This window comes from Vibrio sp. 5S239 (assembly GCF_041439575.1).
Lineage (GTDB): Bacteria > Pseudomonadota > Gammaproteobacteria > Enterobacterales > Vibrionaceae > Vibrio > Vibrio kanaloae.
The window spans coordinates 1-48438 of the sequence record NZ_JBGOOM010000031.1; the positions used below are offsets into that span (position 1 = coordinate 1).

A 48438-nucleotide genomic window follows, 5' to 3' on the forward strand; every position below is an offset into this window, starting at 1 on the left:
ACATTATTTATCGAGTATTAATTTTTTCTGACGGTGTGCTCAGCATAAGTAAAACCGAGAGCTGGTATCGAATAAGTAACTCCATGAATAGTGACTCCACCATAAGCTCTTCCTTGCTTGTCCCAATCACGTAACAGAGCATTAAACGACTGAGGGAATTGGTAGCTGACGGTGTTTGTATAACTGTCGCACTCTCCATGTCCTATAAACTGCGTATTGTCATCATTTAAAATGAATGTTGTATTATACCCACCTAATGCTTTATACCCGACATCATCACACTTACGCTGAGTAGTAAGATTCATAATCACATCTTTGTTTCGTAGAGATGGTTTGAGGGTGACATGATCATCGCTCCCCTTTATGTCGGCTACATTATTATTGTATAAGCTGAATCCCTTTGAACTACCAATAGTAACAAGGCGTTCTACGTCTGATTTATCAAGCCTTGGTATTGGCCAAGAGCCAATAAGACCAGTTTGTTCTGCACTATGGCTATCAAGCTCCAAAAACGCTCCGTTAAATTTATATAAATAACGACTGTAAGCCACTGGAAAGTTGTCCATGTCTGAACGTTCATAGATCTTGACGATTTCAATCATATCGCCCTTATCTCGAGCATATACGCTTGAATAAAGCAAAATACCTTTGCTCTTAATACTCCCCACTTGGAGAGGCTCTTCACCTACCGCAACCATACCCGGAGCAGCAAGTATGACATCTACATTCTGATACATATCCGGTGTCGACTCGGTCTGATGAGCGCAACCTGAAATAGTAAGTGCAGCAATAACAGTAATGGTAAGTCCTTTTATTCTCATGACACTTCTTCTTGTATTGAAATCCACAATATCTGCATCTTAAATAACGGCCTAAAAATCATCAACGTGAGCGATTTAATTAAGAGAGGTACATCGTTTATTTTTATAATTCATATACTTAAAACAGCTAACTACAACTTAATTTTCGTCTTTTTACATAATCCCTTAGCGTACTCGGCGCTTCATCAATCAATTTGGCCGTCGGTCGAATACCTAAGCCCATTTTTAGATACTTTTCTATTTGGTCACGTTTAGCATCGAGCTTCAGCTTCTCAGCTTGGCCCTTTGGTCTTCCGAGAATCATGCCGTTTTTCTTTCTAGCGGCGAGCGCTTCCTTCGTTCTCATAGAAATAAACTCACGCTCTATTTCTGCCGCCAGCCCAAGCACAGTAGCGGTTATGCGAGATTGCATTGAACCATCCAGCTGTAAGTTCTGTTTGGCGATATAGACATTGATCTTCTTTTCCATACACACTTCTAGCACTTCAAGTACTTGTAACGTCGAACGCGCAATTCGACTAACTTCAGCAAACACGATGCAATCCCCGTTAGTCATACCCTCCACTAACGCACCTAGTTTACGTTGTCGCCATTTTTTCTTTCCCGTCACTACATCTTCAACAAACACTAAATTACCTATCCCAACCTTATTGGTGTAGTCATAGATCCCGTGCTTTTGGTTTGCCACATCTTGGCTGTCTGATGAGACTCTTAAATACGCGTAGTTCGCCATGCTAAAGGCGATCCAAACTGGACAAGCTGGGCGAAAAAATATGAACGGGTAACAGAGAATGCGAACAGTGTCAGATAAAAAACAGCACCGAATGTCGGTGCTGTATGAAATTGTGAGAGGTCGCTTACAAAACGTCTCTGAGGTTTTTACGCTCTTCAATATCTTCTTGTTCTGGAATCGTCCCGGGCAGCGTGATTTTTTTGGGGCTCTGCTTAATGCTTTGCGCTGAACGAGTAGGCTTAGACGCCTTGGATTTCAAACTGAAGACCTGTGGATTAATAGTGAGGTTTTGTCTCACTTCAACCGCGAACTCTTGATTTTCATTTTCAGGTAAGTAATTACTCTTAAGGTATTTAATCGACAACGCTTCTTTATTTCTCTTTAACGTAAACAAGCACTTTGTTAGTCGCATTATCGATGTTAAACCGGCACCTGAGGCCATGGTAATTTCTTGGTTACCGCGGATTTCATCTTTATTCACATGATGAACAAGCAACAAACTGGCTCCTGATTCACTGGCAAGGCTCTGAAAAACATTTTTGATTAAGCGATCGTGTTTTACTTCCTCACAACGGCCTATTGATTCCGTAACAGTGTCAACGATCACTAAGTCGAATTCAGAGAAGGTTTGTTTGAGTTGTTCTAAATACTGTTTATGTTCTGTCTGTTCTTGGACCGAGCTATCGGGTGGAATCACTATAGGTTCAAGATCAGTAAGAAAGTGGAGATTGTTTTTCAGCTCTGACTTTATAGTGACTGTGCAATTAGCCAGCTTTTCTTTCATGCGCGATTGAATCACGCCAGCTCCGTCTTCTGAACTCAATACCAAGGTTTTTGCGGGTTTGTCGGCTGCGCTCATCCCGAGTAAAGACATTGAAGAAGCATGTTCCATTGCTATGCAAAGAGCTAGGTGAGATTTACCAACGTTAGGCGCGGCAATCAGCATGCCTACATGTCCTTTAAGTAAACCTTTCAAACTGAAGCTTAGGTTCTTACTTTCAGGTGAAGACATCAAGCTATCAAGAGATTGAGTGATCATGACTCACCCTCCCCTATATAAAATATTTGTATGCCATTACCGACATCGCGAAATTGAAGACTGAAGTCTTTTTCAATTTGTATGGCATTGGCCAACAAATCTTTTCTGAGATCACTACGGAAGCTATGACTGACTTTCGAAGCAATTGATTGAATGTAGCTATCGAGTGCCCACTCAAACTTTTTGTTGTGTAAGAATTCAGCTTTATGCGTAGTGATGTATTTTAAAAATGAACGAACCGACGGTTTACTGTAGTTGGTCATTTTGTGTTGTTCTAATCGATAGTAGTAACCATGGTCGCGTATTGCTTGCAGTAAACGCATATCTGGCACTAAAAACACATGGTTAGTCAGGTTCTTACTGTTTTTACGACCTGTTTTAAATTTACTTCGATCACAATAAAATCGGTAGTCTTGAACAAACTCTAATGGCTTTTTGCTTACTACACTCTGTTCTTCATTAAGTTCATTTATCACCAAGTGAGCCGTTGCTAATTGAGTAATACGACGCTCTATTTGATCGTAGTTCGCGCGAGTGGTCGCCATCCCCATTCGGGTTGCTAATTCATACATACTCATTGATAGAACGGTCGCGTCACGATCGATAAATGAATCAAAACCATCTTGTTGAGTATCTGAGATATCACCATCAGTGATGGTTTGGTATATCTGTGACCAGGTTAAACGTGCGCCGGCATCATAGGAAGTATCGTCTAATTGAATCGTTTGAGCATACGCCAACATGGTTTCTAAAATATCGCGATGTGGTTGAAGTAAGTAATCAACATGCAGGTCAACTCTAAAGTTTTTTCCATAGCTATTAATATTCACGCTTTCTAACGGATAGTTAGGATCGGTACCGCCACTTTGTGCAATCTCAATGAGTTTGGATTGCATTGTGGAGGTTAAGCGTGAAGCTGGATGAAAGATAGTAGCTCTCGAAAATAAAATGGATGAGATGAACCGATTTTTACGGTCCTCTTCATTGATAACCGTCAAACTAGAGCTAGATGTTGAAGCCATGATCATTACCTAATAGTGCGATAGTATTATTTTAACAGATAGTCATCATTAACTCACTGCATTCGGTAGATATCTATACTAGATCGGTAAATATCTATACTTGGTCACATAAAATAGCTATAAACTTCGGTAAATAGTCACTGTCTTCGGTAAATGTTTAGTTATGTGATAAAGATCTTCCATGGGGCCTAAGGAAGCAGATTAACGCTATTTAAGGCTACATAATTGGTTTTTATTTATAACTGATCTACGAACTATACCAATCATGATCATTCTATCGTTAAGATCGGTAAATGTTTATATTATATTTATTAATATCGGTAAATATCTATATCGGTGATCGTTAAATGTTGCTACTAAATCGGTAGATATTCATATTAAATCGGTAGATATTTATATGATTTCGGCTAATGTTGATACTTTTAACACTTACCTAAGAAACTAGAACCTTAAGGATCTAGTTTCAAATAATACCAACTTCACTGAGGTTCAGTCGGTGACTTAACAGGTAACCCCAAATCTCTAGAGAGCTTTGATGTTACCTGTTAAGTAGGTGTTAATACTCTAATCATATTATCTTCAAATTAGCTAATATTCATCACAAACCTTGTGTAATTGATATGCTTAATTCTATTAATCTATAGACTTTTGATCGCTTGATTTCCCATTTATTCCTTATTTGATCGTTTAACTTTTTATTGTGTACTTGCATTTTAGGGTCTTACTGCCCTGATCGTTGCGGGTGTTCGCCAGCGATATAAAATAAGTGGGTGGAGCTAAGTTTTAATGCTTGGTAAAAGAAATAGTAAGTGACGGTTTCATAGTGTCTAGGCGGGGACACGCTAAATCTAGGTTAATAGATTTAGATACAAACAAGCTCTCAGTGATGAATTCGCTAGATAAGAAGATTGATAAAGTGGTACACAAACTTATTTAGAAAGGGGAAAGAGTGACGTCTTGACCTGCAATGGTGTGGCGAGCCAAGCGACTATGCCCAGCCCTAATTAATCTGTCGTATAAATACGCGCTTGATGAAGTATGAGACTGAAAAGCCAACAAGAAAATGAAAGATGGTCTTGGTTGATGTTAACGTTTTTATGTTGCATCACCCAGCCCGTCATAAGAATTCTATTGCCTGTCATAAATGTGAACGTATTAAATGACCGTATTATTCGTGCATATGGTTGTTGGGTTGCTGTTGTCTTTCTTGTCTTTGTTGTTTACCCCTATGTTTCACATAAAAATTTTTTTCATTGCGCGGTTTTTACAGTGGTTCTTCGCTCAATACTTTACTTTTCGTTTGCTTATAAACATGTCAATTACATGGAGTTTTGAACAGTCTCGAAATGACTCATTTGGTTTCTCCAGTTTCTAATACGGTGACTTATTCTGATCAAGTAAGGACGGAATAGAATGCGATTTTTGAAACTCAGAACCGATCATAAACGAGTGCGAAGAGATGGGACACGCTACGTGACACCATTGATTGTTGATGCACCAAGACGCTTTGCGCCAAGTCGTGATCGTAAAGAAACCAGCTTGCGCCGGAAGGAGTGTCAGTTAATTACTGGTGCGCATGATTCAGGTAAAAGCCGCTGGCTTATGCGCTTGAAGGATAGCCGACACGAAATCTGGGGGAAAAAGCCGCAACCTATTTTACTTGAGGGGCTGATGCCTTTATCAAGTTGGGTGGAGGTGAAAGGCATTGCAAAATGGTACCAAAACAAAGAAGTACAATCAGAAGATTATACGCCCTGGGGGAAGCTCAACTTGCAGCTTAAGGCGGATCTCTTGGCTGATTACCTTCTTGACACCCAAGCCTTACTTTTTATCGATGATGCACATAAGCTGACAGGTCGGAAGGCACAGATAGCACGCAAATGTTTACTGTCTGCCAAAGTTTGGTTAATGGCATCAAGCGAGGAAGGGAGGCTCCCTCCTTCTTTTCGTCCTATCGTAGAGCGCCGTTCTCCACAGCGAATTAATTTAGAGAGTGATGTGAGTTACGACACGACCAAAGCCTTGATTTGGTTCATGGTGGCGATGTGTGTTGTGGCAGGTGCATGGGAAGCCGGTGCTGTAATCGGTGGTCTGCAGATGTTAGGTACTGGAAGAAGGTCGACGCGTGCTGATTAATGTTTTCCTTATATGGATTAGTTTATGCGTGTTCAGTGCTGCCTATGCCAATGATTGGGGTATTAGTGTTCCTTGGGAGGAAGCAGAGGTACCGCCCCCAGAAATTAAGCCCTACGAGCTCCCTACTTTAAAAGGGCAAGCTCCACACTATAACGTCCCAACCCCTGCCCTCACACCTGCACCAAAAGTGGATCCGGATGCGATTTTTAATACCGTGCTCAAGTGCTACCCAGAAAAGAGTAAATTTAAACTCGATATAAACCTAATTGCGGGTATGAAATCCAACATTGATGAATATGACTCAGAAGGTTGGCCTGAGATCACAGAGCATTATATTGGGATTGTCGGCAAGATGCCGCTTTACTCAACGACGGAACAATCTCGGGAGCGCCAATGGGAATATCAACGTCGTACCGCTACAGCTACCTCTGTAGCAAGCTTTACTCAATCCTTAGCTGATAGAAATTATGCCTATCGCTTAATGGGGCTTTATCTCTCTTTGGAGGCAAGAGCGCAACTTAGAGTGAAAAAAGGGGTGGCGAACGTATCAGAGCAAGTTGCTTTACTCGAAAAAGTCGCTTCTTCTCATCGAGATGTTTTGGCACATGAGGCCAAAATTGTTGAGCATCGTTTAGCCTTGGTGGCGATGTGCGAAGCCACGTATACCGATCAGATGAACCGTTACCTTCAAAAGCTCGCTTTCCTTCCTCGCCCTACTCCCGAGATTCAATCACAATGAAATGGCTCAATCACACCTTAATTGCTGGCGCGATTTGCGCTGTGGTGTCACCGCCTCACGTTGCGGTTTGTGTCGCAGGTGCAACCGCCCCCGATTGGTTTGAATATGTACTTAAGGTAGGCAATCGACATATCAAGCATCGAGGCCCCACGCATGTTTTTACACATTGGTTACTGGCTGCCCTAGCCTTTACTTTAGTTTGGGATTACCACGGGATTGGGATGGCATTTGCTTGGGGCGGCGTTAGCCATATTTTGACTGATGCAATGACAGTCTCTGGTGTGCCTTTTTCGCCCTACAGTGATAGGCGCTTCCATCTGTTTGGGGGGCGATTTCGAACCGGCGACCCTATCGAGTATGCCATTTCAGCAGGGGTTATAGTGGTGTGTATTGCTCTATCCCATCTTACCGGTGGACATGGCTTTGCCCCGTTTTTTTATGATTGGGGAGGCATGTATCAAGAAGGTGTGATTGATGCACTAGAGTGGAAAACAAACCGATTTAGGCTGATCTGATTGTTTCTTTTTGAAAACAACCCCCATTGTCCCCAAGATAAAAATATATGCCGTTATTGGCTGATGCTACAGTATGTAGACAAATTGATGTGATTATTAATCATTTAGATAATGCTTATTATATCCTATAAATACTTTAAGTTTATGACGTTAATGTTTTTAAACCTATCGAATTTTATAATGAGTTTAATATTTATTACCTTTTTATAAATGTGCGACTGATCACTTAAATGTGTAATTGCATATTGGTTTTTTGACTTAATTGATCGGTTTTGTATGATTGTGTGCTATTCACGAGGAAGTTGAATGAAGCGGCAGGTAAGGCTCTTCAATTATCGGGTGAACTCTCTATCAAGAAAAAGCAAGATCTCTATGACATTTTGGTTTAATTGTGACCTATCATAGATTTTCTTTATTAGTACTATTTTGTTGAGTTTATATTGACAACTTTGTATTAGAAGCTGACCTTTTTGAACTGTTTTGCAGTCTGCTCTCACTCTTGTTATTCGGAAAATTATGTTTGTACCTCTCTTTCTTTCTAAGCCGTCATTTCTTCCTTTTATTAAAGATATTGAGGTGGGATATGTTCGATCCAATCCGGCTCTACATTATTGCTCTATAGTGTTTGATTCTGATGGTTACCAGGATAGTTTGTTTGATTACTTTAATGTACCTTTTCCTACTTCGTTAGGGTCTTCAGTACAGAAGCGGAGAGCGGAGTATATCGCTGCAAGATACGCTGCCCAAATTTTGCTAAAAAAACTAGGGTGTGGGCTTAATGTTGGTTCGTCTTGGAACCGAGAGCCTATATGGCCTTTTGGGTTTAGTGGTAGCTTATCTCACACAAGCGGTAAAGCCATCGCTGTGGTTTCTCAGCAACCCAACCATTGGTCGCCGGGTATTGATATCGAAGTGTTTGAGCCTACAGTGATTCAAGAATCCGAAAATGTATTTACTACTAATACAGAGCGGAACCTTTTAAAGGCGAGTAGCATGCAGTATGAGCTTGCTTTATTGGTTACGTTTTCTGTTAAAGAAAGCCTATATAAATCACTTTATCCAACGGTTCGTCGTTACTTTGGCTTTGATGCAGCAAAAATTTGTAGCATTGATAACAGAGTTGGGAGAGTCAGTTTAGAGCTAACTCAAGACTTAACTTCAGTGTTTACAAAAGGGACCAAATTCAGTGGTCTATATTCGTATCAAGACAATCTAATGACAACACTGGTGATGTAGTTTTCAACCAGTTTACTGAATTGAACTAGAAAAATTGTACTGGAGTCGTGGTTTTATAGCCTGACTTTGGCGGAAAACTATTAAATAAAAGTTTGAAAGGAGCCTGGTGACGTCCGTTATCGGGCCTAATGGAGCCGGGAAAAGCACATTTTTGTCCATGGCTTCACGCTTAGTTTCTCGTGGTAGCGTGTTTATTGATTTGAAGTTATCAATATTTAGCTGCTTTACGTCAGTCGAATTCAGTGAATATGCGGTTTACAGGGAAAGAAATAGTTTCGTTCGGACGTTATCCAAGCTGAGACTCTTAGCTGTATTTACCGAGTCCCTTTTAATATTATTGAAATTAATGGTAACGAATGTGTACATACCAATAACACTAAAATAGCCTCCTTTATTGGTGTATCTATCAAATTATATCCTCTTCAATCAGTGATTTGTTATATCAATTGATTTCATATGCTTGTTTGATTTAGAATGAATATAAATGATATCGATTCTTAATTGTATTTGCACTCGTATGTTAGGGCGCAAGTACTCTTGAATTTTGCAGTGATAGTTCTCAATAAGGATAATTAGATGGCCATTCCTAAGATCGCCTCATACCAAGTGCTCCCGTTAGAGTCATTCCCAACTAACAAAGTCGATTGGGTAATAGATCCTAAGAAATCGGTTGTTCTGGTTCACGATTTACAGGCTTATTTTCTCAATTTTTTTGATAAAGCATTGTCTCCGGTTCCTGAGCTTCTAAGAAATGTAAACAAGGTTACAGAGAGCGCTAGATCTGCTGGTATACCCGTAGTTTACACTGCTCAACCAGCTAACCAAGATCCAAACGAAAGGGCACTACTTACTGATTTTTGGGGGGCTGGACTGACACAAGATACAGAGATAGTACCTGAGGTATCACCGCAACCTGAAGATATTCAATATACCAAGTGGCGTTATAGTGCGTTTAAGAAAACGCCTTTACTTGAATGGATGAAAGAAGAGCAAAGAGACCAGTTAATCATCGTTGGTGTTTATGGACATATTGGTATTCTTTCAACAGCACTAGACGCTTTTATGTTGGATATTAAACCATTCGTTATTGGTGATGCTATCGCAGATTTTTCTAAAGAAGATCATCTGAATACGTTAAAATATGTTGCTGGCAGAAGCGGTAGCGTCAAATCTGTGGATGAATTCATTGAAAGTGTTACTCCATGCTCTTCTTCTGGTGAATTGAGTTTAGAATCTATGAGACAGGATGTTGCGAATATTTTGGATGTTGATTTGGATGAAGTCGATGTTGATGAAAACTTAATTTTTCTTGGACTTGATTCGATACGTGTAATGACACTACATAGTCGTTGGAAAAAAAGAGGTATTGATATTGATCTTGCTGAGATGGTCGGGAAAAATACGATTAAAGATTGGTGGGATTCTGTTCAGGTAGCTGCTTAATTCTTTTTCTCTAAATAGCTCCCCCTTAGGGTTAGTAAGGGGGAGGGGGAAGCATTTAACTACTATATTCAGCTCTCAAGGCCTTTTTGTTTATTTTTCCAACAGGAGTTTTAGGTAATTGTTTGCGAAACTTAATGTGGTCTGGGATCTTATATTCTGCGATACCTTGTTCGTATAAAAATTTCTTTATAGAAACTGGTTTGAGGTTAACATCTTTATTACATACGATTATCGCACAGCTTTTTTCTCCCAAAAACTCGTCAGGAACTGCTACTAGTGCTACATCATGAATGCCACTATGTTCAAGTAGTATATTTTCAATTTCCTCTGTGGCAATTTTTTCTCCACCTCTGTTTATTTGGTCTTTATTCCTTCCTGTCACAATGAGGTTACCTTCAGGAGTTTGTCGAACAAGATCTCCTGTCGCGTAAAATCCGTTTTTATTGAATGAGCGTTGATTATGTCCTGCCGCTTTGTAGTAACCTCGTATGGTATATGGGCCTCTAGTCATTAACTGACCTTCTTCCCCTAACACTACGGGTAAGCCTCCCTCATTCACGATTAGTATTTCATCATGTTCTGAAATAGGGCGACCTTGTGTTTGCGTGATGACATCTATCGGATCATCTAACCGTGTATAGTTTACAAGACCTTCAGCCATACCAAAGACCTGTTGTAATGTGCAGTCAAAAATCTTCGGGAATTTATTTGCGGCATTTTCACTAAATTTTGCTCCCCCCACTTGAATGAGCTTTAAACTTGAAATGTCTTGTTGCGCGTTTTGTGCATATTGCATCCATAGTAAGGCGAGGGGAGGAACGAGAGCGCATGTATTGACTCTGTGTTTTTCAATTAATGAAAAATTATTCTCAGGTGAACTATCTAAACTGAGCACGACACACCCTCCAGCAAAGAAGGTTCCTAGAGAGCCCGGAGAGCTAAGTGGAAAATTGTGAGCGGCAGGAAGGGTGCAAAGATAACGTGTCTCGGCGTTAAATTGACAGATGTGATTACTTCCCACAATACTATAAGCATAATCATTGTGCGTTCTGGGGATGAGTTTAGGAGTGCCTGTCGTCCCCCCTGATAACTGGAAAAAAGCCACTTTATCTGCAGTGGTATATTGTTTCATACAAGGGGTGATGTATAAATTTTGTAATGAAATAAAGTTACTCTGACCTGTTTCACCTGTTGTAATAGCATATTCTAGAGTTTTGCATTCTTTAATCAATTGGTTAGCCGTATTACGCGCGGCTAAACCAGATATATGATCCGAAAAAATGTAGGCTCTAGCACCAACATGATTACAAAAATAGCTTAACTCTAAGTAGCGATGGGCGGGTAAAGCAAGAACGGGTTTTATCCCTTTCATAGTTAGAGCGAAAAATGAAAAATAGAACTCAGCAGTGTTATTGATTTGTAATACGACACTGTCTCCGGGCTTTAGACCTAATTGCATAAACCCGGCAGATAGCTTATAGATACGATCCAAGAAGTCCTGATAGTTGTAGGTGATTTCACCACAGCAAATGGCAGGCGCATCAGGGGACGACATAACAGTTTTATAAAGGTGATCAAATAAGGTTTTGTCTTGCCAATAGCCTAGTTCTTTATACCTTTTACTTACGTTTTCAGGCCAAGGTGTAAAATCATCGTTCATCATTATTTTATATCCCTTATACAGTGAGTAGCTCATCTACTTGTATTCCAGCCGCACGCAAAATAGTTTTCATTTTAGCACCGGTTTCGTCGAGTTCACTTTGAGGTGAGGATTCATGAACTATTCCTGCACCAGCATAAATCGACATAGATCGCAGACTTACTTCTGCACATCGAATTGTTACAACCCATTCGCCATTGCCTCTTGCATCACACCAGCCCACCATTCCGGTAAAGTAACCGCGATCGAAGTTTTCAATTTCCTTTATGACCGCATAAGCTGGTTGTCGTGGGAAACCGCATACTGCCGGCGTTGGGTGAAGGTCTGCTGCAATCTTTAAGGCGTTGATATTTGGGTCATCTGCTTGCCCTTGTAACACAGTAGACAAATGAAGCATGGTTTCTGTTTCAATTACAGAGGGGACCATTGGGGTATATAGGTTATGGCAATAATGGCTGAGAACCTTTTCGACCTCCTCAACTACTAAACTATGCTCGTTTAAATCTTTTTGAGTATCAAGCAAAGAAGAATATGCATTTTGATTTTCGACACCACAAGACGATTTAGCTCGCGAGCCAGCTAGCGGGTTTGATAATACGTGACTGCCTTTTTTAGAAAGGAGCAGCTCGGGACTCGCTCCCATAAGCTTAGAATGCTCCGATATTTGAGAGCAAAAAGTATAACCATTTGTGTTTATTGATAATAAGTTACGTAATAGCGAACATTGGTTGATGTTTTCATCGGTGGTAATTTTCACCGAGCGAGAAAGTACGACTTTTGATAGTTCAGTGGTATTAAAAAGGTCCAGCAAATGGGATACGCCATTTTTATAATCTTCCCCAGTTGGTGGCGAGATTACCTTAGCACTTTGAGACGTACAATTATTGCTACCTTGACTACGTGTGCTGCTGGAAACATAAAGCGTTTCAGGAATACAAAATTGAGTGGGTGTTCTTTCGTCAAATGGAACGGTCGCAAACAGTACAGGGTTATCGCTATCCTTTGTTTTTGCCTTTTTTAATAGTTCTTCAGCTTTGCTTGCTAGTTGGGAGAAGGGTATGGAATGACTCCACTGTGTTTTGATGCCAACACCAAGCATTGAATTATAGGGAGATGAAAAAAAGAACGGTGATTTTAACAGCTCTTTATTAAACATCTCGTTGGCCATTTGGGAAAAACCGACAACTTCTCGTTTCATAAACTGTCCTTATTAATATGCTAATTTACTCGAACTCATAAGCTAAAGTTTCTATTTATCTCTGCTCAGAAAGAGACGAGTAAGTAATACAAGAATATTTTTTCAATGTGACGCTTAGACCAATAGGTTTGATTAAACAGGTTGGACTTCTTCGCCATAACATTTTTTTAATTCGTGAATGGAGTAAATTATAATTGATAGTGATAATCAATATCAATTGATAATTGATATCATTTGGTGACACTGCTTGTGTTAAGTGGTTGTTTTTAGTGATAATCTTGTAACTTAGGTGTTATAGGAGGGGGCGGTGTTTAATCACATTAAGGGGGAAGCAACTATTAACCATTTGATTAGTAACTGTTTACTTTCTCAAATGGTTAACAGAACTTAAATGTACTCGGTTAAAGTTGGTTGAGTGCTCACTTTTTTTAACATTGCTGCATTTAAGTGGTCGAGAAATATTAAAGTATCCTCCCAACTTAAGCATTCATCAGTAATTGATTGGCCGTAATTGAGAGATCCGTTACCTAGCTTTTGATTGCCGCCTAGTAGATAGCTTTCACACATGACACCTGCGATGTTGACTTCACCGGAAGAGAGCTGGCGAGCAATATCTTCAACAACCATTAACTGGTTCTTTGCGAGTTTTCCGCTATTCCCATGACTGCAGTCGACAACTATTTTGGGCGAGAGTTTACTGCGTTTAAGTTGGAGAGAAGTTTGTTTTATATGTTGGGACGAATAATTTGGAGTTGCTCCACCGCGTAAGATTACGTGGCAGTGGTCGTTGCCTTTAGTCTGTATTGCAACAGTTTTGTTGTCGGCTGTTTGTGTTAGTATCGTATGACAATCTTGTGCTGCATGTATGGCATCAATAGAGATGTCAATATTACCGTCAGTACCGTTTTTAAAGCCAATAGGGCAATGTAGCCCAGAAGCTAACTGTCGATGAGGTTGTGATTCAGTAGTGCGAGCACCGATGGCTCCCCAACATACTAGGTCAGCAATATATAAGGCGATATTAGAATCGAGAAACTCATTGGCTGTGGGAACACCAAGTTTTAGAATCGATCGCATTAGTTTCCGACTGTGAGTAATCCCCTTGAGTAAATCGAATTTACCATTGAGATCTGGGTCAACAATAAATCCTTTCCATCCCCTTCGTGTTCGTGGTTTCTCAAAGTAAGTTCGCATTACCAATTTCAAAGTGCCATTGTAGTGCTTTTGTGCATCTGCTAATCGAGTCGCGTATTCTATAACGGCATTAGGTTCATGTACTGAACACGGCCCGATAATAACTAACAATCTTGAGTCGTTACCTGAAAGGATATTGGCTATTTCTTGTCTTTGGTTGAAAATAAATTCTTTAGTTTCTGTGTTAATGATAGTTTCATCTAAGATATTTTCTAGGTTCGGTAAAGGCATCGCTGACTTGATGTTTATGACGTTTTTTAACGTATTCATGGATACTATCCGTAAAGTTTAATTCACTTATTAAAGGCAATGGCTTCTTACGATGATGTTTACTGTATGATTAAAAGTCAGTATACGACTCGAAAGATAAACACCATAAGTAGTAGTTTTTAGCATTATTATTTTTAAAAAGATCTCGAATTTATCGCTCTACTTAATCGAGGTTCCGTCGATTTGTCGAAGTCTTGTCTACTGTTGGTCCTAAGACGAAGAACATTGACTCTTTGTTTATCAATAGTAAGCTCTAGAGTTGGACGCCAGATTTTCTTGTCTCTGTGTGTTACCACAATAACAGTTGAGTCTAATGCTTGGGTGTGTTGGGCTATTTTCTGTTCGGTTACTTCATCCAGTGCAGAGGTGGCTTCATCTAAAATTAGGATCGGTGCTTTTTTTATTAGAGCTCGGGCAATTGCGACTCTTTGTCTTTCCCCTCCAGAAAGCCCTGAACCTTTCTGGCCTACATTTTGGTTTATTCCATCGTCTGATAAGTCAATAAGCTCACTCAGTTGAGCTTGTCTAGCAAAGAGTTCTACTTCAGCATTACTTGCCTCTGGGTTACCCAAACGAATATTTTCGGCCAATGTTCCAGTAAATATTATTGGATCCTGAGCAACATAGGCGATGTGTTGGATTAATATGTCATATGGAATATTCTTGAGGCTTATGCCACCAAGCGAAATATGACCTTGGTTAGGGTCATCAAACCTTAAGAATAATCCTAATAAGGTGCTCTTTCCGCTGCCACTTACGCCATTGATTACGACTTTTTCTCCTTGTACTATTTCTATGTTGGCACCCTTGAAAAGGTCCAAATAGCCAACATTATTTAGTTCGAAATTGTAGTTATTAGGGGTAATCGCATTTTCCGGTTTGGGTTCAGGTAGAGTTGGTACATTGGTTAGCTGGTTGTAATCTTTTATTGATGACTTTACGTCGTTGATGGCGAAACCGGCTAAGGCTAATTCTCCTAGTGGTGCAGCCGCCCTGGTAATTAATATCAGCAGTCCCAAAATCAATAGTGGTTGGGTAACTCCTTCTAGAACTAGGTAGATTGTGACGCAGGCTAAAGGGAAGACCGTTGCAAGTGCAGAGGTTAAAGTCGCCATGGATGCAGTTAGGTTGATTCTCGAATGTACTTTTTCTTGTGTACTCCAACTTTGGTCAATTCGTTCTATCGCTCGTTCAGGTCCTGCAGTTGAGCGGAGCAAGTCAAGGTGATCTATTAGCTCGAGCGTTGATTTTGTGGCTTGAACATCAGCGTTGTGTCTTTCGCTGTCAGAGCTACTGAGGTAATTCTGTGCTTTGTATTGCATCAGCAATGCGCCCATAAGTGAGATTGCACTGATTAGAGCTACATCTGCCCCCCCAACGATCCCAATGCCAACTATTAAGAATAAGGGTAATAATGGCGTGTGCAAAAATGTTTGTAACTGGTGAGCTGGGATTGACATAAAGCCAGGTATGCCTCGTTCGGCAAGTTGAGTCAGTTGCGTTCGATGCTGCTCGCTAAACCAAGAAAGTTTAGCTTTACTAAGAGACTTACCGACTGCTGAGTACAAATCTCCGGCTAGTTGCGCACCAGATAGAAACCCTGATCGGGTTACTAGAACCGTCACCAAAATAGCAACAATTGCTGCTGATATGGCACCTAGTGGCGGTGCTTGTTCTACTAATGATACAGCAAGAACTGTGTAGGCTAAGGCTTCGAGTGCAGCAACCAACGCCCATCCCGATCCCACTAGGTATAAACGATATTTTGCGCTCGCGGGAATATTTGATTTGGAAGACGGGGGAGTTTGATATGTCATACTTCTTCATCCTGTAATTGAGCGTTTTTTGGTAGTGTCAATATAAAGTCGGTTAGGTGGGCTAGCTCTGCATCATGGGTAACCATGACTATGGTTTTATTCTTTTTCTGCGCGAATTCCGTTAGGTTTCGCATGATGGATAAGGCTGTTTTTTTATCAAGTGCACTGGTTGGTTCATCCAACAAGAAAATGCTGGCTTGATTGAGAAATATACTGGCAAGGGCGACGCGTTGTTGCTGACCACCAGAAAGTAGACTGGCATCATAGTCGAGGCTGATATCTAGTTCGGCTAGAGTTAAGGCTTCAAAAAATTCGTTATCGCAGGCATTTGGCGCCGCTAGTTGTAAGTTCTCTCTAACCGTTGTTTTAAGTACCCCTATATCTTGAGGAACATAACGTATCGCCATGTGACGTGACATTTCGGTAAGTGTTGACAGTTCATAACTGCCAAGCATGATGGTTCCTGAATGAGGTATTTCTTGATTGGCTAAAATACGCAGTAACGTACTTTTTCCAATACCGCTTGGCCCCATAATTGCCGTACATGAACCTGTTGGAAAGCAGTGGGTGAAGCTATCGATGATGGTTGTGGTGTCATTAATTACCGAGATTTTTGAAGCCTGTAAAGGAAGATCTTTAGAATCTACATTGACGTTTCCACTACTTATAGGTGTTTGTTTCAAAAATTGACCAATGTTCTTAGCGGCATTCTTACCTGCAGTGACATAATCTAATCCGTGACCAAGCTTTAATACTGGTGAAACGACAGCCAAGCCGAAAAAAAACACAGAAGCTATTGCCGATGGGCTTAATTGGTAGGAAATTGAATAAGCTATAGCAAAGGTAGAAACTGCTTGAAGTAAAGCTATAGCAATGGAAGCAGGAAGTGCCACACTCCCTACCCATTTTATAATGCCATTAGTAAAGCGTTGAGTTGCTCCATGATAACTCGCGAGTGCACCTGATTGAGTTCCATAAACCCGGTTAACTCTAATGCCTCTGGTGTAGTCATTTACTGCGGTGACTATTTCTCCCATTATATTCATCCGTTCTGCACCATGTTTAGCTGCGAATCTAGGCAGAAAGACTAGATAATATAATGATGCAATAAGGCCTGGGAGTAAGGTGAAAAGCGCTATAGGACCTGCCATATTTAGCATAATGATAACGGACATTACCGGTACAATAGCGAAAGTTACAAACTCTGAAGGCAAGTGAGCAACCATATGATGTAGAGTATTGATGTCTTCTGAAACCAAGCGGCGAAGTTGATTATCACCATACCGAGAGAGCGTCTTGCTTGGAAGACGCGTTAAGTGTTGCGCTACCTGACGACGTAATCTTGCTGAGAATAGAGATTCAGCATTGTGAACTAACCAAGAGGACAAAGATGAGAGCAATGCACTAAAAATCCAAAGCCCGATGGCGCTGTAAACCCATTGGTTAGATGGGTCATCGATTAATTGTATTAAACATAGCAATGCGCCAACTTTTGCTACTGCAGCAAAAAGCTCGCTTAGAGTCCCTAAAGTAAGTTTCGCTAATGAAGGTCTTAAAGCTGGCATTAAGATAGGAGTAACGTAATGTTGGCTGATCTTATTTATCATTTTCTCACCTTCGTTAACCCACAAAATTGAGATAGAATGAGTTTTGGTGAGCTTATTGAGCTCTCTCGATATATCATATAAAGCCTATTGAAATGAAGTTGATGGAATATTATTGTTAGTTTTGACCGCTGACGTTGGGGATGTTGTAGTCAGGGAGCAAGTCGTAAATGACGTCTTCGATTAGTGAGTCCAACTTATCCGTACCATCGAGATGCGGCATAGTGATAATGTGCGCAACATTGCCAGAGTTGGCTAAAGAATGTTTTCGCCAAATAGGTTCAGAAGGGCAAGGAAATACAACAGTATTTGAGTTTTTATTGCGCCAAGCATTAATTCCTACCTCTTGGAACCGTTGAACAGTATATTCAGCCATATTCATGCACTGGTTTACTTTACCTTGCCAATCTACAAATGAATGGCTTTTGATTGCAGTCCACATGAATAGGGCACTATGACCATTTCTTGAGCCACTGATGGTTTGGTCGCGTGACGATATATAGTCGACTTCTACCGAAATCTGGTCAACCATATGTCGTTTGGCAAGAACAATGCCGCACGGAATAGGGGATCCAATCATCTTGTGTCCAGAGACGCTGATTGAGTCGATACCATCTTCAAATGAATAAGGGTGTGGCTGCTCTACAAATGGCATGATCATTCCGCTAAGAGCCGCATCTGCGTGAATATAATAATCATTTCTCTCTAACCCTATTGATTCGAGATCTTGTTGAATTCGCTTTATATTATCAGTCGCACCCCGCATCGTAGTTCCAATATTAGCGAATATAATAGGGTTATTCTGTTTGTCTTTTTTGATTTGCTCTACTAAATTTTGATAATCAATTTCTCCACTCGGGAGCGAACGTATTTTCCTTGCAGGTATGTTCAGTAATCGAACTATCTTATCTACCGAGTAATGTGTCTCTTCAGAGTAATAAATGTAAGCTGTCGGAAAAACTTCACGAGCTAAGTAACACGAGAACATGTTTCCTTCAGTACCGCCATTTGAGATATATCCCCAACTATCGTTGTACGGTATTTTGAATAATTGAGAGAAAAAACGCATAACTTCTTTCTCAAATTCGAAGGAGTTTAGTTTGTAATTACTCTCTTCTTGCCAGTCTCCACAATTATTGATGGAAAACTTCATAAACTTTTCTAGTATAGAGTAATCAAAATCTGCTGATTCAGGGTAACCAACATTAAAATATTGGTTTTCCTCACAGTAAAGCCAGAATTCATTAAGCTTACAGAGGTTCTCATTAGATAGCTTCATTACGTTGCCTATTGATCGTTGTCGAAATGGACTAAAGAACATGTGACTATCACGTGCTCTGAACTTATTTAGTTATTTCTAGTTGTCATATTATTTTTGGTTCTTTCTTAATAAAATTAATTATTTCAAAAACTCTTAACTGTGTATTTGTCAAGTCATTTATGTGCATTTTGTTGCCTATCCCACGGTATGATAATGTTTTTGTTTTCTCTGACCTGAAGAGAGCATGTTAAGTGACGTATTTCTCTTATCTAGTTAATAATAAGAAGGTTTTTGTTGTAAATGATTATCGTTTGCAAAATAATGGCTCCTAACAAATGGATTGTCAACAAAGTGAAAGCTGATGAGTGAATTAACACCAATGCAGGCTGCATGTTGGTTTGGAAGAAAAGATAATGGGCAACTAGGCAATGTTGCTTCTCACCTTTACACCGAATTCGATGGCGGAAATATCAATATTGATAAACTCAACTCAGCATTAGTGAGTTTATATCAACGACATGAAATGCTTCGGCTGAAAGTAAACCATTTAGGCGATAGTTCTATTATTGATATTCCTAATCACACTCTTTTAGAAATCGATGATTTCACTCACCTATCGCCCGAAAATCTGGCTAAAGCATTGATCGAAAAAAGACAAAATTGGGCTCATCAAATGCTAGACTTGACGCAAGGTCAAGTTGCAAGATTCTCCGTTAGTTTGTTACCTGATAATGCATTCCGCTTACATATTGATAGCGATATGATTGCTATTGACCCGGATAGTTGTCGAATTTTAATTGAGGATTTAGCGATGCTTTACGACAGTGAAGCTTCCGAAGTTAAGAATAATCTGACGTTTTTTTCTTGGCATGAGATGGCAAAAATTGACCCTATTCTCAAGTCTCAGAGGAAATCAGATCGGGCGTGGTGGAAATCGCAGTTGGATAATATAGCTCCTTCTCCCTCATTACCTTTGTCAGAGCCCAATGTTAATAAGGTTGAAAGTCAGCATTATTCGGCCTGGTTAGATGCTGAACAGCGAACTGCTCTCATCACTCTTGCTCGTCAAAATAATCTGACGCCAGCTAACTTGATGCTTGGCTTGTTTGCCAGAGCATTAGGCAAAGCAACCGGAGATGAAACATTTAGAATCAATGTCCCAACATTTTGGCGACCACCAATCATAGAAGGGACTGAAAGTTTAGTCGGGGATTTCGTCAATTTTGTTGTTCTTAGTGTGGACATGAAAGAGTCTAAGACTCTACTTGAGTTTTGTCATGCGGTCGCAGATAAAATGGGACTCTTACTTAGTCATAGCCGATATGATGGCGTAAGTATGATGAGAGATCTTTCTTTACATCATGGCTCTGCTCAGTTAGCGCCGGTCGTCTTTACTTCTGCGATTGATTTACCTAGTGGGGAGCTATTTTCTCGTCGTGTCCATAAACATTTTGGAAAAATGAACTGGACGATTTCTCAAGGCTCACATGTAGCGCTTGACTCACAAGTTGTGAGTATTGATGGCGGAATAATGATCAATTGGGACGTCCGTCAAGAAGCTTTACCTAAAGAATGGACGTCGGCTATGTTTGAGCATTTTGTCGCTTTAACTAAAAGCGTTCTTTCGACTCCAGATTTACTACTAGTACCATTAGATAACTTGCAGCCTAAATTGGTTTGCCTCTCTCATTTGGCGTCTGAATTGACTGCAATGCAGCGAGCTTACTTGCTAGGCAGAACGACCCAAATGCCTCTTGGTGGCGTTGCAATGCAAGAAACTTTGGAACATCGAGGGACTCTTTCTGTTTCTTCAATTCGTCGTCGGTTATCTACTATGGTGGTTAAGTACCCTTGTTTGAGAACATTTATTGATAGTAAGGCGCTTAAGTTACACGTAAGTCAATGTCCTCAAGTTAATTTGACACATGTGGATTTAAGGCACTTAGAAAAAGATAAGGCTGAGGAAGAGTTAGCTCGTTTTAGATATACATATAGCCACAATGTTTTTGACCTAGATCAGCCATTATGGAATGTTACAACCTTCTCCCTTTCAGAAACAGAGACTTATGTATTTTCTCGCTTTGATGCATTAATTCTCGATGCCCGTTCTATTGCTTCTTTATTAGTGGAGCTATTTGAGGGGCTGGTACCATATATACCCTCTGTTGACTTTGAATCGGACCATGAACACGTGCAAAGTACCCGGATTAAGGATGAAAAGTATTGGCTGAATAAACTGTCTACTGTTGAAAAGTCGATGTGTTTCCCTTGGCATAAACCTCTCGAATCAATACCACATTCCCGATATCAAAGACAGAGTCTGAAAATCGACAAAGAAACTGTAAAAAAATTGGTTCGTATTGCTGGTAAAGAGGGTTTATACAAAAATACTCTGATGATGTCGGCCGCAATGGAGGCGTTGTCCTCCCATGTCTGTAATGGCCAGCTTTGTGTTGCAGTACCTGTATTACCAATGACGAGTGCTAATTATGCAAGTCAGTCAAGTTTTATTGTTACACAGTGGAATGCTTATCAGTATGACTTCCTTCAGCGAGCAAAAACTTTACAGGTAGATACTTTAGAAGGCCTTGATCACTTGGCTTTTTCGGGCGTTGATTTAGCTCGAGTTCTATTTGACCGGTGTGGGCCGGCACCAACTCTTCCAATCGTGATTACTAATGGCTTGTCATGGCCAGTTTTAAATGATGATGCGCCAATGATCCTGCAACGAGGCTTAACGCAAACTCCACAAGTTGCAATGGATATACGTTTTGTTGCAAGCGCGGGAGGTTCAATCATGTTCAGTGTTGATTATGCCAGTGAGGCAGTTACAGATGATTTAGTGAAGACAATATTGGATCGCATTGACATGATTTTTGAGCACATGGTCGAGACTTCTCAATATGTGGTTCAGTCGCATAAGCCATTACCTATTGGTCGGTCTCGAGTTATCGGATTGGCCGATCGAGATCCAAGCGAAAATTGGAACATTGATTTAACTAAGCGAAAGATCTTTGATATTTACTGTCAAGTTATTGGTAAAGAAAAAAATAATTCTGGCAGCGACAGCCTACCTTTCTCTCAATTGGGGCTAAAGCCTAGCCACCTAAAACAGATCAGTATAGATCTGAACAAGGAGTTGCAAGTGGATTTACCAGTAATGCAACTTATTCGTTGCCGAAATGCTGACGATGTAAAAGATCTTGCTTTGCAGCAAGTTGTTGATTTTTAGAGATTAGCTGGTTTGTAAATTTAACGAAAATTTCCAAAAGAAGGTGGTTTGTTAGGGTATATCCTCCCTGAGGTTTAGGTTACCTGACAACCATAATGTTTTAATCTCGTAGCAAGGAGAAAAAGTGAATATAATAATAAAAGATATCATCGGTGTTGGTTTAGGGCCATTTAATCTAGGGTTGGCAGCTCTAGCCTCTCATCACCCTGAACTTGATGTTGAGTTTATCGAACGTAGACAAGGGTTTAATTGGCATAGTGGGATGCTGCTTCCGGGCGCTACATTGCAAGTTCCATTTCTAGCTGACCTTGTCACTATGGCTGATCCAACTCACCCTTTAAGTTATTTAAATTATCTTAAGCAACACGACAGATTATACCAATTTTATTATTACGAAACTTTTCTCGTACCAAGAAGCGAATACAATCATTACTGCCAGTGGGCTGCCGGAAAATTAGAAAACTGTGCTTATGGTGAAACGGTTATAGATGTAAAGTACTTGAAGGATATCGAATGCTTTACGATTAAAAGTCAGTTAAACGATGGGGAAATTAAGACGCGATATAGCCGAGATTTGTCTATTGGTGTCGGTACCGTCCCTTGGTTACCTCAATGGGCAAAAAGTATGAATCATTCTTTGATTCAACATTCCGCTAGGTTTGGTCATATGCGAGAGCAACTGGCTAAGTGTAATAGTGTTACTGTGGTTGGATCTGGTCAAAGTGCCGCGGAGTGTGTACTCAACTTATACCGAGATTTATCTCTTGAACAAATTGAATCCGGGGCAAGGGTTAACTGGGTAACTCGTTCTGCCGGTTTCCATCCAATGGAGGCCTCTAAGTTAGGGCAAGAGTGCTTTACTCCTGCATATATGCATTATTTCCATACTCTTTCGCGTGAAAAGCGTCGCAGTATCGTAGAAGGTCAAGGGCAACTTTACAAAGGGATTAGCGGGTACACTATCGCTGAAATTTTTGATTTGTTATACGAACGCTCTATTGGTGGCCGCTCACCAGGACTTAACTTATATTCAAATAGTCAAGTCGACGAGGTGGCTATGTCCGATAATAACCAGGAGATGGAAATCCAATGTTACCAATCGCAACAAGAACAAACTTTTCATCTCCGTACTGATGCGGTGATTTGTGCCACAGGATATGCTCACCAATGGCCTAAATGGTTGAGTGAGCTAAAAGGTTCAGTATTGGCGATAGATGAACATGGAGACTTAATTGTTGAGAAAGATTTTATAGCTCAACGCTGTGATCAAGGTGTTGGGCGTGTCTTTGTACAAAATCCGGAGATTTTCCAACATGGGGTTGGTGGACCAGATCTTGGTATGGGTGCTTACAGAAACGCTTCTATTATTAACCAAGTTTTAGGTAAGCAAATTTATCGATTGCCAGAAAGTTCAGCATTCCAGAATTATGGAATTCCGGAAACCAAGCAATAGCGTTACTCGAAAGACACAAGGGTATGCATTATTTTAAATGCATACCCTTGCCGTTTTAAGTTGTTTGTCTAAAAATCTATCTACCAAACCTTGGTTTAGACAGCAGTTTCGGTTGATAAGATCCGGATGCATTCAAGCATCATTTGAGGATGTTCTGTTACATAGAAATGCCCGCCTTCGACCACTAAATGATCAACGACTTTACTACACCAAAGTTTCCACTCTTCTACTTCTGAAAAGTTAGCTTCTCTATCTGAACCACCTGAAATCAATAGAGTTGGGATAGGGAGGTCTTCCTTATCATTTGGAAGTGATGTGAAAACATACTGCTCTGTAGCCGTAAAGTCCGCCCTCAAAGCTGGCAGAAATATAGGCCACCACTCTGGACTTTTAGCTAAACTTGGATCACATCCTCCCATCTCGACTAGACTATTAATAAAGGTTTTATCATCGCATTCACCGAGCAACCTTCTCCCTTTGATATGAGGAGCTTGACAACCAGAGATGATCAGCCCTTTGAGAAATAGCCCTTGATTTACTAGTTTTTTACTTGCTTCATACGCCACTTGTGCTCCCATACTATGTCCGACAATAATCGTATCTTCTATCGATTGATTACGGGTTTTTAAAGCCTGGATCATTTCTTCTGCTAATGTGCTGATGTCTACGACTGTTGGGTCGTCTATACGAAATTCTCTACCAGGATAAAGCATTACTGAGATTGCTTCATTTTCAAGGGGTAGTGTACGCCAGTGCCTAAATGCACCACTACCACCACCTGCAAAAGGGCACAAAACATAATGAGTCGCATGATGCAGATTCGAAGAGGCTGCAAGTGTGATTAAAGGGCTCATAACTAAGCTCCTTCAAGAGATGCTGATCGACAATGGTCCATAATAGTAGCGAAAGCTTCAATCGTAGAATAACGGTACAGCATAGATAGCTTGATTAGATATCCTGCTTTATGACAACGTTTGACTACCTCTATTGCGGTGTATGCATCTCCTCCCGACAAAAAGAAATCACTCGATTTATAGAGTTCTATAGGGCCAAGTACGTCATTCCAAATGTTGGCTACTCTATATTCACTCGCAGTGATAATAGGTTTATTTGTACTTTGAGATATTTTCTTTTCTCGGTTCGTCATTCCAGTTAGAGCTTTGTGATCGACTTTACCATTCGCGGTGAGGGGGAAGGTATCAAGAAAAATTATGCGTTTTGGAACCATGTAGTTAGGCAGTTGTTTGTTCAATAAATGCTGAACTTCTTCTGCGTCCAACGGCGCTGTAACTACTGGCGTTTGTTCCGAGTTAGTAACGATGAATGCCGCTAGAGTCTTGTCTTTATTGCCCATAGCGACAGTTACCGCACGTTGCACCCCCGGTATATTATTGAGTGCCACATCGATTTCTCCCAACTCAATTCTGTACCCCCCGACTTTGACTTGCTTGTCTCTTCGACCCAAGAACTCAAGAGTGCCATCTGGCCAATAACATCCCATGTCACCAGTACGGTACCAAGCATGGCCATCAACATGTAAAAACTGTGCTTGCGTTTTCGATTCATCGTTAAAATATCCCAGTGCGATACCGTCACCACCAATCCAAAGTTCACCAGCTACCCAGTCTGGACAATCTCGGCCAAAGTCATCCACAACTCGATATTGTTGTCTAGGTAGAGGGTAGCCATAAGGAATAGATCGCCACTCCATCGGTACTTTCTCTACGTCAAAGACGTTTGACCATATCGATGCTTCGGTGGCTCCTCCCATCGCAATAAACTGGCCATCTACACGATAATGGTGATAACGCTGCGGTAAATCTAATCCAATCCAGTCTCCCGAAAGCATTGCTAAACGGAGTTTTGAGGGAGCTATAGAGTTAAAGCAAGTAGAGTAAGTTAATAACATATCCAATAATGCTGGGACACTGTTCCACATGGTGACATTATGATCCTCAATTGCTTGACACCAAGCACTCGGATCACGTCTTTCAAACTCATTGACCAATACAATAGTACCGCCGGCAGAAAGTAGGCCAAAGATGTCGTATACCGAAAGGTCAAAATGCAGTGCTGAGAGAGCCAGTACTCGATCATTTTTTCCAATTTGATAACGTCGATTGATCGCGAGACATGTATTGAGAGCACCTTGGTGAGAAATCACTACGCCCTTAGGGGTTCCAGTTGAGCCTGACGTGTAGATAATATAAGCAGGTTGGCTTGGCGCGACTTCTTGAGGAGCTCGCATAGACTCACTTTTTATCGCTGTTTGCCAGTCCAAAAAAAAGAAAAAATCATTTGAAGGAAAGTTTTTAATATCTGATTCATTTATAAGAACAACTTTAATTCCAGCACCTTGATAAATATTTTCCCGTCTTTCTTGTGGTTGATCCAGAGAGACAGGGACATAAATAGCCCCAGCATATAATATGCCCAATACAGCCACGATTTGGCCAATGCCTTTATCCATAGTAACAGCAACGCGATCTCCGGGTTTTACTCCAGCTTCGGCTAGTGCACCCGCACAGCGCTCGGCGTAGCTTGCTAAAGTTATATAATCTAATGACTCCTGACCGTGGATAATCGCAAGAGTATTAGGGGAAGATTCTACGTTTTTAAAAAAACGTTGATGGAGTAGTTCTTTACATAGTTCGATGTCTTCTTGTTGATTTATTTTATTGCGTACGGACTTCTGTTTTTTTGGCAATAAAATTGGTAAAGGCTGTGCCCAGTTGACATCTTTTTGGCTGAGTAAGTCTAATAAATCAGTGTAACTATGTAACATATCTTTGATCATGTCTTTCGGGAAAATGGCGTCTTGGCTGTCCCATTGTAAGACGAGTTGATCTTGCTCAATTACAGCATGTAAAGAAAGCCAAGTATTGGCTGATTGACGACATCCCCATATAGCCTTTTTTCTATGGCTTGTGTTTGACAGCTCGCTAGAAAAAGCAATATTAGCTGGGTAACGGTGAGACCCCGAAAGATTAGACAATTTATTAACACACTGAAAAATAGGTACTTTAATGTCATAGTGGGAAGCTTTTTCGAAATTTTTTTGGTTATTCTTAACAAGAGAAAGAAAGTTCTGTTCAAAGCCAGACATACCGACTAACAAAGGTTCGGTAAACTGCCCTATGATGCCTGTGCAATAATCACTTTTGGTAATATCAAATCTCATCATGAGATCTTTTTGATGCCCCCAGAGTGATAAAACAGTCGAAAATATACTAGCAAGAGTTATCTCCGGCGTTACGTTATGATTTTTGCTAGCAGTAACCAACTGCTGCCATTTTCTTTGTGACAGTGTCACATGCCTGCGGGTAATATCTGTTTCATCAAGCTTTTCGGGTTCACAAATTGTGGGAAGATTTGCTGAACTAGGTAGCGTTAGAATATATTCATTCCATCTCGCGGACTCAAGACCGACACTAAGCAACTCATTATGAACTTGTTGATTGTATGCGGTGATAGTCTGTTCTTGATTTAAAAAAGAGAGATCACTTCCCGATAATAACTGAGTAAGCTGCTCAAAAAACAGCGTAACACTTGGGTTATCTACAACAACAGAGTTGAAGCGGACATGAAGCCTGATTATGTTTTCTGGCAATATACTCAACATAATAGAGATTATCGCTTGTGAACGGCTTTTCTTTAACGCAGATCGCGTATCGGCCAATTGTTTATCAATATCTTGTTCTAAGGCATTACTTAAGTCATTAACTGCAAAGGTTTCAATATGAGTTTTGCTAGGAAAATGAAGGTAGAAGTCGTCACTGAGCTTAGCTCCGAGTATTGGGTGATGTTGCATTATTGTTGTGAGACAGCGTTCTAGCCTGTCCCTTGAAATGTTTTCATAATCAAATTCTTGATACGTAAAATTGGCAATCGATTTCTTTTCAGTACGCTGTCTTTGGGTTGATAATTGCCAATTTTGATTGGAGGTTAAAGGTAATTTTCTCTCAGGGAAACCGAAGGAGGGGGTATTTTGATTCATGCTAAATTCTCATAAAAAGCCAAACGGGGGACATATAATGCCCTTAACCAGAAAGGCCAAGGGCAAAATTGACCGGGATTAAAAATCCGCTGTAGCAGATAACATCACTGTACGAGGGGCACCTAACGCAAGGCTAGCGTAATGGGTGGTAGTCCAATACGCTTCATCGGTTACGTTGTTGACCGCAAGACGCCAAATGACACTTTGATCGGAGATGGTAGAGTTATAGCGAGCACCTAGATCAAAAATCGTCTGAGCAGACAGTGATTGAGTGTTTTGTGCATCAATATATTGCTCTGACATATAATTTGCTTGACCAATAAGAGTAATTTCACGCATCGCTGGTAGGTTCCATTCCAGTGCCAACTTAGCTTGAAGATCGGGTAGCTTAGTCGCCTTTTTCCCCTCAGTTGTGACATCTGTTGCTTTAGTGATCTCTGCGTCGGTATAAGCGATACCACCAGTCAGTGTGTAGTCCTCTAACACCGTACCGTAGAACCCCCATTCAATACCTCGATTACGTTGTTCGCCACCAAAAGAGTAAATGTTAGTGTCTGGGTCTTGGTATCCGTTGGGCTTTTTGATCTCAAACAGGCTGAAAGTATGAGCAAAGTCGTTCATGTCGAGCTTTAATCCGGCTTCTGTTTGCTTGGTTTTTTGTGGTTCAAAGGCTTCACCTACGTTAGCGGCCCCTGAGCCTGCTGTTTTTCCGTTTGTTAGGCCTTCGGTATAATTACCGTAAAGAGAAACTGAGTCAGAAACTTTGTACAATGCGGCAATCGCTGGGGTGTAGGTACTTTCCTTAAGCTTGGTGGTAGGGAAAGTATTTCCATTCCAAGTAACACCTGATTCATAATCAATACTCTGGTGACGTAAACCTAATGTGAGTTGGTATTTGCCATCAGCTAAAGATAAGGTATCGGCTACACCGTAGCTGATCTGTGTGGAGTCGACCGGTAATTCATAATAGTTGTCATAGGTGGAACCTTCAGCCCCCCACGCTGGGTTATAGATATTAGGGTTCCAGGATTCAGGATTATTGTTCCCTGTCGGGGAATCATTTTTATCTTCTCTAAAGTAGGTACTATTAAGCACTAAATAATGCTCTATAGGCCCTGTGTCAAAACTGCTACGCACCCCGAACTCACCAGAAGTGCGTTTACTTTCTAGCTTAACGGAACCAAGAGACACCTCAAGGTTTCCGGCGTCGTCGATGATTTTAACTCTTTGTGGCACATTAGAATCAAAATCTGTACGACTGGCACCCACAGCCCCGTAAGCTGTTACGGAATTACTCACATCCAGTTCAGCACGAATCATCATGCCTTTATCTTTACTGTCATTGTATGCCCAACTAGAGCTGAGTAAGGTATCTGACGAGGGGGGAGAGGGGACGTCAACGCCAGAAGCTATGCTTAAACCTCGATTTGCACCGTCAACCCGCTCTGTACTAATGTATAAGTCAGCTTCAACTAAGGCAATATCATTGCGCCAATCAAGGCTCAGCGATGCGAGTTGCGCTTTACGACTTTGACCATCAACTGAAGCATCCCCATCTCTGAATACCCCATTAAAACGAACCCCAAATTGTTCGCTTTCACCAAAACGGCGACCAATATCAATATGACCGCCAAATTGAGAATCCGACATGTAAGTGCCAGTAAAGGATGTAATCGGTGCTTCTTGAGCTCGTTTAGTCACTAAATTGATCGAACCGCCAACGGAACCATTCGGTGGCATACCATTAAGCAAAGAAGCCGGGCCTTTCAGTACATCGATGCGTTGGTACATCTCTGGAGAGCTACGATAGTAAGGAGCGATGCCATATAAACCATTGAACATAACATCGCCAATGTCTGAACTGAAGCCTCGTATCTTAAAGCTTTCTTTGTTTAACCCGGTTTCACCACTGGTAAAAACAGAAGGGTCAGACGCGGATATTACATCGGATATGTCTTGTGCATGTTGGTCTTGAATGTGTTTTTCTGTGTACCCAATTGCATTAAAAGGGGTATCTAGGAAGTCTTTATCACCGAGCATACCCATACTGCTCGCCTTTGAGATTTTTCCTGCCGCATACGCCTCATTGGTTTGGCCGTAAACGGTGATAGATTCGTCAGCCTGCTCTTCAGCATGAGTGATGCTGACGGGCAATGCAGATGCGCTGATCTGAAACGCAACCAAAAGAGCGATACGACTTGGGGTTGGTTTACCACTAAATAATTGTTTTTTATGACAGGTCGCTACCTGATGAGTCATGATTGATTCCTTTTTATCCTATTTTAGGGCTGGCTCACATCCGCACTGGGAGGCAGTGACGGCTTTTTGCTGGACTACGTTGGTCTAGCTTATTGTTTTAAAATCTAGCGCTGATAACCTTTTATAATGTCGTCAATCACAATTTTCAGTGATGTGATGCTGGCAGAAGTGATGTACCAGGCGTCAGCATCGACAAAGATTACTTTGCCGTTTTTCCATGCTTTGGTTTGTCGAAGAAGAGGATTTGCCAAATGTTCCGCATCAATCACCGGCTTACCTTCCATGACCGCTGTGCGATCAATAATGTAAAGAATGTCAGGGTTGGCTTGATTAATAAATTCACTGGAAATCGGCTGGCCATGTAAACTGGCTGCAATTTCAGTACTCGCAGGTTTTACACCCAGTACATCGAAGACAAAACCATATCGAGACTCAATACCAAATGAGCTAAAAGCGCCATTGTTATGCATTACAACTAAGGCTTTTTCTGAGCGTTCGGCAGTCACAGCTTGAACCTCATCGACCTTGGCATCGATTTCAGCCACTTTCTTTTGAGCGAGTTTTTGTTTATTAAAAACTTCACCGAGATCAATAACGTGTTGTTTGATTATGTCGACGTGGTGCCCATGGCTGTTACGGAAATCAATATCAAAGTGTACCGTTGGTGCGAGCTTAGACAGTTCTTCATACTGATTAGCGTGCAGTGGGGTCATCAACACTAGGTCGGGGTTAAGAGCATAGATTTTTTCCATGTTGGGTTGTACGATTGCGCCAAGGTCCGCAATATCTGGAGTGTTTTTATACTTCGCCAAGAAATGGGGGACAAAATCTTTCACCATACCTGCAATAGGTACGTTTAACTGATCTAAGAAATCCACTTCATTCATATCGAGTGCTGCCACTCGCTGAGGTCGATTTAAAATCACAGTTTGACCTAGGTTGTGTTCAATCACGATGGGAGTTTCTAATGGCTGAACGACTTGAGACTGAGTCACTTTCGGCTCACAACCCGTTAAGGTGACAAGAGAGCTGCAGACGAGCGCGACAGCAAGATTTAGGGTGTTCTTAAACATGGGGGGTTTCCTTATGTTGCAATAGGTTGCCAATAAACAGGCGATGAACAGACTTCATAGCTGGCTTCTTGCTCTCATCGTGATGACAAGGAAGTACCCGCCACAAAGGACATTGACCAAAATAGAGACTGTTGTTTTATAATTAAAAAGATGTTCAACCATCAATTGAGCCGCTAAAAACATCACAATAGCTATGGTGCAAGCAACCGGTAAGGTGTGTCTGTATTTTGGAGAACCTGTTATGGAATAAGCAATGTTGGCAATGAAAACTCCCATGAACGCAGTTGGTCCAATTAAGCTAGTAGAGATGGCCACAAGAATTGCGATGACAGCAAAGTATTTAGGGATATAGCGCGCATCGTTAAGCCCTAAAGACATTGCCTGATCTCGCCCTAACCCAATCACGTCTAGCTCGCTCGCCCATTTACTGGCAAAGAGGGCGAGAATGCCCAATACCGTGCCAGCAAATAAAAGTGTGGACGGCTTCGCTCTTTCAAATGAGGTGTAATTTAATCCCTGGAAGATAGAGAACTCTCCAGGACTTATTCTAATTTGGATAAATTGAGCAACCGTTGTCAGCACCATAGTCAGCACAAACCCAATCAATAATACTTGATGCATATCATGTTGAAATCGCTTGAGCACCCAGAATTGAATAACGAATGAATACAACAGAATGAGTACCGCTGACACGACAAAATTACCCACCACACCCAAAATTGCACTACCAGCGGTGCCAAAAAATAATAAGAGTAAAGCTTGCCATGCAAGATAAATGGATTCGTACCCCATAATCGATGGCGTCAAGATGCGATTTCTGGCCAAGGCTTGAAAAATAACAGCAGAGATAGCCACGCAACTCCCCCCGATGATGATCGCGCTGAGTTTAATGAGCCTTCTGGGGATGATGTACTCAAGGTCAAACCCTGAATCAATAAAAATAAAGGCAATGGATAATAGGCTCACGAGTACAACACCCACTCGCAAGTTTAAGTTGTGTGATGTCATGTTTTTGCTCCCTTAAGCAAAAACACCAGAAACATAACTCCCCCTACGGCACTTGCCGTCAAACCTACTGGCACCTCAAACGGAAAAAGCACAACCCGACTAATGACATCGCAAAAAATCAGTAGCGAGGCACCGCCCAATGCAACAATAGGTAAAGTGTTTTTTAGGTGGTCGCCGTATTTTAGCGCCACTAAATTAGGGATAACTAAACCAACAAAATGAATGGCGCCCACCGTCACCACTGTGACAGCAACCGTGATTGAAACGAGGATCAACCCCAATGCGGCGGTCATTGCGTAACTAATACCTAAATTGGACGCTATATCTTCCCCCATCCCCATCACTGTAAATCTATGAGCATAGAGGTAGGTCAGCAGGGTTATAGGCAAGATCAAAAAAATGACTTCATAATGCTCTTGGACCACTTTGGAGAAGTCCCCCATCAACCAGCCAGACATACTTTGTAAAATATTGTTTTGATAGGCGTAAAACTCTGCAAGTGCACTGAGTACACTACCAAACATCAAACCAATCACTGGAACCAACGCAGTATTGCTGAACTTAACCTTACGAATTATAGCGATATAGACTAAGCCAGCGGCAAAGCAAAACAAGACAGCAAAGAGCATACGCTCCAATTTGTCTGATGACGGAAGAATCACGATTGAGACCAAAATACCGAGCTTGGCCGCATCAAGGCTGCCTGTAGTGCCAGGTTCAACAAAACGATTTCTAACGATATGTTGGAGAATAACGCCACACATTGCCAAGCCGGACCCCGTAAGAATAAGAGCAACTAACCTTGGTAGCCTACTGGCTATAATAGGTAACCAAGCTTTCTCATTAAGCGTTGATAATAATGACCACTCGATCTGACTCGCACCAAAGAACAGAGAGATAACACACAAAGTAAAGAACGCCAGAATCATACGGAAAGTCATTTAGAGCTCTCCCAGAAATAGTAGGAGCATTGAGACATATCTAATTTCAGTGAAAAAATAAATAGAATTATCATCAAGAAAATGTCGAATTCTAACAAATGGTAACTATGTTTCTTTTTAATAAAAAATAATGTCACAACTAAACTCTCGAAAATTTTAGAGCTACTACAGATGTAAAATAATTAGGGTCACAGCAGGGCCTCAACGGTTTTAATACATCTTAAACTTAATAAAATTATTAACTTGACTAAAAATACAAATCTAAATGATAATCAATCCTATCACCATTACTTTTAATGTGTAAGCAAATTAACTCATAATATTTAAAAATAAGATCGTCGGCATGGAAATGCCCAAATAAGAATCAGGACTCACATGAACAAAGTCAAAAGAAAACCTAAAATCCTACTGTCAATTAGTGAACATGAAGAAGAAGTATGGATACAGCAACTTCAAGACCCAAGAAGTATCGAGTGGAAAGTAGAAGCTTATACTATTGATATAACTAGTAAAAATGAACAAATCATACAAGCTGTAAAAAAATTGGCTTTAAATGACATGCAGCTAAACCTTCGCTACCGATTCTCGGATGAATTTGAGTTAGAGAAGTGGCACTCAGTGGATAGTGAAGGGTTAACAAAAGTAAATCAGGTAGAAGATGAACAACTATCAGATCAGGTAACAGCGATGAAATTACGCCCTTGGGAGCCAGACTTCCAACCGCCATTTGGGGTGACGATTTTACAGAAAGAGAAAGAAAAATACCTACTAATCTCAACTCATCCTATATTAGACTTATACATTAAAAACAAATCAATCATTAATAACATTAAGTCTAATTATGAGTCTTTAAATACCTTAGGTTTAGAGTCAAGGCTAAGTCCAATAGACTTAGATCTAAATAATTTTGATAGAAATAACAATAAAAACATCGAGCAAATAATATTGTCCGAATTTAGATCTAGCCTCGATGACCCTGAGGTTGAATTAGGTGACGATTTTTTTGAAATGGGTGGCCACTCATTATTAGCAACAAGAATCATTGGCAATTTAATGAATAACCATGATATTGAAATCAACTTTAATGACTTTTTTAAATCACCAAGCGCACAAGCACTCGCGCGCTGCGTATCGCCAACCAATAAGTCATCACAAAATAAACCAGTAGATATCGCTCTTTCACACGATTCACCTTCTATAGGTAGTAAACTACCACTGTCATTTGCACAAAGCTTTTTATGGAACGCTCACCTCGCAACTGGCCAGTCTGCTATCTTCAATTTACCATTTGCAATACGCTTTGGTGCAGAGGTTGATGAGGAAGTCTTTAAACTCGCCTTTTCAGACTTGTTGATTCGTCATACAGGATTAAGAACTCTGTTTAACGACGGATCTCAACAGGTTATTGACGAGAAAGACCTAATACAGTATCCATGGTTTTGGAGCAGCGCAGAAGCAGGTACCTCGAGCCTAGAGTCCGAAGCTTCTTATATCTTTGATTTATCTAAAGAACTGCCACTCCGAATTCGGTTTTTTAAAGATGAAAAAACTAACCAGCAAGTTTTATCTTTCTTAATCCATCATATGATTATTGATGAATGGTCATTAAATAATTTGATGTCTGAACTTTCTGATGCATATTTGGCACGCAGTCAAAATCAAGAGCCTGAGTGGGATAAACCAGCCTATGGTATTCATAATTATGCACTCGCCCAAAAAAATCGGGGGCCAATTGAAGAGGACATCAATTACTGGGTGAACCACTTACGAGGCTCAACTTCAGGTCTTAACTTAACCAGCACAGAACCAGATAAAAATGGGCCAGAAGTAAACCCGATCGAAGCAAATTGGATAGAAATTGACTTAGGTCCAAGCGCGTATCACTCCGTACACTCACTAGCAAGAGAATACAATTCATCGATCTTCAGCGTTGTGTATTCTGCAATAGCACAAGCTCTACATAATGCTGGGAATTTAAAAGACTTAGTGATCGGAACATCTGCATCGGGCCGTGATGATGCGAAATATTTTGATTCAGTAGGGTACTTCACGACCATGGTTGCCCATCGAGTTATATTTGAACCAGATCAATCTTTTGGAAAGTTGATTGAGAATGTAACAATGACCATCAATGATTCAATGCCACATGCAACTGTACCTATTGATATGGTACAACGAGAGCTAGATTTAGATCCAAAAAATGGATTACTGTTCGATGTATATGCTCAAATCCATGCTGACAATGCGCTATATGGTTCTCTACAAACGCCGAATAACATACCGATTCCATACCAACAAATCCTTCCAAACAAGAACAAATCGTTGTTTGGTTTACACTTTGAAATAATGGAAAACGTTATTGGTGATGAACGAACATTGCGCCTAATTGTGACTTATCAAACAGCTCGCTATGACGCAAAGCAAGTTGTAAACATTGGTCAACAAATGAAAGCAACCTTGACTGGGCAAACCGTTCATCAGCAAGATCCAGCCTAAACACCAGAGACAAAATACTTGCTTGAAATCCTCCCAAATCTCGGCGATGGGGGGGGTTAAAATGGAAATTACGATGTCATTAGATAATCAAAAAGTACTACTAGTTGGTGCTGCGACCGGAATTGGTTTATCAACATTAGAAAGTTTACTTCGGGCTGGCGCCAGAGTAATAGTTGCAGACCATAAATTAAAATTGCTCGAGAAAAATACTCAGGCTTTAGCAAAAGAATACCCAAAGCAGTTTGAATGCCACTGGTTAGATTTAGCCGACCAAGTCAAAGTGCTAGAAAGTGTTGATGCTTGGCAACAACAAGGATTATTTAATCATTTAGTTTGCTGTGCAGGGATGTTACATGTCGGTCCTTTACATGAATTACCTATGTCTACGATTAAACAAACTTTTGATGTAAATACTTTTGGTGTACTCGCATTAATGCAAGCCATAGCGAAAACAATGAAAACTCGCGGCTCTGGTAGCATGGTCATAGTTGGCTCAAACGCAGCAAATACACCAAGGCAATCTATTGGTGCATATGGTGCGTCAAAATCTGCTCTACATATGATGGTAAAGTGTATGGGTATTGAACTCGCTCCGTTTGGCATTCGATGTAACATAGTCAGTCCAGGCTCAACAGATACTCCAATGCAAAGACAGCTGTGGACTGAAAGTTATGGTGAAAAAGAAGTAATTGAAGGAGATATAAATCAATTTCGTTTGGGAATACCTCTCGCGAAGCTAGCTCAGCCTGAAGATATTGCCAATGCTATTTTGTTTTTGCTGTCAAAAGCAGCAAGCCATATTACGATGCATGACTTACGAGTTGATGGTGGGGCTACCTTGGACAACTAAATTGAACCAATTGGCAAAAAACTAATAATAAAAATGGATTCAAATAACACGTAACTATAAATACGCCCTAAACCATTATTCAATAAACTAGCCCATTAATGGTTTAATTGTCCTCTTTATTGCCTTATAGTGTGTAGAAAGAGAGTTAGGCACGAAGAGGACATCATGACCACCATCATCGATTCATTGGAACTGGTATGCGAACGCATGCAGCAGGAGCAATCAGATCTCAAAGCGGTAATCAAAGATCGTATGCAGATTAAGGTAACGGATACTGAAGTAGATGGTAGCGTTGATCGCCTTATTTATAATCACTCGCTTAAGAAGAAAGAACTCCAGGAGCTGTTTGGTTTGTCTCGAGTAACGTTTAACTCTCGAATCGATGAAGCAACGGAACTGGGCGTTGTCGGTTCGCCGATAATTCAGGGGCGAACTCATCTATATAACCGCTTTGATGTTGCAAACATGATGGAGTTCATGAACTTTCCTAGGTACAACCAACGCTTTGAGCCTACAGCAGTGGTAGTTGAAAACCATAAAGGTGGTACAGGTAAATCGACAACGACAGTAACGCTGGCTACGGCAGCAGCGCTTGACCTCAACCTTAACGCGAGATGCCTTGTTATTGATCTTGATCCTCAAGGCTCGACGGGACAAAACCTTATTCACCAAGCCAGTGATGACTCTGTTTATATGACGGCAGTAGATATTGCGTTATCTGAATTAGAGCCAGAAGGGGATTTCTCGCACTATCTCAACGACTACAGCTCTGAAGATTTAATTAAAGCGATCCCATTTAAGACTCACTTGCCAAATCTCGATGTGATACCTGCGTTCCCTTCAGATGAACGTTTTGTCGACTGCTATTGGGGACAAGATGGAGCAGGGCAAGAGAAGTTGGTGAGCGTATTGCGCGAGAAAATATTACCTGTACTAAAAAAAGAGTACGATCTCATTTTCATCGATACACCGCCACAGAACTCACCAATTTTGTGGGCAGTGAATGAAGCGGCTGATGCTGTTCTCATTCCTGTCACTCCCCGAGAGTTCGACTTTGCATCAACCAGTAATTATATGGCGACTATGCCAGGCACGTACCGCGCACTGCCGTCACAAGGTGACAACCTTAAATGGGCGAAACTTTTGCCGGTTAACTTTGATGAAAAAAGTGCTCATGAGGTTAAGGTGTTTGATAAATTACTTCGAGCTGCACAAGGTCACTTATTATCGACCGCCATTCGGCACTCAGAAGCGTTTGTTGCAGCAGCAGAAAGTAATAGAACAGTGCTAGACATTCGCAAGTCAGAGCAGGTCTGCAGTGGCAAACAATTTGATTTAGCTATGACATCGGTGAATGCCGTTTATCACCAATTTATAACTGAAATTAAGCAGCTAGCAACGAAAGGGCTATAACATGCAACGACCACAAGATAAGCGCACTGGTTTTAACCAAGGTAATCAACTGGGTAAACGTGCGAAATCCGATAGCCCAAAGAAAATGTTCACCTTCGCCAGTGGTAAAACAGCGACTGCAGAGCGTGTGATAGTGAAAGCCGATGAACTTGAAGTTAAAACTGCGATTCATCCTTTAAACCCACGTAGGCAAGAATCGCTCACACTTGATTCTGTGCGCGATATATTTTCAAGTATTCAGGAAGAGGGTGTACATACCGAAGGTGTCGCGACCAAAGACGAACATGGTGTTTACCAATTACTTGATAGCTCACGTCGCCGCTTCACTTGTGTACTCGCACAAAAAGATCTACCGCTTTGGGTAATCGAGGGGAAGGTTGAACAATCTGATCTCGTAGCTTTTATTCAAACCACTCAGTCGGTCAAGCGTTTGTCTTATCGAGAGCTGGGTGCCGATTACCAAAGCATTATGCAAGAACAGAGCTTCACTAAGCTTGATGAACTCGCCGCATATTTGAATATTGGCCGTGAAACGTGTCGTAAGCGTTTTGCTGCGGCCTCGATTGATCAGCGTTTGATTGAAGCATTTCCAGATTGTGAAGGAATCCCGAACGGTTACTATGCGAAGTTAGCTAAGGTGGAAAAGCAGCTCACGAAAGAAGGTATAACAACGGCTCGCTTTATTAGTTCTCTTAAACTAAAACTTGATTCCGCTGCGAATGTTGAAGACAAGCAAAAACAAGTGTTAGAACAGATTGAAAGTAAAATATTAAAAGGGAATACGAAAGTCACTTGGGAAACTAAATCATTGGCAGAGTTTGATGATAAGAACCAATACGCCAAGGTGTCGCGTAGTAGCGACAAGCGTGGACTTAAGATTGAGCTAAGCCGATTACCGGCTGATGTGTACGACGAAATTGTCAGGTTTATCTCTGATAAAGTACAAAAATAGAGCCTGATAACCCCGCCAATGAGCGGGGTTTTTAATGGGGACAATGGGGGGTGTTTTTCCGTACCTAGTACATAATGCTATGATTCAAAAATGATAATAAGTTTTTGCGATCTAGAAGATGAAAGAAAAAGTAACCTTAAAGCCCATTACTCCCAAAACGATCTACTTTCCAACGGTAGACGAGTTCGCCCACTTTATTGGCTTAGGTATATCCGCTAGAGCCAAAGCGAATACCTTTAAAGAACTATTATCTTCTGATTTAAAAATATCCCCTCGCAGTCTTGATAATTTGGGAAATCAGGGCATCAAAGAGAAAACAGCCCGTAGAGCCAGTTGGCCCATTTTAAGGTTTTTATCTAAGAATGGTTTATTACAGTACTTTAAAGGGCTTCCCAAAGAATTTAGAGCAACTGAAGTGATCTATGCATGGCGTGCACCACTACTCACATTTAATCATGTGAATTCAGATATCAACCTTCAGCCATTACATTCTTTCTTCAATCATCGTAATGAGCTTTATCAACCCATTAAGCATTTTATTGACTCCAGCCCTAAGTTAACTCCAAACAATCAAACTGAGTTGCTAGTATCATTCTACCAACTGGCATTACCTCAAACCTTACTGTCACAAGACGAGCAGAACGAGATACTTCGAATGGTGGCAAGTGATGATATTCTTCGAGAAGAAAACGGTACGAATAGACTTTATATTCAATTCTGGTTTTATGATTTTCACCTATCCCTTATCGCGGCTCTTGATCTAACTCTTCTTACGAACGCTAATCTTATAGATAAATACGAAAGCGGGTTATTTGGTTGTGTATTTAAGCAAAAAGGCCAAACGTACTTAAGTAAGCTTCTAAACCATTTAAAGGATTACGGTGGTTGCAGTGATTATCAACTCGCGCAATCTATTCCTATCGAAAGACATAAGAACCTTGAGCATGCTACGACGATGTTTGAAGCGCAAACCAAGACGTTGAAAGAATGGCGTTCAGGTAAAACACATCCCACACATAAGACATTAAAAATTTTTTTTGAAAACTTAGATTCTGATGCTTACGTATTACCCATCGTTTTAGTCTCTATAGTGTGTATTGGGTTAGATAAGCGATTGAAAGATCCAAAGATGGCATCTTGGAAAGACGAATTTCAAACTACGTTTTCAGCGCAGCGTTATGCTATGTATTTTGAACACTTCAAAAAAACGCTGCCAGAGTTGGCAGCGTTCGAGTAGTTATTTACAAGATTTATTTGCGTGGCGGGTTATTTGTCCGAGCGCCGCCAGATGGGTTACTTGTCCCGTTTTTAGTTGGCCAATTGTTGTTATTGCTCATAGTTCTTCCTCCCAATTGTCAGGGCGTTCGTCCTCACCACGAGACTGCCAATAGGCATCATGTTCCGGGTCTAGTTGCTGAGAACGGTTATCTAAGTCGTCTTGAGTTGGTTGATAACCATCTTTAAATCCAGACATAATGGATTCCTTTCTGTATGTGTAGCGTCATTGCTACGAGATTTAGAATGCATCAAGTTTTAGATCGTGGTTAGGGGGGGCAAGCGCGCAAGTTTTCCATATTGGTGGATTTACCGAATTAGGCGTTCCGATGAGAGATAGGGGCATAAGCCCCTAATGATATTAAACGCCTTTTGTTAACTCGCCCACCGGTACATATAGCGCTTTATCTGAATGCCCCCAGAAACACACCTTTTTGACTTCCCAACCGCAACTTACATAACCTTGATTGGTTAGGTATACCCCTTTGCCCATCGAGTAATTTTCTCGGTGCTCTTCACTTTGTTCTTTATCGTTCAAAAAGGCCGTCGCTTTATGGTTTAAACATGCTTTGCGTAGCTCTGGGAATAAACGGCGCTGATGTTTAGACCAGGCTAAGATTATGGTGTGATTGGTTTTGAATTGGTAATAGTCGCCGTAAGGCTGGCTGTTCTCTTCATCGCATTCCGTAAAGCGCGCCACTATCACTGATTGCGCCCATTCTGGTATGTCTAAAGATTCTCTAAATGTCTTTTCTTCTTGGGAGCGCACAGTTTGTGCGGCCTTTCGCTGTTCTGCTTCTGCTTGTTTTTTTGCTTCTCGTGCTTCTTTAGCTAAACGTACTTTTTTAAACGTGCACTGGCGACCATTCGCCACTTGCTGACGATTAAGTTGATACGACTTCAACAGCTCTACGAGTTCTTTACCTTGTGAGTTAGTTAGATACCAATGGTTCGGCTCTGATTTCTTTAGAGATTCTGAATATTCCAGAATACGAAAGCAGTGATCAGCGAAGCCGGTTTCATTACCTCCACACCCTAAATCAATTCGACATCGGTGCTGATGGCCATCTTCGAACTTTACCGTCACTTCTGTTTTGTCGTAACCGCCTAATGGATTATCCAAAGCTGCTTTAAGTGCGATGGCCTCAAAGATTTCAAACTCAAACTCTTCATCGGTTTGTAGCCTGGAAGATTCAGACCAGTGAATCAAAACTGAAAGCGGCGCAACCTTCATTGTTGTAGAGCCTGACGGATGCAACGGGGATACGTTGCTCGCTTTTGCGGGTTTAGTGCTGTGAGTTTGCAAAGAAAGGGAATGTGACATGGTGTGCTCCTTGGATTGTTAGGGTTTCATCGTCGTTTTCGCCTAACTTCCCGATAGCCCGCACGGTTTTCACTGGCAAAAGCGCGCAGCGTTCATTTCACTTTTTCTAGTGAAGTTCTGCGGGCGGAGGATAGAAGTGGCGGTAAACGAACCGTTGAAACCCATCCCGAGGACAGGGTAGGGCACAAACACAAAGCATACTCAGACAGCACTTGGCCGCTAAAGTGAAAGCTTGTCTAGCCCTGATTGTTACCGGAACGGCCAAGACAACGGAAAGCACGTTGTTTGTGATTGAAGTGGCTTGGTTGAGCCACCGAGGAGTGAGGTACGAGCGAAGAGGTTCGCGAGGTAAAGCATGGTTGCCCGAAGGGTGCTTAATTTCAATACCTTAACTATGAACAATGTTATAATGCGCCTAGTTTTTCTGGGGTGTGGTTATGGGCATTGACGTTAAAAAGAATCGAAGACAAAAAACTAAGCAGGTCAGCTTAAACGAGGCTCATGATAAGTTAGTTGTCACCGATCCCGATAAAAACCCAGTTGAGCATGACATTGGCCTTGATGAATTGATTACAGCTGTATTTCAACGAAAGAAGGCGAAAGACCGAACCGGTGATGGGAACCCCCTGATATATGCATTAAAGAATATGCATGGTTTTTCTATATCGGAAGCTGATAAGAACGTGCTGTATGCTTATATGAAAAGCATTATCAAACATCATTATTCTGGTGAGGAGTTTGATACTATTGTACCACTTCCATCTTCAAAGCCTATAGCTCTTTGGTTAGCTGAAGCTTGTCATGAAGTACTTGATGTACCTATTGAGCGAAATGCTTTTATTAAAGCAACGAATGCTAATATTTTGAACCAGTTACAAGGGGTTCAAGGGGATCAAGAAATAGTAGAGCTAAGAAAGCAACTAGAGCATGCAAAACCAAATGGTACCTTTGCTATGAAAGAGCTGTCGCAGCACCAACGAGAGTTTGTTGAACCAGTAAAAGCAAACCCATATTACAAAGCGAAAGAGCGTATTCTACTTGTTGATGATTTAGTTTCTTCTGGTGCGAGCCTGAAGTCGGCATATAACTCAATCAAAGATAAGTCGCCGCAAACCAGTATTGAATGCTTAACTTTATTGGGGCCTGTCACTTAGGCTATGGTGTCTTGACAACTATGTTCCCAGAACCTTATAATCACCTTAGACCGTACATGTGCTCTATGGTCTTTAAAGAAGATATAGACGAAAGTTTATGAGCCCGAGCGTGCACCCTCAAGCGAGGTCAAACCATAAGGGTTAAATATCGCTACGTTAGGCATCGGCTGACACCATTAAATTATTAATGACAAAAACGCCCAGTTTTATCTGGGCGTTTTTGTATGTAAAATATAAGAAAGCCCAGTATATACTGGGCTTCTTTGAGCCTGAGTTAGGTTATTAGTTTGGCAGCAAGTGTACTGATGAGTTGGGAACAACAATTTGCACTCTATCTTTGTCTTTAAGATGTAATGATAAGACGGTATTACTGCCTATCCCCTTAAACAAGACCTGCGCATTTTCAAATTTCAAAAAGCTAGCTCCAAAGTTACTTGGCTGCCCCTTGGGACCCGACTCTTCAGCATAGATGCTATAAGGCGCTTTGATATGAACCGTTGCAGAGTCGACCCTCACATCTGCAGCTCTCATCACGCCAGTGACGAGCATAGTTGGCGCCCCAGGAATAACTAACGGCATGAGGACCATGGCAAGCAATGAAATACTATTTCCTCTCTTAACCCTTTTAAGGATCGCTTCTTTTTGTTCCGTGGATATATCCGCCTTTAACTGCTTATTCGCCTCTTCTTCATTTTCTTGAATAGAGCTCCACATAACAGAAGATGAAAAAAGAAGAACGAGTACCACCATGAGTGATCGCCAATCTTGTAAAGCTAGGAACCCCGCAAATAAGAAGCCGATAAAGGCAATCCCATAATGTTCAGCTCTCGCCTTTCTAATTTTAGGCAAGCTGTTTATCTGAAGGTCCTTGTTAGTCACTCTATTTATCAAAATTAATATCTTACTCAGAAGCTTGATTACAAGCTTCCATAAAGGCCAAAGTGCTAAACCTAAACTCGTAAAGCTAAAGCTAAACAGAGCAACCAACACACTCAATACCGTAGCAAGTAAAATAAACAGTAACCCATCACCTATCGTTACTCCCGAAGGAAAATAGCCGATAATCCAGCTGTATGCACATATAGCGAAACCACCAACCAACACCCCTACCTTAAAAGCGACAGTCAGGAATTTATTTAAACATTCTAGTTTTTCATTCCAATCATTCATTAACATATATCTAAGCAACCTTTACCAAAGAATCAACATCAATAATTTGTTGAAGATCTTGGACCCCCAGGGCGTGTAAACGTGGCGCTATATGCTTTTGTGCGTTCAAAAAATCAATTGCTCGCCCATGTTTCAACAACTCACCGCCCCCACAAACGACTAGGTAGCTATCGAATTCTGTTCTCGCGGCATCCAAAGCTGTATACCCCAACTTCTCGATCGTGGTTCCTGTAGACTCTTGGTACTTTGCAACGATCTGCAGTGTGCGTGTTGGGGTATACACAATGTAGTGAGCATAATCACTTTTATCAGCAAAGATACTCGGATACTTAACATTAGACTGATAAGTAAAGGGGGATTGAGTGTTACTGGCAGTAAAGCCCATTGATTGAAGTTTCTCGGATATGTCTTTAAGAAGATCTTTTCTACACATAATATTATCTCGTATTCACGTTATTAGAATTGAGATGCTACTTAATACTCAAGTAGCATCAGAGTTTGTTGTTTTAGTTATCTCGGAAGCGAACGTTTATGCTTACGAACCAGTTCTGTACGGCCATAGCGGCGACGCACGTATGAACAGACATCAACAAGTTTTAATCGAGTACTCATATGAAATTCCTCTGTACAACTTAACAAAGAGGGAACTCAAAGATTGAAGTGAACACTGTAGAAAGGTAATATCGCAATTCTCACCGAGCGATTTGGTTTCCACAGCAAACCTGAGACCTCTTGTGTTGGGTCTTGTAATCGATCATGCCAATGACGACTACAGTTCACTTCACGTTAAAAAAGCACTTTTAGAGAACTTCTAAAAGTGCTTTTTTATTGCTCCTTCCTAATGCCTTTAAACGGCGAACCGTCTTGTTTAACGCTCATAAAACGCCCTGTATTCGCATCGCGTTTAACCCAATGCCCAGAAGGCGTTTGAGTCTGTGAACGTTCGCGAACCATCCCATGACGGCGGTTGTCACCTGTCTTTCCGTTAGTTGCCATAAGGCCTCCAAATCTGATTTAATTAATCTGTTTAAGCTGAAACAAAAAAGAATCCTCTCAGCTACAAGAGGATTCTAATCTTAAAATCTGGTTAACGCAAGCTGTTTAATCAGATTTTATTGCATAATAAATAAATTCTTTTCCGCCAGACTCTGCAGCCTCTTCGGAACGAGTGATATAACCTGCACTGTAAAGTTTTTTCAATCGAGTACTGGCATTAGGAATACTGATACCAAATGCAGCAGAGATACTCGCAGTCGTTGCAGAACCGTTATCTAAAACGAACTCAACTACATCTCGAGTACCTTTCGTCATTTCAGGACCTATCACTTTGTATTGATTTCCCGACCAAACCACTAGAGGTTGACCTTTTGCCTCAGCCGCATAGGACCAGTTATCAATAAGATCCTGATCAGCTACATCAATTAGATAAAAGCATTTTTCACCTCGATACAAGCGCGCGAGAGCAACAACACTTTCACGTGGAAAAGATGCATCTGTCGCCTCTATCTCATCCAGAGAAATGCCAAATACAGAGCAAGAGGTGTGAGAGTCGACTTCTTTCATCAATTTATGAAAAACATCTTTCCCTTGAACATTGCCAAAAGGGTGATCATCTTTCGTAAAATCGCGGAGTTTGATTATCATTTTATTCTGATTCATATTGATAATTTAAGGAGAAGATCTTAAATTAATCAAGAGAAAAGTCAAAACAAATATGCGAACCGCATAATTTTTGCAAGCCACACCTCACTTTATGATCTGCGAGAACCCCCGCAGAGTAAATAAGGGTTAACTCGAAAGATTCCTGCCTAATGTGTATCTCCGCATTAAACTTGGCGGCGATATCACCACTCCTTTTGAGCCCTAAACCTCGACTTTCATCATCATTATTATCAGCGCTACTTATGCGACCTTGTTCAAATAAACGTTTTATAAGCAGTGCATCATTTTCAGCATTAGCGGTTTTGAACTCTTGATATACTTCCGGATAACGCTCTTTTAAAACGCGACGTAGAGAGTTCGCGATACCGACGCCACTATCTGATATAACTGTTTGTATCTTATTAGTTTTAGAGTAAACCTGAAGCGCAGCGAAACCATCAATAGGTGATTTAGAGTGATCTCGAACGTTGCCAAAAAGTTCAGAAATCATTGTAAAAGCAGCATTGGAATGCTTTTTACCAACCTGCTCTATGAACGCTTGCTTGAGCTGAAGAGGAATGCGCTCATCTGGCTCTTCTGGATTAATCACACCGAACTCCATCACCTTACTGTTCTGACCATAATAACAAGATGCATCCTTCACATTAGGTGTAACGACGGCACGTTTATCAACCAGCTCAAAAAAACCAACACGACACAAGTATGTGAAAGACTGATCACACGCACTAAAATCCAATGAAACAGACTTATTTTGATGCACTAATTGATTAATTAGAGCAAGTAGTTTTCCCAGAGAATCAAGTAAGAAACTCCCTCCAAGAAAAGTTATTTCAATTACAGTAGTTTCCTGAGCCCATAAACCACTGTACTGCTTTATCACCTCTTCAAAACCATCGGAAGTTAACCAGCGACATTCGGGAACAGGAAAGACCACTTCCAACGCTCCGTTAACTAAAGACCATTCATAGTCATCATTCTGGATATAAGTAGAAGAATTAGCGTGCAGTAGTGCATTTACTTTTTTGCGTTCAAAGCCCAAAACCGATGCTATTTTCTTTGCCTTTAATTTTGGCTGTTCTCTTAACAAATTTTGAATTGCTGATTCCATTTCAATGCTCATAACCCTATGTCTACTAAGAGAATATATGGTCTAACACTTTTTTTTCAATCCGTTCAATTTAAAACATAAACAAAACGTGAACTTACCACCACGACACGACCGCCGCTGCGCCATTAAATTACACGTGATGATGCAACTTAAGCAGACAGAACAATAGCATCCACAAAGCTAGTTAAACCAAAGAACGGGGCGCAGCATAGGGTGGGCGGGGGATGTGGTGTGTGTTTGTGGACAGGACAATACTCATTAGAAACTGGGTACCCGATAACGAATTAAAGCGATAGGTGGTTATTGGAACACAAACACTGCAGCCCGGAGCCAAATGGGCAAAGAAAAGAATGAGAGCGAAGAGGGCTGGCCGAGTGCCGGGGGCACGCGCATTGGCCGGCACGGCCAACAAAAACTACCCACACCAAAGAATGTATCAGGTATATGAGGGAAGTGAACGTATGGAAACACGTCGTTTGTGTTTTGATACGTTAGCCAATAGCCCTGCTTTGCCCGTCTTTTGGGGCAAGGCAGATAAATAATAGCCAGCTTGCCTGGCTGCCTTAAAGCATGCTTTTTATGCGGTTGTGAAAATTTACACATAATGTCCAATAATACTTGAAGTAGCTCAGTGCCCGACAGCTTGCTGGCGAACCGGCACGTGCTATTTTGTATTATTCCACATTATGTTCAATTTGAACTAAAAGCCCCAAGCTTGGGGTTTGGGGCTGGTAATCGATCTTTAAAGCAGCCTTGCTACGGAAGACAACGCGCTGCCGCCTGAGTGGTGATGACGTTTATGTGATGGGCTGTGGCGCGCAGCGTCACGTGTTTAGCCCATGACATGTTTTTTCGTGTTCACCACTTAGAAGTGGCAAGTTTTGGCTGGAGTGGTTAGCAAGGCCAGCCTAATACTCGATCTCGTTTATTTCAAAAGATCTTATTTTTTTAGGGATTTCTATATCTATGCAACCTTGAATTCGTATTTCTGAGATAAAAGGAATCTTCGCTTTACCTGACCGTTTAAATTTTAAGGACAACAAGCAGTTGCTTCTAGCCAATACACCACTTGGGAAAGATTCACTTTGTATCAATGCTCTAATTACATGCCCTCTATCTCTGAACTGAACCACTTGATAGTTTTTCTGATTTATCAAAATTTGCTTATTAACTTCAATCAGCTCAAAGCTTGCTACAAAAAGCTTTAGGGGCTTCTTGTGTGAGCTATAGAGGTGTAGTTTTCTCACTTTTTTTATAAGCTCGTAGTCGAAAATTTGTTTCTTTTTCTTGGTATTTTTTGGAGAAGTGAGCAGCTTTTTCTCTTTAATTTTTTCGCGATAATGCTTAATAACCAAGCTCTTATCAATACCCTTATTTGCTAACCAACATGCATGAACTTTCCAACCACCTTCGGAGGCTGTTCGATCAGCTAAAAAGCACCCGCCGTTACTTGAATTTTCAACAAAATACACCGGAGCTTTGCACCAAAAGCACAGAGTAGGGAATAGCTTCCCTTGTCCGCCATTATTTCTAAAGGACATTTTGATCAATGACTCGGGATTTTTTAAACTCTTTGAGATAGACGAAAAGCTTTCACTAGGTCCAGCCTCTTGGACCATAACTTTTCTGCCGTCTCCTAATGTTCTCCAGCTACTCATGGGAGCCCAACACTTTATAAACTGTCGTTCGACTACACCCTAACTCTTTACTTATCGCATGCTTATTCATACCTTGCTCCGCAAGCTCTTGAATGCGTTGGTGAAGCGTCTTATCAGGAAATCGGCCGAGGTGCCTCCCTTCAGATCGTGCGCGCTCCCTACCCTCATTACAGCGCTGTAGGATGCGTTTTCTCTCCATTTCTGCGAACGCTGAAATGGTGGTGTAAATAACTCGACCCACATCGCTGTTGATATCCAGATCACCCAAGTCATGGAACACTAAGCCGGCTTTCTTTGCTGCAAGTTGATCGGCAACTTGCAATGCATCGATAGTATTGCGAGCAATACGGTCGACTTTAGTAACGTGGATTACGTCCCCTTCCCTCGCAAAGTCCAGCAACAGGTTAAGCTGTTCTCTATCGGAAGATTTACCACTCGCTTGCTCTTGGTAAATTTTTTCACAGCCTATCGCTTTAAGCTGTTCAAGTTGAACATCGAGCGTTTGGTCTTGGGTACTGACGCGGGCGTAGCCAATTTTCATGAGAAGAGCCTTAAAGTGAACATTAAGATAGGTTAACTTTAGTGTACATGTTCACTTTATATTTTAAAGACTAACTGGACAGTATTGAGAGGGGCAGCATGTAATGTCCATAAAGTTACACCTTTATGGACATTATTTATCGAGTATTAATTTTTTCTGACGGTGTGCTCAGCATAAGTAAAAC

General features: G+C 41.1%; 39 protein-coding genes and 1 pseudogene. 15 read left to right on the forward strand and 25 right to left on the reverse strand.

All coding sequences use genetic code 11. The features are described from left to right. Positions 1-17 precede the first annotated feature (17 nt). From ACED48_RS18690 to ACED48_RS18705, 4 genes are all read right to left on the reverse strand, one after another. Positions 18-821, reverse strand: coding sequence for a hypothetical protein (locus tag ACED48_RS18690; protein WP_017055780.1), 804 nt, complete (start codon positions 819-821; stop codon positions 18-20). 127 nt (positions 822-948) lie between these two features. Further along, complete coding sequence (locus ACED48_RS18695; protein WP_017055781.1) at positions 949-1554, reverse strand: recombinase family protein; 606 nt, start codon at positions 1552-1554, stop codon at positions 949-951. 124 nt (positions 1555-1678) lie between these two features. Beyond that, positions 1679-2593 carry an AAA family ATPase gene (locus tag ACED48_RS18700; RefSeq protein ID WP_017055782.1) on the reverse strand — a complete coding sequence of 305 codons (915 nt, stop codon included), beginning with the start codon at positions 2591-2593 and terminating at the stop codon, positions 1679-1681. Further along, complete coding sequence (locus ACED48_RS18705) at positions 2590-3615, reverse strand: hypothetical protein (protein ID WP_017055783.1); 1026 nt, start codon at positions 3613-3615, stop codon at positions 2590-2592. Before ACED48_RS18705 ends, ACED48_RS18700 begins: the two co-directional genes overlap by 4 nt. Positions 3616-5028: 1413 nt before the next feature. On the opposite strand from ACED48_RS18705, the gene ACED48_RS18710 reads away from it, so the two are divergent. From ACED48_RS18710 to ACED48_RS18735, 6 genes and pseudogenes are all read left to right on the forward strand, one after another. Beyond that, positions 5029-5751: a hypothetical protein gene (locus ACED48_RS18710; RefSeq protein ID WP_017055784.1), complete on the forward strand. Its 723-nt coding sequence runs from the start codon at positions 5029-5031 to the stop codon at positions 5749-5751. 28 nt (positions 5752-5779) lie between these two features. Next, positions 5780-6490, forward strand: a complete 711-nt coding sequence (locus ACED48_RS18715; RefSeq protein WP_017055785.1) for a hypothetical protein — start codon at positions 5780-5782, stop codon at positions 6488-6490. Continuing rightward, the gene (locus tag ACED48_RS18720; protein WP_017055786.1) at positions 6487-7005 is read left to right on the forward strand and encodes a metal-dependent hydrolase; all 519 of its coding nucleotides are present in this window, start codon (positions 6487-6489) and stop codon (positions 7003-7005) included. The genes ACED48_RS18715 and ACED48_RS18720 overlap by 4 nt, the downstream gene beginning before the upstream one ends. 516 nt (positions 7006-7521) lie before the next feature. Next, positions 7522-8241 carry a 4'-phosphopantetheinyl transferase gene (locus ACED48_RS18725; protein ID WP_017055787.1) on the forward strand — a complete coding sequence of 240 codons (720 nt, stop codon included), beginning with the start codon at positions 7522-7524 and terminating at the stop codon, positions 8239-8241. Between the two features lie 91 nt (positions 8242-8332). Then, positions 8333-8534: pseudogene (locus ACED48_RS18730) on the forward strand (ATP-binding cassette domain-containing protein); the annotation flags it as partial. A gap of 283 nt (positions 8535-8817) precedes the next feature. Further along, complete coding sequence (locus ACED48_RS18735) at positions 8818-9684, forward strand: isochorismatase family protein (RefSeq protein ID WP_017055788.1); 867 nt, start codon at positions 8818-8820, stop codon at positions 9682-9684. Positions 9685-9739: 55 nt separating this feature from the next. Here the strand turns inward: ACED48_RS18735 and ACED48_RS18740 are convergent, their stop codons facing one another. The 6 genes from ACED48_RS18740 to ACED48_RS18765 all read right to left on the reverse strand — a co-directional run bounded on the left by ACED48_RS18740 (position 9740) and on the right by ACED48_RS18765 (position 18706). Continuing rightward, the gene (locus ACED48_RS18740) at positions 9740-11347 is read right to left on the reverse strand and encodes a (2,3-dihydroxybenzoyl)adenylate synthase (protein WP_371694036.1); all 1608 of its coding nucleotides are present in this window, start codon (positions 11345-11347) and stop codon (positions 9740-9742) included. 13 nt (positions 11348-11360) lie between these two features. Then, on the reverse strand, positions 11361-12542 hold the full coding sequence (locus ACED48_RS18745; RefSeq protein WP_017055790.1) for an isochorismate synthase: 1182 nt from the start codon (positions 12540-12542) through the stop codon (positions 11361-11363). 387 nt (positions 12543-12929) lie between these two features. Next, positions 12930-14006 carry a 3-deoxy-7-phosphoheptulonate synthase gene (locus ACED48_RS18750; protein ID WP_017055791.1) on the reverse strand — a complete coding sequence of 359 codons (1077 nt, stop codon included), beginning with the start codon at positions 14004-14006 and terminating at the stop codon, positions 12930-12932. Between the two features lie 134 nt (positions 14007-14140). Continuing rightward, the gene (locus ACED48_RS18755; protein WP_017055792.1) at positions 14141-15823 is read right to left on the reverse strand and encodes an ABC transporter ATP-binding protein; all 1683 of its coding nucleotides are present in this window, start codon (positions 15821-15823) and stop codon (positions 14141-14143) included. Beyond that, a complete protein-coding gene (locus ACED48_RS18760) occupies positions 15820-17430 on the reverse strand; it encodes an ABC transporter ATP-binding protein (protein ID WP_017055793.1) in 1611 nt (536 codons plus the stop codon). The genes ACED48_RS18755 and ACED48_RS18760 overlap by 4 nt, the downstream gene beginning before the upstream one ends. A gap of 115 nt (positions 17431-17545) precedes the next feature. Beyond that, on the reverse strand, positions 17546-18706 hold the full coding sequence (locus ACED48_RS18765) for a histidine decarboxylase (protein WP_017055794.1): 1161 nt from the start codon (positions 18704-18706) through the stop codon (positions 17546-17548). A 343-nt stretch (positions 18707-19049) separates the two neighbouring features. On the opposite strand from ACED48_RS18765, the gene ACED48_RS18770 reads away from it, so the two are divergent. Next, a complete protein-coding gene (locus ACED48_RS18770) occupies positions 19050-21920 on the forward strand; it encodes a condensation domain-containing protein (protein WP_017055795.1) in 2871 nt (956 codons plus the stop codon). Positions 21921-22044: 124 nt separating this feature from the next. Then, positions 22045-23373 (forward strand): anguibactin biosynthesis histamine N-monooxygenase AngU, encoded by a 1329-nt coding sequence (angU, locus tag ACED48_RS18775; RefSeq protein WP_017055796.1) that lies wholly within the window; start codon positions 22045-22047, stop codon positions 23371-23373. Positions 23374-23468: 95 nt separating this feature from the next. Here angU and ACED48_RS18780 read toward each other — a convergent pair whose 3' ends face one another. From ACED48_RS18780 to ACED48_RS18805, 6 genes are all read right to left on the reverse strand, one after another. After that, entirely contained in the window at positions 23469-24227 is a 759-nt protein-coding gene (locus tag ACED48_RS18780) for a thioesterase II family protein (protein ID WP_017055797.1), read from the reverse strand. Positions 24228-24229: 2 nt separating this feature from the next. Beyond that, positions 24230-27370 carry an amino acid adenylation domain-containing protein gene (locus tag ACED48_RS18785; RefSeq protein WP_371692199.1) on the reverse strand — a complete coding sequence of 1047 codons (3141 nt, stop codon included), beginning with the start codon at positions 27368-27370 and terminating at the stop codon, positions 24230-24232. 78 nt (positions 27371-27448) lie between these two features. Further along, complete coding sequence (locus ACED48_RS18790) at positions 27449-29629, reverse strand: TonB-dependent receptor (protein WP_017055759.1); 2181 nt, start codon at positions 29627-29629, stop codon at positions 27449-27451. 104 nt (positions 29630-29733) lie between these two features. After that, a complete protein-coding gene (locus tag ACED48_RS18795) occupies positions 29734-30702 on the reverse strand; it encodes a siderophore ABC transporter substrate-binding protein (RefSeq protein WP_017055760.1) in 969 nt (322 codons plus the stop codon). Between the two features lie 54 nt (positions 30703-30756). Continuing rightward, on the reverse strand, positions 30757-31710 hold the full coding sequence (locus ACED48_RS18800) for an iron chelate uptake ABC transporter family permease subunit (protein WP_017055761.1): 954 nt from the start codon (positions 31708-31710) through the stop codon (positions 30757-30759). Beyond that, positions 31707-32651, reverse strand: coding sequence for an ABC transporter permease (locus ACED48_RS18805; protein WP_017055762.1), 945 nt, complete (start codon positions 32649-32651; stop codon positions 31707-31709). Before ACED48_RS18805 ends, ACED48_RS18800 begins: the two co-directional genes overlap by 4 nt. A 375-nt stretch (positions 32652-33026) precedes the next feature. On the opposite strand from ACED48_RS18805, the gene ACED48_RS18810 reads away from it, so the two are divergent. From ACED48_RS18810 to ACED48_RS18830, 5 genes are all read left to right on the forward strand, one after another. Beyond that, positions 33027-35147 carry a condensation domain-containing protein gene (locus tag ACED48_RS18810; protein WP_017055763.1) on the forward strand — a complete coding sequence of 707 codons (2121 nt, stop codon included), beginning with the start codon at positions 33027-33029 and terminating at the stop codon, positions 35145-35147. A 73-nt stretch (positions 35148-35220) separates the two neighbouring features. Further along, positions 35221-35997, forward strand: coding sequence for a 2,3-dihydro-2,3-dihydroxybenzoate dehydrogenase (locus tag ACED48_RS18815; RefSeq protein WP_017055764.1), 777 nt, complete (start codon positions 35221-35223; stop codon positions 35995-35997). Positions 35998-36162: 165 nt separating this feature from the next. Beyond that, positions 36163-37410 (forward strand): ParA family protein, encoded by a 1248-nt coding sequence (locus ACED48_RS18820; protein WP_017055765.1) that lies wholly within the window; start codon positions 36163-36165, stop codon positions 37408-37410. A gap of 1 nt (position 37411) precedes the next feature. Then, positions 37412-38362: a ParB family protein gene (locus tag ACED48_RS18825; RefSeq protein ID WP_017055766.1), complete on the forward strand. Its 951-nt coding sequence runs from the start codon at positions 37412-37414 to the stop codon at positions 38360-38362. Positions 38363-38480: 118 nt separating this feature from the next. Beyond that, the gene (locus ACED48_RS18830; protein WP_017055767.1) at positions 38481-39599 is read left to right on the forward strand and encodes a hypothetical protein; all 1119 of its coding nucleotides are present in this window, start codon (positions 38481-38483) and stop codon (positions 39597-39599) included. A gap of 96 nt (positions 39600-39695) precedes the next feature. On the opposite strand, the gene ACED48_RS18835 is transcribed toward ACED48_RS18830, so the two are convergent. Beyond that, a complete protein-coding gene (locus ACED48_RS18835) occupies positions 39696-39836 on the reverse strand; it encodes a hypothetical protein (RefSeq protein WP_017055768.1) in 141 nt (46 codons plus the stop codon). A 162-nt stretch (positions 39837-39998) separates the two neighbouring features. Continuing rightward, complete coding sequence (locus ACED48_RS18840) at positions 39999-40961, reverse strand: LPD25 domain-containing protein (RefSeq protein WP_017055769.1); 963 nt, start codon at positions 40959-40961, stop codon at positions 39999-40001. A gap of 437 nt (positions 40962-41398) precedes the next feature. Between ACED48_RS18840 and ACED48_RS18845 the strand changes: the two genes are divergently transcribed. Continuing rightward, positions 41399-42115: a phosphoribosyltransferase gene (locus ACED48_RS18845; protein WP_017055770.1), complete on the forward strand. Its 717-nt coding sequence runs from the start codon at positions 41399-41401 to the stop codon at positions 42113-42115. 282 nt (positions 42116-42397) lie between these two features. On the opposite strand, the gene ACED48_RS18850 is transcribed toward ACED48_RS18845, so the two are convergent. The 5 genes from ACED48_RS18850 to ACED48_RS18870 all read right to left on the reverse strand — a co-directional run bounded on the left by ACED48_RS18850 (position 42398) and on the right by ACED48_RS18870 (position 46055). Beyond that, the gene (locus ACED48_RS18850; protein WP_139151177.1) at positions 42398-43285 is read right to left on the reverse strand and encodes a hypothetical protein; all 888 of its coding nucleotides are present in this window, start codon (positions 43283-43285) and stop codon (positions 42398-42400) included. A gap of 10 nt (positions 43286-43295) precedes the next feature. Beyond that, the gene (locus ACED48_RS18855) at positions 43296-43718 is read right to left on the reverse strand and encodes a PD-(D/E)XK nuclease superfamily protein (RefSeq protein WP_017055772.1); all 423 of its coding nucleotides are present in this window, start codon (positions 43716-43718) and stop codon (positions 43296-43298) included. Positions 43719-44110: 392 nt separating this feature from the next. Further along, positions 44111-44281 carry a hypothetical protein gene (locus ACED48_RS18860; RefSeq protein ID WP_017055774.1) on the reverse strand — a complete coding sequence of 57 codons (171 nt, stop codon included), beginning with the start codon at positions 44279-44281 and terminating at the stop codon, positions 44111-44113. Positions 44282-44386: 105 nt separating this feature from the next. Beyond that, positions 44387-44929, reverse strand: coding sequence for a helix-turn-helix domain-containing protein (locus tag ACED48_RS18865; protein WP_017055775.1), 543 nt, complete (start codon positions 44927-44929; stop codon positions 44387-44389). A 43-nt stretch (positions 44930-44972) separates the two neighbouring features. Next, a complete protein-coding gene (locus ACED48_RS18870) occupies positions 44973-46055 on the reverse strand; it encodes an ATP-binding protein (RefSeq protein ID WP_017055776.1) in 1083 nt (360 codons plus the stop codon). A gap of 350 nt (positions 46056-46405) precedes the next feature. On the opposite strand from ACED48_RS18870, the gene ACED48_RS18875 reads away from it, so the two are divergent. Continuing rightward, complete coding sequence (locus ACED48_RS18875; RefSeq protein WP_016797427.1) at positions 46406-46597, forward strand: hypothetical protein; 192 nt, start codon at positions 46406-46408, stop codon at positions 46595-46597. Positions 46598-46963: 366 nt separating this feature from the next. On the opposite strand, the gene ACED48_RS18880 is transcribed toward ACED48_RS18875, so the two are convergent. Both ACED48_RS18880 and ACED48_RS18885 read right to left on the reverse strand, forming a co-directional pair. Further along, a complete protein-coding gene (locus tag ACED48_RS18880) occupies positions 46964-47713 on the reverse strand; it encodes a hypothetical protein (protein WP_017055778.1) in 750 nt (249 codons plus the stop codon). Further along, positions 47706-48254, reverse strand: a complete 549-nt coding sequence (locus ACED48_RS18885) for a recombinase family protein (RefSeq protein ID WP_017055779.1) — start codon at positions 48252-48254, stop codon at positions 47706-47708. The genes ACED48_RS18880 and ACED48_RS18885 overlap by 8 nt, the downstream gene beginning before the upstream one ends. Positions 48255-48438 lie beyond the last annotated feature (184 nt).

Bases quoted from the DNA above. Each gene is read 5' to 3' on its own strand.
- ACED48_RS18690 (WP_017055780.1), bottom strand. From the start codon at position 821: ATGAGAATAAAAGGACTTACCATTACTGTTATTGCTGCACTTACTATT.
- ACED48_RS18695 (WP_017055781.1), bottom strand. From the start codon at position 1,554: ATGGCGAACTACGCGTATTTAAGAGTCTCATCAGACAGCCAAGATGTG.
- ACED48_RS18700 (WP_017055782.1), bottom strand. From the start codon at position 2,593: ATGATCACTCAATCTCTTGATAGCTTGATGTCTTCACCTGAAAGTAAG.
- ACED48_RS18705 (WP_017055783.1), bottom strand. From the start codon at position 3,615: ATGGCTTCAACATCTAGCTCTAGTTTGACGGTTATCAATGAAGAGGAC.
- ACED48_RS18710 (WP_017055784.1), top strand. From the start codon at position 5,029: ATGCGATTTTTGAAACTCAGAACCGATCATAAACGAGTGCGAAGAGAT.
- ACED48_RS18720 (WP_017055786.1), top strand. From the start codon at position 6,487: ATGAAATGGCTCAATCACACCTTAATTGCTGGCGCGATTTGCGCTGTG.
- ACED48_RS18725 (WP_017055787.1), top strand. From the start codon at position 7,522: ATGTTTGTACCTCTCTTTCTTTCTAAGCCGTCATTTCTTCCTTTTATT.
- ACED48_RS18735 (WP_017055788.1), top strand. From the start codon at position 8,818: ATGGCCATTCCTAAGATCGCCTCATACCAAGTGCTCCCGTTAGAGTCA.
- ACED48_RS18740 (WP_371694036.1), bottom strand. From the start codon at position 11,347: ATGATGAACGATGATTTTACACCTTGGCCTGAAAACGTAAGTAAAAGG.
- ACED48_RS18745 (WP_017055790.1), bottom strand. From the start codon at position 12,542: ATGAAACGAGAAGTTGTCGGTTTTTCCCAAATGGCCAACGAGATGTTT.
- ACED48_RS18750 (WP_017055791.1), bottom strand. From the start codon at position 14,006: ATGAATACGTTAAAAAACGTCATAAACATCAAGTCAGCGATGCCTTTA.
- ACED48_RS18755 (WP_017055792.1), bottom strand. From the start codon at position 15,823: ATGACATATCAAACTCCCCCGTCTTCCAAATCAAATATTCCCGCGAGC.
- ACED48_RS18760 (WP_017055793.1), bottom strand. From the start codon at position 17,430: ATGATAAATAAGATCAGCCAACATTACGTTACTCCTATCTTAATGCCA.
- ACED48_RS18765 (WP_017055794.1), bottom strand. From the start codon at position 18,706: ATGAAGCTATCTAATGAGAACCTCTGTAAGCTTAATGAATTCTGGCTT.
- ACED48_RS18770 (WP_017055795.1), top strand. From the start codon at position 19,050: ATGAGTGAATTAACACCAATGCAGGCTGCATGTTGGTTTGGAAGAAAA.
- ACED48_RS18780 (WP_017055797.1), bottom strand. From the start codon at position 24,227: ATGAGCCCTTTAATCACACTTGCAGCCTCTTCGAATCTGCATCATGCG.
- ACED48_RS18785 (WP_371692199.1), bottom strand. From the start codon at position 27,370: ATGAATCAAAATACCCCCTCCTTCGGTTTCCCTGAGAGAAAATTACCT.
- ACED48_RS18790 (WP_017055759.1), bottom strand. From the start codon at position 29,629: ATGACTCATCAGGTAGCGACCTGTCATAAAAAACAATTATTTAGTGGT.
- ACED48_RS18795 (WP_017055760.1), bottom strand. From the start codon at position 30,702: ATGTTTAAGAACACCCTAAATCTTGCTGTCGCGCTCGTCTGCAGCTCT.
- ACED48_RS18800 (WP_017055761.1), bottom strand. From the start codon at position 31,710: ATGACATCACACAACTTAAACTTGCGAGTGGGTGTTGTACTCGTGAGC.
- ACED48_RS18805 (WP_017055762.1), bottom strand. From the start codon at position 32,651: ATGACTTTCCGTATGATTCTGGCGTTCTTTACTTTGTGTGTTATCTCT.
- ACED48_RS18810 (WP_017055763.1), top strand. From the start codon at position 33,027: ATGAACAAAGTCAAAAGAAAACCTAAAATCCTACTGTCAATTAGTGAA.
- ACED48_RS18815 (WP_017055764.1), top strand. From the start codon at position 35,221: ATGTCATTAGATAATCAAAAAGTACTACTAGTTGGTGCTGCGACCGGA.
- ACED48_RS18820 (WP_017055765.1), top strand. From the start codon at position 36,163: ATGACCACCATCATCGATTCATTGGAACTGGTATGCGAACGCATGCAG.
- ACED48_RS18825 (WP_017055766.1), top strand. From the start codon at position 37,412: ATGCAACGACCACAAGATAAGCGCACTGGTTTTAACCAAGGTAATCAA.
- ACED48_RS18830 (WP_017055767.1), top strand. From the start codon at position 38,481: ATGAAAGAAAAAGTAACCTTAAAGCCCATTACTCCCAAAACGATCTAC.
- ACED48_RS18835 (WP_017055768.1), bottom strand. From the start codon at position 39,836: ATGTCTGGATTTAAAGATGGTTATCAACCAACTCAAGACGACTTAGAT.
- ACED48_RS18840 (WP_017055769.1), bottom strand. From the start codon at position 40,961: ATGTCACATTCCCTTTCTTTGCAAACTCACAGCACTAAACCCGCAAAA.
- ACED48_RS18845 (WP_017055770.1), top strand. From the start codon at position 41,399: ATGGGCATTGACGTTAAAAAGAATCGAAGACAAAAAACTAAGCAGGTC.
- ACED48_RS18850 (WP_139151177.1), bottom strand. From the start codon at position 43,285: ATGAATGATTGGAATGAAAAACTAGAATGTTTAAATAAATTCCTGACT.
- ACED48_RS18855 (WP_017055772.1), bottom strand. From the start codon at position 43,718: ATGTGTAGAAAAGATCTTCTTAAAGACATATCCGAGAAACTTCAATCA.
- ACED48_RS18860 (WP_017055774.1), bottom strand. From the start codon at position 44,281: ATGGCAACTAACGGAAAGACAGGTGACAACCGCCGTCATGGGATGGTT.
- ACED48_RS18865 (WP_017055775.1), bottom strand. From the start codon at position 44,929: ATGATAATCAAACTCCGCGATTTTACGAAAGATGATCACCCTTTTGGC.
- ACED48_RS18870 (WP_017055776.1), bottom strand. From the start codon at position 46,055: ATGGAATCAGCAATTCAAAATTTGTTAAGAGAACAGCCAAAATTAAAG.
- ACED48_RS18875 (WP_016797427.1), top strand. From the start codon at position 46,406: ATGAGAGCGAAGAGGGCTGGCCGAGTGCCGGGGGCACGCGCATTGGCC.
- ACED48_RS18880 (WP_017055778.1), bottom strand. From the start codon at position 47,713: ATGAGTAGCTGGAGAACATTAGGAGACGGCAGAAAAGTTATGGTCCAA.
- ACED48_RS18885 (WP_017055779.1), bottom strand. From the start codon at position 48,254: ATGAAAATTGGCTACGCCCGCGTCAGTACCCAAGACCAAACGCTCGAT.